A 56,119-nucleotide genomic window follows, 5' to 3' on the forward strand; every position below is an offset into this window, starting at 1 on the left:
CACGTTTCGCTCCGGGAGTTTCAGACGACGAAGACGGGGCCGCAGCCGCCGTTCTTGACGCGGCGGCTCGGACGCCCGAACGGCGGGCTCTTGCGGACGATGGCCGCGGGCACGGCGGCGCCGACCGCGAAGTAGCCGTAGTCCACATATGTCGGCTCGCTGACCAGCGAACCGTCCTTGATGATGGAGGCCATGGTCGGGTGTGACCTCGCGATCCGCTGCACCATCCACGCCTCGCCGGCGGCCACGGCCTCGTCCAGCGCCGCCAGCCAGCGTGCGGAATCGGTCTCGCAGCCGATCGTCACGCCGCGGCCTCCGTACCCGGCGCCGGGCTTGAGCACCAGGGACTCGCGGTGGTCCGCGCACCACTTCAGCAGGTCCACGCGACGGCCGTCGACGTCGGCCGGGACGTCCTCGATGACCCGCGTCCACGGCACGAACGTCGCGAGCACGTCCCGCAGCCGGGCCGGCAGCGTGCCCGCGTCCAGCTCCTCGGAGACGGTGGCGAGAATGGTCTTGTTGAGCGCGATGGCGTCGTCGAGATCGTCCACGATCACCACGCGTCCCGCGCGGCCCGCCTCCAGGATCGGCGCGAGCAAGGGGTAGTTGCCGATGGGGTCGGGCTCCTCACCGGCGACCCGGTAGAGCAGGGAGCACCGTTCGCCCTTGTACGCCACCCCGCCGTCGCCGACGTCGAGGTCCTCGACGGCGGCCGCTTCGGCGCGCAGCCCGTGCCGCCGCAGCTCCTGGGAGAGACCGTGGCAGTCGTCGCACGGGCCCCCGAGATCCGCCTTGAACTCGATGACCAGGATGCGCGCCGCGGCCGGCGACTCCCCCGCTTCCACCAGCCGTTCCCGCAGGTAGGCGGCGAGCGTGGCGACCACGTCCGTGCGGTACGCATCCCGCTTGCGCAGGAAGTCGCCGATGATCAGCGACTGCTCGAAGAGCCGGCCCAGGATGTCGGCATCGGGCATGTAGCCGCAGGAGGAGCCGGCGTTGGGCTCCACCATGGTGAGGTCGTCGTCGTGGATGACCACGTCGGGGCGGGCGATGGTCATCCAGCGCGGCCTGCGCGCCGGGTCGACGTAGCCGAACGTCGGCTCCTCCAGCCGCAGCGCCTGCGCCAGCCGGTGCCAGGATCCGCGCAGGCGGCCGTCGAAGATCAGGTCGAGCGCCTCCTGGAAGGCCCGATGGCAGCGCGCGAAGCGCTCGGCCACCTCTTTCGGCAGCAGCGCGGGGGGCACCGGCATGCGTTCGCCGACACAGCAGCTCAGGCGGCTGTCGCGGAGCCCGGACAACGCGTCGCCGGCGTCGTCGAAGTATTCCGCCAGCTCGGTGGCGTGCTCCCGCGCGTACGCCTGCATCTCGGAATTCAGCGCGTTGATTCGCTGCTCTAACGTCTGCACCGGCTCTCCTCGACGGATCTCGTGCTTTTTACGCCGTCCCCTGTCCGGCCGTGACACGCGCCCGGCGGACAGGGGGCGGCCGTTCATTTGTCAGGTCATTTTCCGGCGTGTCTCACTTCAGTGGCGGTAACGCATGGTCCACCTCCTTGACGGACAGCTAGCTGAGCGGGTGCGATTCCATTCCCAGGAAAAGCCGAACGGCAATCCGTATCGCTTTTCGGCTGTGCCGGGAAATGGCTCAGCAGCGGACGCAGCAACGGCCGGCGCCCGCCTCCACGGCCTGCTGGTGGCGTTCTGCCCACAGCTCGTCCACCGCCGGGTCAGGGTGGGTCCAGTCGTAATGGAAGCCACGGTCGATCAGCTCGACGCCGTCCAGCCAGCCCGATCCGAGGAGGGGCGACCCTTTGTAGAGCAGCAGCCTGGTCTGGCGTGCGGTGGGGTCCACCGAGGCGGCGATCCCGGTCTCTTCGAGGAAGCTCTCCAGCGCCCGGATCTCCTCCAGGCCGACCCAGGGGGTGAAGGTGATGAACGAGGGGCGCAGCTCGAAGCCGGTCGCCTGCGCCACCCGGATGGCCTGCTTGATGCCGGGCACGTCGATGCCCTTGTCGAAGATCCGCAGCAGCTTGTCCGACGGGAATTCCAGGGCGGAGGTCACCACCCGCAGGCCGAGCTCGGTCATCCGGCCGAGCTCGGCCTCGAACTCGAGGATGTGGTCGAAGCGGGTGGTGATCTCGAACGTCACCGGCCCCAGCCGCTCGGCCACCGCCTCCATGGCGGTCAGCGCGTGGCGGCGGGTGTTGAAGAACTCGGCGTCGACGAAGACGAAGTGCCCGGCGCCCTGCGCGGCGAGCTGCGTGGCGTCGGCGAGGATGACGTCCGGGTCGATCGGGATGGCCGTGACCCCGTAGGAGGCGTAGACGGCGCAGTAGCTGCAGCGGTGATGGCAGCCTCGGGTCGCCTCGATGTTGCCCATCAGCCCGAACTTCGTGGTGTGCGCCGGGTAGTCGGTGAGCGGCGGGAACAGGTCACGGGCGGGCACCTGCCACTGCCGTGCCGCATGCCGCTTGGGCCTGACCCGCGAGCCCCCGGTGATGACGCCGCCGAGCTCGCCGGGCGTGACCTCGCCACGAGCGCAGGCGACCAGGTCCGCGGCCATGCCCTCGGGCTCGTCCACGATCACGCCGTCGGTGACGGCCGACAGAGCGGCCGCGTTGAGCCAGGCGTACTGGCCGAAGGCGAGCACGCGCCGCGCTCCCGCGGCCTTGAACCGGGCGGCCAGGTGCGCGCCCGCTTCGATTCCCTCGAAGGAGGGGATCGAGATCAGCACCAGATCGAAGCCGCCGCCGGGAAAGTCGAGGGGAAAGCCGCCGGCGTCCCACCCGGTCACTTCGGCGCCGGCGCCCCGCAGGGAGCCGGCGGCACTCGCGGCCAGAACCGGCTGCAACTCGGCTTCGAAAGCCGAAACAACTGCGATGGACGGACCGCTCATCGAAAGCCTGCCTCCCTTGCACGGGCTCGCGCCTTTCGTGAACCGACGCGCCATTCTGACACGGCAGGCCCGGGCACCGGCGTGTTCGCGTTTACCGGAAATTGCCGCCGGGAAATTCTCAGGATTTGTTGGGCGCGGCCATACCGGCGGAAATGTCATCCGCAACCACGCCCGGCGTCGGCAGCAGCGCCCTCTTCGGCAGCAACGGACCCGCCATCGCCGTGGTGATCAGTGCCATCAACACCATGAGTGTGAACATGGCGCCGTCCAGGACACCGAGGCTGACCCCCACATTGAGAATGATCAGTTCGGTCAGGCCCCGCGTGTTCACGAGGATGGCCAAGGTCCCCGACTCGCGCCGGCTCATCCCGGAGATCAGGGCGGGCCCGGCCGCGCCCAGCATCTTCCCGGCGCAGGCCACCAGCACGATGGCCGCCAGCTGCAGGTATTCACCGCCGGTCAGGGCACTGATGTCGACGCTCAGCCCGGTGACGATGAAGAACACCGGCATGAGGATGAGGCTGACGTTGGCGAGCGGCACCCTCAGCCCTTGCCGCAGCACCTCGGCGGGCTCGCGCGGCATGGCGACCCCGAAGGCGAATGCCCCGAAGATGGGATGGATCCCGATCAGCGTGGTGGCGTACGACGAGATGAGCACGCCGGCGCACAGCACCACCACCAGGAACGGCGAGACGCGCTCCTGAGCCCACCGGCCGATCACCGCCTTCAGCAACGGACGTACCAGCAGGGCCATCACCAGGACGTACGCGGCGGCGAGGCCCGCCGTCCGCAGGAAGCCGGCGAGATCCCCCGACGTGGCGAGTGCCGCCACGAGTGCCAGCAGACACCAGGCCAGGACGTCGTCGATCGCGGCGCTCGCCAGCGCCAGGGCTCCGGCCCGGGTGAACATGAGCCAGTTGTCGGCCAGGATCCTGGCCAGCACGGGGAACGCCGTGATCGACATCGCGGTCCCGAGGAAGAGGGCGAACGCGGCCAGCGACACGCGTTCGCCGTTGACCACCGCGTGGTGCTCGTACAGCACGAGACCCAGGGCCACGCCCAGGCCGAAGGACAGGGCGATCGAGGACAGGGAGACCGCGGCGGCCGTCTTCTTCTGACTGCTGATCAGCTTGTGCTCGAACTCCCAGCCCACCCCGAACATGAAGAACAGCAGCCCTACCTGGGCGATCATCTTCAGGTGCGGGCGCGCCTCGTCCGGGAAGATCACCCGCGTGGGGTCGCCCGGCAGCAGGCCGAGCAGGCTCGGACCGAGCGCGATGCCCGCGAGGATCTCGCCGATGACGGTGGGCTGGCGGAACCTGGTGACCAGCCGTCCCAGGACGGCTCCGACGACGAGGATCAGCGCGACGTCGGCGATGACCACGGCGCCGACGAGTTCACTGCGGTCGTGCATGCGTGCCTACCCCTCAGCGGACGCCTGTTACCTGGTCTCCGTGGGACGAGGGGTACGTACGAGGCTCGGGTCGTCCGTCTCTGTCCGGACCCTCGTCGCGGGCCGCGCATTGCCGGTGCCCGAGCAGGAGCACGGGGCGCCGGCCACCTGCTTGAGCGGCACCGCCAGGGCCCGCCCGACGAGGACGACCCCGAGCACCGCGGCGACACCGCCGCTCAGTGCTATCACCGTGGCGACCGGTACGGCCAGTGCCACCGCCCCGGACACGGCCGGCCCGATCCCCTGCACGGTCATCAGCCCGGTGCTGCGCAGCCCGAAGGCGAGGCCGCGCTTGTCCTCCGGGACGGAGTCCACGAACCGCAGCTCAAGCCCGAGATCGTAGGCCAGGCCGATGCCGCTGAGCACGAGGAACGCGCCGATGACCGCCACCGGCAGGTCGAAGAGCAGCGCGACCAGCGGCAGCCCCGCGACGAGGGGCAACCACAAGGTGAGCCGATCGCGCAACGTGACGTCGGTGACCTTCCCGAACGCCAGGTTGCTCACCATCATGCCGACCGCCAGGCACGCGAGCAGCACGCCGGCGACGGAGGCCGGATGGCCGTTCTCGGCGGTGTACGGCACGATCAGCGCCTCCGCGCCCGTCACCAGCCCCGGCGGGATCCATTTGGCGAGCAGCAGCGTGAGCACGGACGAGGTCCCGAGCAGCTGGAAGTTCTGCCGCCAGCTGTCCGCGAACGTGGACAGCCTGCGGCCGGACGGCGGGGCGCCGGCCGGTGCGGGTGCGGCAGGCAGGTCGGGCAGCCCGATCCGGATCATCAGCACGCTGCTGAGGTGGAAGGCGGCGCTGAGCACGATGGTCGTCTCCGCGCCGAACGCGGCGACGCTGAAACCCGCCAGCGCGTTGCCGACGAGCTGGGCGGCCAGTGGCGCGCTGCACCACAACGCCCGTCCTTTGACGTAGTCGTCGCCGGCGAGCACCTCGGCCACCAAGCGGCTCGACGCGCCCTGGTAGAGCGGGGTCACCAGGGCGACCATCGCGACGAGGATCAGGCTCACGGCCACCGGTGGCCGCCCCAGCCCGATGACGAGCCCGACGCTCGCGTCGATGGCGAACAACGTCGTGAGCAGGGGCCTGGGACGCAGCCGGTCGGCGAGCGTGCCGAGCAGGCTGGAGCCGAGCATCTGCGGCACGAACGTGATGCTGTACGCGACGGCCGACCAGAGAGGCGATCCGGTGATGGCGAAGACCGAGACCGCCAGAGCGAGCGCCCGGACCGAGTCGCCGGTGACGGCGAGCGAACGGGTCAGGAAGAGCATGCGGAATGCGGGTTGCGCGAGCACGCGCCGATACGTCGAACGCTGCAGCCGATTACTGACCTCTGCCATGCCGTCAGTATCTGGCGGCCCACATGCATCGCAAGAGTTTCGCCCACCACCGTAAGTCCCCTGGCCGGCCGGCAGGACGCGGGGGGTTCACCGCCTCCTGCCAGGGCGTTTCACGGGCTCGGGCTCGGAAGGGCCTGGGCGGGGCTCGCGGCCACCGGCTGGGACCGGCAGCATGCGGAGTCCTGCGCGTGTTCGAGCTGGCAGGCGAAATCCTGCCACTTACTGGCCACCTGACGCGCGATCGTCGCAACGGAGTGACGGCAGTGCTCCGGCATGCTGTCGAGGAAGGTCTCCCAGTCCTTATTGTCAATGGCGTGCAGATGCAGCCAGCGCAGGAAGAGCCGGCCGGTGTCGGTGTACTTCAGCGACGGGTCCTTCGTCAGGCGCGCGAGCATCGCGTCCAGGCAGGCGGTCTCCTTCGACAGCGCGATCTGCGACGCCGACTTCGCCGGTAAGGCCAAGGGGAGCGTCCGCCCATTCGTCTCGCGCCTGCCCGGCACGGGATCGTCGCCGCGGAGCATCCGCTGCCGGACGTCGTGAGCCGTCGCCAGGGACACACCCGACGCCTCCGCGACCCTGCGCAGCGGCTTCGTCGGCTCGGCCGCGAGAATCTCCGCGGCCCGCCGACGCCCGTCGGCCGCGCTCATGGGCCGCGTCCGGCCGTCCAGCCCCAGCCGCTCGTTCGACTGCGGGATTTCCGAACTCGAACGGATCGCCCGGACGGTCTTGTCCGACAGACCCGTCCGCGTGGCGATGGCACGATCCGACCAGTGCGGATGAGACTTGATGATGCGGTCCGCAGCCGCCCGGCGATCGGCATGCGTCAGCGGCATGCCGTGAGTGACGTTGCGTTCGACGGAGACGACGAACGCGTCCTCCTCGGTGCCATCGTAGAAGTAGGCGGTGATGCTGCCCTTGCCGTTCAACTGCGCGGCGCGAACACGATGTGCGCCGTCGATCACGCGCATCGTGCCGCGTTGCACGAGAATGGGCGGCAGCGACAGGTCGATCTCCGCCAGTCGCTGCACATGCTCGCGATCCTGGCCGTTCAGCCGCGGAGAGGCGTCGAGCACGAGCTGATCAAGCGGCACCCGGATCGCCGGTTGCTGTTCCCACGGCGCATGTCCCATCGACGCGACTTCTGGCACCTGCTGCTGTGCAGTCCGACCGGACTGGTGGTTCGGGTCCTGCATGCATGCCCCCGCATGGACTCTCACACCGAACGATGACCCCCACCTAGGCCAGCTAGTTTGTCATCCGTGGAATCACTTGAGTAGCACGGGAAGACAGTGTTCGGGTCGCTGTTCGATAGTGCTTTGACACTGAAACGCCTCGTCATCGCGCCGCGCGAACCGCGGGTCGCACTGGATATCGAGTTCATAACGGCCGGCCGTCCCACGCGTGCCACCTGGGCCATCCCGCCTCGACCGAAGACTCCTTGACAGGTGCTCGGTGATGACTGATAATACGTCGGCCGCACGTTAATGATCTTGCTTGGGGATCGGGATCATCGCCGTCGGTGACATGAGCACGCCCGAAGCCCCGACCGCCGGACCTCGCAGACCAGCTCGGCCGCGGGAGCAGCCCGCGCACGGTTACGGTCATGGCATGAAGATCATCGCTGTGGAGGATTACTGGCCGGAGTACGGGACGATCGTCGTCCGGGACACCTGGGGCGAGGAGCCGGTGGTGGAAACGGACCTGCCCCTGCTCGGCGAGCACGACCTGGACGCGCAGCCCGGCGGCACGATCGCCAAGGCCGGCGCCGGATGGTTACAGGCGTCCTCCCGGGACGGGCGCCACCGCGTACACCTGGAAGCCCATCACACCGCCCCGCCCCTCGACGACGGGTGGGACGACGTGGTCGAGACGCCGTACCACTGCGGCACCGGCGCCGTCTACCTGACCAGCGTCATGAGCAGCGACCTGTACGCCGGCACCCCGCTGCGACTCGGCGCACCCGGCCTGTACCGGGTCTGCGTCTCCTGCCGCCGCACACCACCGGAGATCCCCGGCTTCCAGGCGTCCGAGGGCGACCTGTGGCGGCTGCGGTTCTGGCCGGCCGCCCTGGAGCCGCCCCGCTGGCTGGCCCGCAGCCGCCCCGCCGTGCGGCCGGCGAGCACCGGCTGGCGAACGTGCCTCGGGTTGCCGGGCCAGGAGGTGCTGTACGCCGTCCAGCTCGCCGCGGCCACCGGCCACGCCACCGAGGACCGGATCGCCGCCGCCTACCAACCGTGGTCCAGCAGCTCCGGCGACTGGAACTCCCCCATCGACGACGACCTGTCGGGCTTCGCCGCCCAGCTCGGCGTGCCCGCCCCGGCCACCCGCCCGCACCTGCTCCCCCTCCTGACGGCCGCCGGCCTGCTGACCACCGAGACGGTGAACGGCGCGACCCGCTACCACCTGGCCCCCGACCCGCCACGGGCCGAGCAGGTGCTGAGCCTGCCCGCCGACCAGGTCGCCATGATCCGGCGGCGGGACGACCGCGAGCGCCACACCTGCTTCGCCGCCGACCTCGCCGCCCTGGCGGTATGGAGCCCGGGCGGCACCGTCACCGCGACACCGGAACAGCTCACCGACCGGCTGCTGGCCACGGCGGAGGACATCCGCGACACCATCCGCTACGGCGTCGAACGCGGCCTGCTCAGCATCCCCGAGAACGCCACCTTCACCGCCGAGCCCCGCCCACTGCGGCAACCCGAGGCCGGCCGCCCAGGGCACACGGCCCAGTAGGGCTGTCGCGACCGCGCCCACCGCCATCTTCGGCGGCGAGCCGCGACCAGGGTGGCGATCATGCTCCACCTGCTCGGCCTGCCGCTGTCCACCGCGCTCGGCGGGGCGCACAACGCCTGCACCGGCGCCTTCACCGTCACGCCGGCCGGCGGCCTGGCCCTCGCCCTGGCGGCGATGGCGCTGCTGCCGCTGCTCGCCCGCAAGAAATGAACTCGCCGGGTACGTCGCCGCCGAGGCCTGCGACCTCACGCCGCAGGGACAGCGCCTCCAGGGCGGCGGGCAGGTTCGGCTCGACGACGACGTCCTTCATGGCCGCCGGGGACAGGAATCCGTCGGCTGCGATGCCGTCGAGCGCCTTGAGCAAGGGGGTCCAGAAGCCGCCGGCGTTCAGGAAGCCCACCGGTTTGCGGTGGAAGCCGAGCCGGCGCCACGTCCACACCTCGAAGATCTCTTCGAGGGTGCCGAGCCCTCCGGGCAGGGCCAGGAAGGCGTCGGACCTGGCTGCCATGATCGCCTTGCGCTCGTGCATCGTCTCGCAGACGTGCAGCTCGGTGATGCCGTCGTGGGCCCATTCGCGCTCGACCATGCTGCGGGGGATCACGCCGATCACCTCGCCGCCGGCCTTGAGCGCCCCGTCGGCGAGCGCGCCCATGAGGCCGGCGCGCCCGCCGCCGTACACCACGCCGATCCCCCTGGCGGCGAGCTCGCGACCGACGCCGGCGGCCAGGTCCGAGAAGGCGGGGTCGGCGCCGGGCGCCGAACCGGTGAAGATGGCGATGCGCTTCATGCGTCCCCCTTGCAGGTGCCGATCAACGGCGGGAATCGTAGCGTTCTCATATCAGGGATAGAATCCCAGATATGAGAACAGCGGCAGACTTGGAGAGCCGGCTCGCCGGGCGGCTCGCCGACCTGCGGGTCGAACGCGGCTGGTCGCTGGACGAGCTGGCGGCCCAGGCGGGCGTGAGCCGTTCGACACTGTCGCGGCTGGAACGCGCGGAGATCAGCCCGACGGCCGCGCAGCTGGGCAAGTTGTGCGCCGTCTACGGGCGGACGATGTCACAGCTTCTCGCCGAGGTGGAGTCGGAGCCGCCGCAACTGGTGCGCGCCGACCGGCAGCAGGTGTGGCGGGACGAGGAGTCGGGCTTCACCCGGCGCTCGGTGTCCCCGCCGCACCCCGGGCTGAAGGCCGAGATCGTGGAGGGCCTCCTGCGGGCGGGGGCCGACATCCCGTACGACAGGCCGCCCGTACCGGGCCAGGAGCAGCACATCTGGGTGCTGGACGGCACGCTCGAGCTCACCGTGGACGGGCAGCGGCACGACCTCCAGGAGGGGGACTGCCTACGATTTCGCCTGTGGGGGCCGACGCGCTTCCGCAACCCCGGCCCCAGGGCCGTCCGGTACGCCGTGCTGGTCGTCCTGCCGTGAAACACCGTCAAGGAGTGCGATGAACATCGTCGTGGACGACCTGTCCGGCCCCGAGATCGCGGCTTTCCTCAACGGGCACGTCGAGGAGATGAGGTCGATCACGCCGCCGGAGAGCGTGCACGCCCTCGACCTCGACGGGCTCCGCATCCCCGAGGTCACCTTCTGGTCGGCCATGGACGGCGGCTCGGTCGTGGCGTGCGGCGCGATCAAGAGGCTGGACGCGGCCCACGCCGAACTGAAGTCGATGCGCACCGCGTCCCACCGCAAACGCAGCGGGCTCGCGTCCCTGATGCTCAAGCACATTCTCACCGAGGCCAGGCGCATGGGCTTCACCCGGCTCAGCCTGGAGACCGGTTCGACCGACTTCTTCCTGCCGGCGAGAAGGCTCTACGAGAAATTCGGCTTCGACTACTGCGAACCCTTCGCCGACTACCGGCCCGACCCGCACAGCGTGTTCATGACCAGACTCCTCTGACCGAGCCGAACGTCATCCCCCTTGTCACCCCCGAAGGGGCGCCGGAGGTGTGAGTTCGCGACATCGAGATCTTCCTGACGCCGGCCGAGGCCGGGCACAACCCGCAAGACCTGCGCCCCTGCTCGACGCCTCCAAGGCCCGCCATCCCGCCTGCGACCTGCACCTCGCCACCTTCACGACGCCCCGCTCGCCCGCCGCGCACTCAGCTGGCGCACCGCAGACCGGCCGGCCCGCCACAGGCGCGGCCCAGGCCGGCGACTCACCGGGGGTGAGGTCCTCAGCGAGTGGTGTGGGTCGCGGTGAAGGTCAGGAGGGACGTGGCGGTCCGCTGCGGGTCCTCCAGCATCGGCGAGTGCCCGATGCCGGGCAGCACCTCGACGCGCGCGCCCGGTACGGCGCGGTAAGCGGCGGCCGAGGGGGCGGCCCGCCACCGCCGGTCCGCGGCGCCGAAGATGACCAGCAGCGGCTTGCCGAGTGCGGTGAGCCGGTCGGGCAGCGGGCGCCGCTCCAGGTAGTCGTCGGCGGCCTGTGAGGTCGCGGTGAGCGCGGAGTAGGTCATGCCGCGCACGTCGTCCACGAGCTGCGGCGGGATCTCGAAGCCGGGGCGGCTGAACGCGGTCTCCAGCCCCTGGAGAATGATCCCGTCGGTGCGCAGGCGCCACAGCGACTGCCCGACGACGGGGACGAACAGCAGGCGGCCGACGAACCCGTCCGAGATGAACGCGTCCAGGCTCAGTCCAGAGTCGATGAGCGCGAGCGCGCTCACCAGGTCGCGCCGCTGCTCGGCGAGAGCGGTGGCGACCGAGCCGCCGGTGGAGTGGCCGGCCACCACGGCGTGCCGCACGCCGAGCCGGTCCAGCGCCTGGCCGACCCGGCGCCCCTGCTCCTCGATGCCGTAGCCGCCGGCGGCCGGCTTGGCGGAGCGGCCGTGGCCGAGCAGGTCGATCCGGATGACGCGATGGTGTTCGGCCAGCGTCGGGACCAGCGGGTCCCACCAGCGGGCCGACCCGGCCAGCCCGTGGATCAGGACGAGGGCGGGAGCGTCGCGGGGGCCGTCCTGCCGCACGTGGACGCTTCCCCCGTCGAGGGGTAGCACCAGGTCCCCAGTGGCCCCGGCCTCCTGACGCGACACCAGCGCCGCGTTCGCCGGCAGCCCGGCGACGACGAGGAGCAGGGCCGACGCGGTCACGAGAACCTTCCACCCACGTTTCGGACGCCCGCCGTCAGGCGGTCGCGGGGAGACAGTCATGGGCGCAGTGTGGCCGCCCGCGCGTGCCGGAATCTTGAACGAATGTTCCCGGCGGCACGCTAGGTCGCGCGGCGTCAGACCTGGCCGATGCCGCCGTCGACGGGGAGGTCGATCCCGCTGACGAAGCTCGAGTCCGCGGAGGCGAGGAACAGGGCCGCCGAGGCGATCTCGTCCTCCGTGCCGAGGCGGCCGGCGGGTACCCGCGCGGCGATCCGCTCCTTGAAGCCCGGCGGCAGGTCCGCGAAGGCGGGGGTGTCGATCGCGGCGGGGCTGAGGACGTTGACCCGGATCCCGCGCTCCTTCAGATCGGTGGTCCAGGTCCGGGCGAACGAGCGCAGCGCCGCCTTGCTCGCGGCGTAGACCGTGGTGCCGGGATCACCCTTGTCCGCGGCACCCGAACCGATGAGCACGATCGAGGCGCCGTCGGACAACAGCGGCAGCAGTTTCTGCACGGTGAAGAACGTCCCGCGCACGTTCACCCCGAACACGGCGTCGAACGACTCCTCGGTCACGTCGCCGATGTGCTCGTTCCACGTCCAGACGCCGGCGCTGGCGACGAGAACGTCCACCCGGCCGAACTCGGAGGCCACGACGTCGGCCAGGCGGAGCACGTCGGCGATCTCGCCCACGTCGCCGGCGACACCGGTCACGTCGTGGCCGATGGCGGCCACCGCCGCGTCCAGGCGGTCCTGGCGGCGGCCGGTGATGACCACGTGCGCACCCTCCCGCACGAACGTCTTCGCCGTCGCCAGTGCCAGCCCGGAGGTCGCGCCGGTGATCACCGCGACCTTCCCGTCGAGCTTCGCCATGCCACTCCCCTGTCCCGAAGATGAGGCTGCTCTCATCTTTAGCGATCCCACCGTAGCTCAAGATGAGGGTGCCCTCAAAGTTGAGGCATGCCGCAGTATTCACGAGCTTGATCTACGAGGACAGCGTCGCGCCCCTCCACCAGGCCGGGCAGGTCGTGCTGTGGGACGGGCAGCATCGCATCGACGAGCACCTCACGCTGGAGTCCGCCCCGGGACACACTCCCGGCCCGTCCGTGCTGCGCCTCGCCTCGCGCGGTGAGCGGGCTCTCGGGCGGGCCGCCGACGAACGGGAGCTGCTCGTTCCCGCGCACTTCGGCGGTACGGGCGTGGTGGAAGTCCGGCGGGACGGCGACCGGTTCGCCCTCGCCCCGCCGACGTCGTTCGAGGCCGAGCGCGCTTGACGCGCCGCGCACCCCTCGATGACCGTCCGGAATAACTGGACAACACGTCCGGTTGCGGGGAGAGGTAAGTGGGCATTCCGTCCACTTATATGACCTGCCTGGGAAGGACGCGCGATGGACATGAGCAACGTCGGGATCGTGTTCGGCAGCTTGACGCCGCCGGAGGAGCTGACCGAGGGGGCGGCGCTGGCCGAACGCCTCGGCTTCGGCGAGCTGTGGTTCTCCGAGGACTGCTTCTTCACCGGCGGCCTGTCCGGGCTGACCCAGCTCCTGGCCGCCACCCGCGGGATCCCCGCCGGGCTGGGCCTGGCGAGCGTGATGACCCGGCACCCCGCGGTCCTGGCCATGGAGCTGGCCGGTCTGGCCCGGATGTACCCGGGGCGGACGCGGGCGGCCGTCGGGCTGGGCAACACGCACTGGCTCCGCCAGATGGGCCTCATGCCGGAACGCCCGCTGACCGCGGTCATCGAGACCGTCGAGGTTCTGCGCGAGCTGCTGAACGGCGCCACCGTCGACCGCCGGACGGCGACGCACCGGTTCGACGGGATCCGGCTGGAGTTCCCGCCCCGGCAGCCGCCGGAGCTGTGGGTCGGCGCGGTCAACCGGCGCGCGCTGCGGGCCGCGGCCACCGTCGCGGACGGGATCCTGCTGTCGGTCCTGGCCGGCCCCACGTACGTGAGCTGGGCCAGGGAACAGGTGACCGCCGCGGGCCGGCCGACCCCGCCGATCACGGCGTTCGTGCTGGCCGCGGTGGACGACGACGAGCGGGCGGCACGAGACGCGGTACGGGAGGCCGTCGGCTTCTTCCTCCGGGCCGAGGCGCACACCGCGCTGGTCGAGCACTCGCGGCACGGCGCCGAGATCCGCGACCGGCTCGCGAAGCTGGGTAAGGACGAGCCGTTCGTGGTCGAGGACGCCTGGATCGACGAGTTCGCCGTCGCCGGCCGCCCCGCCCACGTGCGCGAACGCCTCCAGGAGCTGCTGGCCGCCGGCGCACACAGCCTCGGCCTCTGGCTGTTCCCGCCCGATCGGCTGGCGGGGCAGCTCCAGCGGATCGCCAGGGACGTGCTTCCCGCGACGAGCTGACCCACGGGAAACCGCCCTGTCTGCGGGCCGGTCGCCCGTCAGGACCGCACGCCTCGGCCTGGCCCGAACGGCTTTCGCGGAACGGAACCGGCCCGGCCGAGCGTCACCACCCGTTCAGGGCCGCAGTGCCAGCTTGCCCACGGTGGCCCGCGCTTCCAGCTCCGCGAGTGCTTTCGGCCCCTCGGCCAGTTCGTACGTGGTGGGCCGGCCAGGGCCGAGCACCCCGGCCGCCAGAAGTTCGGACAGCTCGCCCATGACCTCGCCGAAGATCTGCGGTGCCGCCTGGATCAGGATGCCGATGTTCAGGCCGATGAGGTGGATCTGGTGCTTGTAGACCAGGTCCCCGTTGGTGATCGCGGCTTCGCCGCCGGCCAGGCCGTAGACGACGACCCGGCCGGTGACCCGCTTGGCCGCGGCCAGGCTGGCGTTCAGGGTGGCGCCGCCGGCCGACTCCAGGACCAGGTCGGCGCCCGTGCCGCCGGTCAGGCTCAGGACCTGGGCGGCGAGGTCGGCGGCGCGGGAGTCGACGACGTGGTCGGCCCCCAGCGCCCGTACCGCCTCGTGCTTGCCGGGCGAGGCGGCGGCGATCACCGTCGCGCCGTAGTGCTTGGCCATCTTCACCGCGGCCTGGCCGGTTCCGCCGGCCGCGGCGTGGATCAGCACGGTCTGCCCCGCGCTGAGTCCGCCCAGGTGCCTGAGGGCCGCCAGCGCGGTCGGCCAGTTCACGACCAGGCCCAGGGCCTGCTCGTCGGCCCAGCCCGCCGGCACCGGGACCGCGCCGGCCGCGGGCAGCACCATGTACTCGGCGAAGGCGCCGCCCGTGATGCCGACGCCGATGACGTGGGCGCCGGGTTCCAGCCCGGTCACCCCCTCGCCGACCGCTGCGACCTCACCGGCGCCCTCGATGCCCGCCAGGTACGGCGGCTGAGGGCCGCCCGCGAACGTGCCCCTGGCCTGCGAGATGTCGACGAAGTTCACACCGGCGGCGGTGACCCGGACCAGGATCTCCCCCGGGCCCGGCCTGGGGACCGGCGCGTCGTCGATCAGCCGCAGGTCCTGCGGGCCGTTGAGCGACGTCTGCTGTAAGGCGCGCATGGTGGACGGAAGGCTCATGGTGCTCCTTTGTTTGTCGAACGACAAACAAACCGTGGCATGCCCCATGATCCAGGTCAAGGTAAAGTTGGTCGAACGACAAACAAATCGGGAAGGACCTGGGATGGCCGCTCGCGGCAGGCCGCGCACCTTCGATCCCGACGCCGCCCTGCGCACGGCCCTGGACCTGTTCTGGGAACGCGGCTACGAGGGCACCTCGCTCAGCGACCTGGCCCAGGCCATGGGCATCGCCTCGGCCAGCATCTACGCCTGCTTCGGCACCAAGGAAGAGCTGTTCCGCAAGGTCATGGCGCTCTACGGCACGACTTCGGGCGAGCCGCCCAGGCGCGCGCTGCGCGAGCAGCCGACCGCGCGCGCCGCGATCCACGCGATGCTGCGCGCCACCGCCGACGAGATCACCCGTTCCGACGCCCCGCACTACTGCATGCTCATCCTGGCCGCGCCCACCGGCTCCGTGGAGAACCACGCGGTGCGCGAGTTCCTCGCCGACATCCGGCGCGACATGTACGCCACCGTCAGAGACCGGCTCGCCCGTGGCGTCGCCGACGGCGACCTCACCGTGTCCTCCGCCGAGCTCGACGCCATCGCCCGCTACTACACCACCGTCGTGCAGGGGCTCTCCGTCCAGGCCCGTGACGGCGCCACCCGCGAGGAGCTGGAAGCGGTCATCACCTGCGCGATGGCCGCCTGGGACGCCCTCACCTCCCCCGCCACCCGGTGAACGACGCCCCCTGCCCAGGCCGGCCGGCTCGAACCCGGCGCCGTCGCGGCGCGTCTATCAGTCATGCGGATCATTCCGGCGGCGCTGCTCGTGATCCTGATGGCGGCCTGTGGTTCCGTTCCTGGGCGGTCGGTGGCAGTGGGTGACGACTTCGACCAGCGTGCCCGGCAGCTCGCCGAGCGCTGGCAGGCGTCGCCCGAGCGCGGGCCGTGGACCGACGGGTTCGTGCCGTTACGGAACCTGACCCTGGAGATGGACTGGGCGCACGTCCCGAAGTGGGTGGGGCGGAGCCTGATCAACAGTGCCTGGAAGCTGGAGACGGACCTTCCCGTGCAGACGCCCGCGCCGGCCGAGCTGCGGTTCGCGGACGGCGGCAGCATGAGCGTGCCGGCCCTCACCGCTCGCGCCGCCTACGCCGGGCTCACCAAGCGGAAGTCGTTCGCCGACGAGCCGTGCCCGGCCCGGGGGTGCCGGCCGCTGCGGGTGGCCGGGGCGAGGCTCGGGCAGGCGGCCGTGCCCAGCAGCCGGGGCGAGGTGCGGGTGCCGGTCTGGGAGTTCACCGTCAAGGACGTGCCGCAGCCGTTGCGGCGGGTGGCCGTGGATCCGGCCGTCATGGGCGGGCCGCCCCGGCCGTTGCGCGACGACGTGCAGGAGGTGCGGACCTACGACACGCCGCGACCCACCGAGCTGCGGTTGAGCTATCTGCACGGCACCTGCGACACCACCTACGGCGCGCGGGTCCACGAGAGCGCGCAGGCGGTGGTCGTGGACGTCGATGTACGCGAGGACGACGTGGAGTTCTGCAACGCCATGGGCAAGACCGACCACATCGCCGTCACCCTGGAGCGGCCCCTGGGCCGCCGCGTGGTGCTGGACTACAGCAGCGGGCTCCCCCTTCTGCCGGACAGCGACATCCACCTGGCGGAGTTCAGGAACTACGATCCGCGCCGCTCCTGACCGGGCGCGGCCGGCGCCCGCCACCTGCGGGCGTGAGGTCGGAGCGAGATCGCGGCGGCCTACTTCGCGCCGGCGGTGACGAGCTTGTCGAACTCGCGGTCCGGCAGCGTCCTGTTGAGCTCCAGGAGCTTGTCGGCCATCCAGCCGACCGCGTAGCGCGTCTCGGGCTTGCCGGCCTCGACGGCCTGCCGGATGACGGCGGCGACGACAGCGGGGTCGCTGCCCGGGCTGTTCTCGCCGAGCTGCGCCTCCGCGCGCGCGGCCATGGCCTGCGCCATGTCCCGGTACGCGGTCGTGCCGGAGATCTCGCGCAGGTCCTGTGCGGTACGGTCCTCGAACCCGGTCTTGATGATGCCGGGCTGGATGACGACGACGTCGATGCCGAACGGCTCGACCTCCATGCGCAGGCTGTCGGAGTAGGCCTCCAGGGCGTGCTTGGTCGCGTAGTACCAGCAGCCGAGCGGCAGCGCGATCTCGCCGCCGATGGAGGAGACGTTGACGATCGTGCCGGACCCCTGCGCGCGCATGTGCGGCAGGGCGAGCTGGACCAGCCGGGCCGGCGCGAACACGTTGACCTCGAACTGGTCGCGCGCCAGGTCGAGGGGGACGTCCTCGGCGGCGCCGTGCAGGACGGTGCCGGCGTTGTTGACCAGGACGTCGATCCGGCCCTGCTCCTCGACGACGGTGGCGACGGCGCGCTCCAGGTCCTCCGGCCGGCGGGCGTCCAGCTCCAGGGCGTGCCCGCCGGCCTCACGCAGCTCGTCCATCAGCCGGACGCGCCGGGCGGCGCCGTAGACGGTGTGGCCGGCGCGGGCGAGCTCGAGTGCGGTGGCCTTGCCGATGCCGGCGGAGGCGCCGGTGATGAGAACGACCTTCTGCATGGTGAAACCAACCTCCTCTTCGGTCTGAGGGAACGCTAAGGTTGTGCCCAGAATCGAGGCAACTGGCGAAACTCATCTGCGCAGGTCAAAGCAACTATTCTGGTGCAATGAGCGTGTAGCTGAGTGCAACAGGGTAAGGAGGAGGCGCATGCCGGGAGGCCGGTTGACCGCCGAGGACCGCCGCCACATCGCCGAAGGGCTGGCGGCCGGGCTGACGTACGCGGAGATCGCCCGCCGGCTGGGGCGTTCCAGGTCCACCGTCACCCGCGAGATCGCCAGGAACGGCGGGCCGCACGGCTACCGGGCGGCCCGCGCGCAGCACGCGACGAGCTGGCGCGCCCGCCGCCGCAAGCGCGCCCCCGCGCCGGCGTCCCGCAGGCCGCCGGCAACCGTGACGCGGGCACGGTGCGGGAGTTCGAGGAGCGGTTCGTCGCCATGATGGTGGAGACGGGGCTGGCGCCCATGACGGCCCGGGTGTTCGCCGCGCTGTTCCTCAGCGAGAGCGGCAGCCTGACCGCCGCCGAGCTCGTCCGGCAGCTGCACGTCAGCCCGGCGACGATCTCCCACGCGACCACCTGGCTGGAGCAGCGCGGGATGGTCGCCAGGGAACGCGAGGCGCGCCGGATGCGCTACTCCGTGGACGTCGACGTCTGGTACCGCGCCTGGACGGCCAGCGCCCGGGCGATGGCGATCTGGGCCGACACCACCCGGCACGGCGCCGGCGTCTTCGGCACCGACACGCCGACCGGCGACCGGCTCCAGACCACCAGCCGGTTCCTGGAGCTCCTCGGCCACGACATGGCCCAGGCGGCCGAGCACTGGCGCCAGGCCCTCTTCCTGCGAAGCAAGCACTGAGCCAGACCCGTGCGAGGTTCCGTCCCGGAGATCAGCGGATCAGGGCGGACAGGAAGGTGCGGACGTCGGCGGGGGTCGCGCGGGTGAGCTCGCCGCCCATGCCGACCGCGACCGCCCCCGCCGCGATCCAGTCGGCCGCCGTACGCAGGGTGACGCCGCCCGTCGGGACGAGGGGCGCGTGCGGCAGCGCCCGCAACACGTCCCGCAGCGCCTGGGGCGAGCTGCCCGCGGCGGGGAAGAGTTTGACCAGGTCGGCGCCCTCCTCCAGGGCGGTCACGATCTCCGTGGGCGTGGACGCGCCGGCCACGACGGGCACGCCGTGGCGGTGCGCGGCCCTGATCACCTCGCGGCTGAGCGACGGGCACACGAGGAAGCGGGCTCCGGCCTGGATCGCGAGCACCGCCTGGGCGGCGTCGAGCACGGTGCCCGCCCCGACGAGCGTTCCCGGCGGTGCGGCGGCGCGCAGGGCGGTGACGGCGGGCAGCGCGTCCGGCGTGGTCAGCGAGATCTCGACGGCCGGCACGCCGGCCGCCGTGAGGCGGGTGCCCGCCTCGACGGCGGCATCCGGCGACGGCGCGCGCACGATGCCGATCACCCGCCGCTCCACGAGGCGGGCGGTCAGCGCCCAGCGGTGCTCAGCCACGCGCCACGACCTCGATCTCGTACACGCGGGCCACGTCGAGCGCGTTGCCGGACGGGTCGGAGATCGACAGGCGCACCTCGTCGGCCGTCACCGAGGCGGGGACGCGGACGGTGCCGGCGGTGTTCCCGGTGATCGCGGCGACCTGCTGCCACCCGGACGCGGTGTGCGCCTCGACGGTGAAGTCGCGCAGCACGTCCGTGCCGGGGACGGGCGCCTTGCCGTAGCCGGAGTGCACCCGGATCTCACCGATCGGGTACGCGCGGGCGAGCCGCACGGTGATCGACGGCGCGGTGTCGCCCTCGGCGGAGATCCACCGGCTGTCGTCCGAGCACAGCCCGTCCACGGCCTTGCCGCCCTCGGTCCCGGCGCGCAGCACCGACGACACGGTCACGGAGGCGTTCAGCGCGACGTTGAGACCGCCGGCGCCGGAGGCGAGCAGCCGGTCGGCGATCTCCGAGAACGGCCCGCCCGCTCCCGGCTCCCCGTCGCGCGGCACGGTGGCCCGCCACAGGCCGCCGGTGAAGGGCGCGGTGACGTACAGCAGGTCGGTGCCGTTGACGGAGCGCTGGGCGCGCAGCCGCTGGAGGCCCTGGCGGACGTCGCCGAGCGGGCTGAACGCCCACGGCCCCGCGCCGGACCGCTCGGCGCGCACGACCTGGCTGCGGACGCCGCCGCAGCCGCCCGCCTCGGCGACGAAGTAGATCCGGGTGACGGCACCGGCGCGGGTGACGCCGATCGTGGCCGAGTTGTCCACGGCCTGGTCGGCCCGCGCGAGGACGGTCTCCCGCTGCCAGGCGGCGCCGTCCCAGCTCGCGTAGCGCACGTCGAAGCCGGTGAACGTGCTGCCCGAACGCGCGGTCAGGTACCGGTAGGCGATGCCGGCCAGCCGGTCGCCGTACACGGCGAGCTTGGCCGTCTGGACGGCCCGGCTGGTCGAGGTGATCGTCTCGCCGTCCTCGTACGGCTGGTAGACGACGGTGTTCCCGGCGCCGGGGGCGAGCGGCACGGTCAGCGCGGCGCCGGTGACGTCGTGCCAGGAGCCGTCCGCGGGGTCGAAGACGGCGTACGAGCCGAGGTGCCGGTGCGTCGTCGCGGGCCACGGGCCCCACTCCCACAGCACGTGCACCCGCCCGGCGGCGTCCACTTGCAGGTCGTCGGGGTAGAAGGAGTAGTTGGTGCCGGAGGCGACGACGGCGACGCGGCTCCAGGTGTGGGTGGCGGTGTCGAAGCGGTACAGACGGCCGTCGCGGACGGCCGCCGCGTCCCGGTGCGCCCGGACCAGCACGTACGCGGAGCCGTCCTTGCCGCGCGCGGTGACCGGGTAGGTGAAGCCGAGCCCGGCGTCGGGCAGGGTGGCGGACGCCTCGGCCAGGGAGGTGACGTCGCCGGGCCGGGTGGCGCGGTAGTAGCGCCAGCCGTCGCCGTGCATGGAGACGAACGCGTGGATGACGCCCTCGCCGTCCAGGACGATCGACGGCTGGTTGTGGCCGACGTCGTCCACGTACGTGACGCAGGCGCCGGAGGCGTCGGGCAGGCAGCCGTCGCGCCAGGTGCCGTCGGCGGCGCGGGCGGCGATGTGCACCTCGTGGCGGCCGGCGGTGGCGGCGGGGGCGTTGTAGGCGAAGTAGTCGGTGCCGCCGAACGAGTCGAGCGGGCGCCACCAGCCGGACTGGTTGGAGGAGTCCACGGTGACGGGCACCTGCTCAAGGGAGGTCGAGCCGGCGGCGGGCACCTGCTCAAGGGAGGTCGAGCCGGCGGCGGGCAGGGGGGCGAGGCAGGCCGCGAGCAGCGCGGCGGCGGTGAGGATGACTGGGCGGAGCACCGTTCCTCGATTCATGGGAGGTGGGGGTGGAAGGTGATCCGCGTCGAGGACGGGGCGGATGAGGAGCGCCGGGCGCGCGTTCGTGCGAGCATGACGGGGACCACCTGTGTCGTGAAGGGCATGCGGTGTCGTCGGAGGCCGCCCGGTGGGCAGGGGCCGCCGGCCGGGAGTTGCCGCTCCCGGTGGCGCCGGCGTGCGGGGAGTTGCCGCTCCCGGCGGCGCCGGCGTGCGGGGAGTTGCCGCTCCCCGCCGTGCCGGGGCGGGGTCGTCGATCCCCGCCGTGCGCCCCCTGCCGGGCGGCCGTCCTACTTCTGCAGCGGTTTGGCCGTCTCGGCGGCCTTGGCCAGGGCGTCCTTGGCCGTCGACCGGCCGACGAGCACGGCCTGCACCTGCTCGGCGATGGCGGTCTCGATCTGGGCATAGCCGGCGTAACGCCAGAACGGGTTCGGGGTCGCGGTCTTGGTGATCTTCTCGGTCCATTCGGTGGTGAACGTGTCGCCGGCCACCTTCGGGTCGGCCAGGCCCGCCGTCGTGGTGGGCGGCAGCTTCACCTTCTCGAAGAACGCCGCCACCGTGGCCGTGTCGGAGGTCGCGTACGAGGCGAAGTCGGCGGCGGCGTCGGAGCCCTCGCCGTCGACGACCACGATGACGTGCCCCCACAGCAGCGCCTGCGGCGTGTCGCCGGCCTTGAGCACGGGCCTGGCGAGCGGCGCCATCTTCTCCGTCAGCGACTTGTCGGGCGACTGCGCGGCCACGACGCCCCGCGTGATGACGGCGTCGTCGTAGAAGGCGGCCTTGCCCTGGGCGAACAGCGCGCGGGCGTCGAAGCGGTCGACGTCGGGGGCGATGAGCTCGGCGTCGTACAGCTTCTTGTACCACTCGACGGCGGCCACGGACGCGTCGTCGCCGACCGTGATCGTGTCGCCCTCCATCAGCGGGCTGCCGAACGTGCGCATCCACGGCAGGATGTCCTTGAGCTGCGCCGCCTTGGTCGCCGCCGCGTACGGCGTGATGCCGCCGCCGAGCCCCGCCACCTTGCGCAGGGCGTCCTCGAACTCCTCGATCGTCGCGGGCATCCCTTCGACGCCCGCCTTCTTCAGGAGCTCGGTGTTGGCGACCAGGCCGATGGAGCCGGTCGTCCACGGCAGGCCGAGCTGCCTGCCCTGGAAGCGGCCGCTGGACAGCGCGACGTCGGTGTAACCGCCCTTGGCGGCCTGCGGGCCGAGGTCCTTCAGCCGGCCCATCGCGGCCAGGGCGGCCAGCCAGGAGATGTCGAGCTGGACGGCTCCGGACAGCTGGCCGCCGCGCAGCTTCAGCGTGACCTGGTTGAGGTACTCGTTGTACGGGAACGACGCCGTGTCGATCGTGACGCCGGTCCTGGCCGCGTACGCGTCCACGGTCGCCTGCACGGCGGCCTTCTGCGCCTCCTCGTTCAGCGACCACGACGTGAAGCCGAACGTCTTCGCCGCGGCGTCGCCCTTGGGCGCGCCTCCGCCGGCGGCGTCGGGTGCGCAGGCGGCCAGGGCGGCGCCGAGCGCGGACAGGCCGGCCAGGCGGAAGGCGGCGCGGCGGTCGAGCGTTTCCATGTTTCTCCTACGGGGTGGGGGTGGGGGTCAGCCCTTGACCGCGCCCGCCGTGAGCCCGCCGACCAGGTACCGCTGCAGGAACATGAACGCGGCGATGACCGGGAGCGAGACGACGAAGGACGCGGCCATGAGGTCCGGCCAGGCGGTTTGGAACTCCCCGAGATAGGTGTGCACCAGGCCAGGGGGCAGCGTCTGCCGGTCCGGGTCGGTGAGGGTGAGCGCGAAGATGAAGTCGTTCCAGGCGCGGACGAACGCGAACAGCCCCGCCGCGACCAGGCCGGGCGCGGCCAGCGGCAGCGCGATCCGGTGCAGCGTCCGCCAGCGGGAGGCGCCGTCGATCGCGGCCGCCTCCATCAGCGTGGACGGCACCGTGTCGAAGATGCCCTTCAGCATCCACACGCACAGCGGCAGCGTGAACGTGGTGAACGACAGGATGAGCGCGGCGTAGCTGCCGAGCAGGCCCGTCGCGCTGAAGACGGCGTACAGGGTGACGAGCAGCAGCGCCTGCGGGAACAGCTGGGAGGCGAGCACGAGGTGCATGAGCGACTTGCGCCCGCGGTAGCGGAACTTGGAGAACGCGTACGCCATGTACGCCGACACCACGACGCTGAGCAGGGCCGTCACGACGGACACGACGACGCTGTTGACGAGGTAGCCGAACAGCTGCTCGTTCTCGGCCAGTTTGGTGAAATGGTCGAAGGTGATCTCGGCCGGCACCAGCGAGGGCGGGAAGGTGAAGGCCCGCTCGTCCGGCGTGAACGCGGTGACGACCAGCCAGTAGATCGGGGCGAGCCCGAAGAACCCGATGACCGCGACGGCCGCCCAGACGGCGGCGCGCGAGCGCGGCCGCCTCCGCCTCGGGGCGCGGGCGAGCGGGACGGAACGTGACAGCGTGGCCGTCATGCGTTCTCCTTCCTCAGGTAGAAGGCCATGAGGACGAGCAGCAACAACATCCACAGGCCGCCGAGCGCGGTGGCGTGGCCCAGGTCGAAGCCCTTGAACGCGGTGTCGTAGACGGCCACGGCGAACGTCTTCGTCGCCCCGGCGGGGCCGCCACCGGTGAGCACGTAGATGGTGTCGAAGTGCTGGAAGTTCCAGATGAACTCCAGCAGGAACGCGATGCCGGCGATCGCGCGCATGTGCGGCACCGTCACCGACCGGAAGCGGCGGATCGCCCCCGCGCCGTCGACGGAGGCGGCCTCGTGCAGCTCCTTCGGCATCGTCTGCAGGCCCGCGAGCAGCATCACCATCATCCAGGGGAAGCTCGCCCACGTCTTCGTCACGATCACCGCGACCATGGCGGTGGCGGGCGTCCCGAGCCAGCTCACGTGCGTGCCGAGCAGGCCGTTCAGCACGCCGTAGTTGGCGTTGAAGATCCACAGCCACAGGAACGAGACGACCACGCCGGGGATCACCCACGGGAACAGGAACACGCCGCGCAGCCAGCCGGGCAGCCCCGTGTTGAGCGCCAGGGCGAGCGCGTACCCGATGACGAACGGCGCGATCGTCGCGCCCAGCGTGAACACCAGCGTGTTGCGCAGCACCGGCCAGAAGTCGCCGCCGAGCAGGTCGGCGAAGTTGGCCAGCCCGACGAACGCGCGTCCCGGACGGACCAGGCTCTGCTCGAAGAAGCCCGTGACCAGCGCCGACACCAGCGGGTAGGCGATGATCGCGCCGAACAGCGCCAGGCCCGGCACCATGAGCAGCCAGGCGAACTGGCCGTCGGTCAGCCGCCGGTTCACGCGGTACCCGCCCTGCCCGCCGCACTGCCCGCCGGTGGGGCGGCGTGGACCGGGCCGACGTAGCCGAGGCCGATGCTGATGGAGTCGGCGGTCTCGATGACCGTGCGGGCCAGCTCGGCCTCGCGCGCCTCCAGCGCGATCGCCGACAGCGGGCCCGAGATGGAGATCGCCGCCACCACCGCGCCCGACATGTCGCGGATGGGCGCCGCGACGCAGGCCCGGCCGAACGCCAGCTCCTCCACCTCGGTCGCGTACCCGCGCCCGGCCGCCGCGGCCAGCTCCTCGTCGAGCCGCTCGTGCGTGACGATCGTGCGCGAGGTGAACGCCTGCATCGACGCCTCCGGGACCAGCTCGCGCCGCTCCTGCGGGGTGAGCCCGAGCAGCAGGCACTTGCCGATGCCCGTCGCGTACAGCGGCTTGCGCTGGCCGGTCAGCACGAACGAGCGGGGCGCCAGCCTGCCCTCGAAGTTGAGCAGGTAGAACATCGACTCGCCGCGCCGCACCGCCACGTTGACGCCGAGGCCGAGCGCGGCGGCGAGATCCTGGGCGACCTGGCGGGCCTCGCGGTGCACCGGGTTCTGGTTGAGCGCGACGCCGCCCAGCGTGATCGGCGCCGTGCCCAGCCGGTAGAGGCCGCTGACCTCGTCCCGCTCGACGAACTCCAGCGTCTCCAGCGTGGCCAGCAGGCGCGACGCGGTCGAGACGCCGAGCCCGGTGGCCTTGGCGACGTCCGACACGCGCAGCTCCGGCCGGCCCGTCAGGAACGCCCGCAGGACCGAGATGGCCCGCTCGACGCTCTGGTTGTTGCTCTGATCGGAAGCCACCCTGTCTCCATTGCAATTGGCTTGCACTATGTGGGATGGTCACGCACATGGCGCAAATCCGTCAAGTGCGATGTTTCCCGGTGAAGCTCCGGCACCGCGACGCCTACCTCGGCGCACCCGCGCAGGAGGAGGGCTACTTCGTCCGCCCGCCGTGGCGCAGCCTCTACTCGGCCCGCTTCGAGACGCTGCTCGTCTCGATCACCGCCGACGACGGCACCACCGGGTGGGGCGAGGCGCTCGCGCCCGTCGCGCCCGAAGTGCCGGCCGCGATCGTCGAGAAGCTGCTCGCCCCCGTGCTCGTCGGCGAGGACCCCACCCGGATCCGTCCGCTGTGGGACAAGCTCACCGGCCTCATGCGCGAGCGCGGCCACCTCACCGGCCACCAGGCCGACGCGCTCGCCGCCGTCGACATCGCGCTGTGGGACCTCACCGGCCGCCTCACCGGCCGCTCCGTCGCCTCCCTGCTCGGCGGCGCCTTCCGCGCGAGCATCCCCGTGTACGTCAGCGGCCTGCCCCGCCCCACCGACGCCGAACGCGCCGAGCTGGCCCGCGAATGGGCACTCAAAGGTGCCACCATGGTCAAGCTGCACCTCGGGCACGGCGTCGAGGAGGACCTGGCCACGTACGACGCCGTCGCCGCCTCCGGGCTGCGCGTCGCCGTCGACGCGCACTGGGTCTACGACGTGCCGCAGGCCGTCCGCCTGGCCCGCGGGCTGGCCGAGCGCGGCGCGCTGTTCCTGGAGGCGCCGCTCGCCCCCGAGGACGTCGAAGGCCACCGCGAGCTCGTCCGCCGCGCCGACCTGCCCATCGCCGTCGGCGAGACCCTGCGCAACCGGTACGAGTTCGCCCACTGGCTCGGCCGCCGCGCCGTCGGCCTCGCCCAGCCCGACGTCGGGCGCACCGGCATCACCGAGCTGATGTCCATCGCCGAGCTGGCCGCCGCGCACCACGTCCGGGTCGCGCCCCACCACTCCACCGGGCTCGGGGTGGCGCTCGCCGCCGGCCTGCACGTCAGCGCCGCCCTCGGCAACCTCGCGTTCTTCGAGTACCAGCCCACCACCTGCGAGGCGGCCGGCGCCGTCCTCACCGCGCCGCTGCCCGGCGACGCCACCGGCTTCCCCGTGCCGTCCGGGCCCGGCCTCGGCGTGGACGTCGACCTCGGCGCCCTGTGACCCACCGATGCTGTTTGAGAGGGAGTAACCGTTGGTTCTGTCTGGACTGATCCCCATCCTCGCCACCCCCTTCACCGAAGACGGCGAGCTCGACCTGCCCGGCCTGCGCAGGCTCACCGAGTGGCAGCTCGACTCCGGAGCCGACGGAGTGGCCGTGTTCGGGATGGCCAGCGAAGGCTTCGCCCTGACCGCGGGCGACCGCGCGCGCGTGCTCGCCGAGGTACGCGCCGCCGCCGGCGCCGCACCCGTCGTCGCCGGCGTCGGCGCCACCAGCACCGCCACCGCGCTCGAACAGGCGCTCGCCGCCCGGGACGGCGGCGCCGACGCCCTCATGGTGCTGCCGCCGTACCTGGTCAAACCGTCCGGGGCGCAGCTCGTCGACTTCTACGGCGCCGTGGCCGAGCGTGCCGGGATCGACGTGATGGTGCAGGACGCGCCCGGCGCCACCGGCGTCAGCATGCCCGAATCGCTCATCGTCGAGCTGAGCAAGCTCGACGGCGTCACCTCCGTCAAGGTCGAGGCGCCGCCGACCGCGCCCAAGGTCGGCGCCGTCGCCGCCGGCGTCCCCGACGGCTTCGCCGTCTTCGGCGGGCAGAACGCGCTGTTCTGCCTGGAGGAGTACGCGCTGGGCGCCATCGGCACGATGCCCGCCTGCGAGTTCACCGACCTGCTCGCCCCGGTGCTCGCCGACTGGGCCGCCGGCCGCACCGCCCAGGCCCGCGCGGGCCACGCCCGGCTCCTCCCCCTGATCCGCTTCGGCATGCAGCCGGGGCTGGCCTGGGCGGTGCACAAGGAGGTGCTGGTCCGCCGCGGCCTCATCACCTCGGCCACGGTACGCTCCCCCGCCCGCCCCCTGGACCGCCACACCCGCATCCTCCTCGACGCGCTCATGGCGGAACTGTGGTGACGGCCCCCGACGACCCGCCACGCCCGACCGGCGGGGCGGCGGTCGGTGGCGCGACGCGTGGTGCCCCGACCGGCGGTGGCGCCACGCGTGGTGACACGACGACCAGCGGCGCGGCGGGCGGCGGCACGGCGACGGGCGGCGGCACGACGGGCCGGGCGCCGGAGCCCCGAGCGGAGCGCCGAAAGCGCCAAGGCCGGGGAGCGGAGCGCCGAAAGCGCCAAGGCCGGGGAGTGGAACGCCGAAAGCGCCAAGGCCGGGGAGTGGAACGTCGGAAGCGGTGGAGGTCGGGAGCGGGCCTACGGCGCGGGGCGTGCTGGTGGCGGGTGGCAACTCCGAGATCGGGCTGGCCATCGCCCGCGCGTTCGCCGGGCGGGGTGACCGGGTGGCCGGGATCGGGCTGCGGCCGTGCGCCGACCCCGTCTACGACACCTTCATCGTGCGTGACTGCGCCGTCCCCGACGAGGCCGGCGCTGCCGTCGCCGAGGCCGCGCACGTGCTCGGCCGGCTGGACGTCCTGGTGCTGGCGACGGCCGTGATGCCGGTCGCGCCGGTGGTGCGCACCACCGACGAGCAGTGGCGGGCCGCGATCGGGGCCACCCTGGACGCCGCCTTCCACCTGTGCAGGGCCGCGCTGCCCCGCCTGGCGCCGGGTTCCGCCGTCGTCGCGGTCAGCTCGGTCAACGCGTTCCTGGCCGCGCCGGGCGTGCCCGCGTACGCCGCCGCCAAGGGCGGGCTGGACGCGTTCGTCCGCCAGCTCGCCCTCGAGTACGGACCTGCCGGGATCCGCGTCAACTCGGTGGCTCCCGGCCTGATCGGCGGGGACGACCTGGAGAACGCCGCGGAAGGCTACCCGCTCGGCCGCACCGGGACGCCGCAGGACGTGGCCGAGGCGGTGGCCTTCCTCGCCTCGCCCGCTGCCGCGTTCATCACCGGCGTGGTCCTGCCGGTGGACGGCGGCCTCTCGATCACCTCCCCCGCCGCCTACCTGCGCCCGGACCTCCGGGCCCGCTTCCTCCCATGACCGGCCGCACACCCGGCCGGGAGCCCTGCGCCGCGCGGAAGGCCGATGCCGGGGCCGGGCGGGTCGATGTGGTGGGGGTCGGGGAGGCCATGGTGTTGCTGGAGGCGGATGACCTCGTGGGGGCGGAGCGGTTCGGCGTCTCCGTGGCGGGGGCCGAGCTGAACGTGTGCACGGCCGTCGCCCGGCTCGGGTTGCGGGCGGCGTTCGCCTCGCGGGTCGGGACGGACCCGTTCGGGATGCGGGTGCTGCGTGACGCGGCGGGAAGGGGCATGGACACCGGGCTGGTGATCACGGATCCCGGCCGGCCCACCGGCGTGTTCTTCAAGGAGATCAGGCCGGACGGCGGGCGGCGCGTCCACTACTACCGGACGGGTTCGGCCGCCTCCGCGATGGACGTCCCCGACGCGGCGCCGATCCTGGCCCGGCGTCCGCGCGCGATCGTCGTGTCCGGCCTGACCGCCGCGCTCGGGCCGGGGCCGGCCCGGCTGGTCGCCGCCCTGTGCGAGGGGGCGGGGACGCCCTGGTCGTTCTCGACCCGAACCTGCGGCCCGCCCTGCCGGTGGACGCGCTCGCGCCGCTCCTGCCCAGGGTCGGGCTGCTGGTGCTCGGGCAGGACGAGTCGCGGGTGCTGTTCGGCGAGAGCGACCCGGCGCGGGTGTTCGCCGCGGCCAGGGCCGCCGGGGTGGGCGAGGTGGTGCTCAAGGGCGGCCCCGAGGGTGCCTGGTACGCGGGGGACTCGGGGCCCGAGCACGTGCCGAGCGCCGCGCGCGAGGTGCGCGACCCCGTGGGGGCGGGCGACGCGTTCCTCGGCGGCTACCTGGCGGCCAGGCTGTCGGGAGCCGCACCGGGCGCGGCCACCCGCCTCGGCGCCGAGCTGGCCGGACGCGTGATCGCCACGCCCGGCGACACGTCCGGCCTCCCCGCCCCGGACGTCGCCCGCGCCCTGCTCCGCGACGCCCTGGCAGAGGAGGGCGCGGCTCGCCGATAGAAGAGAGAAGGCGTTACGTGACGGTGCCCGCCGCCTTTTTGCGGGTGCGGCGGTCGGGCACCGGGGAGCGGCCGGCGGCGTGGTCGGCGAAGGCGTCGGCGGCCGTGGCGGCGTCGCCGTCGCGCAGCAGCGTGACCAGGCGGCCGTGCTCGTCGGCCATCGCCCGCCAGTCGCCCTCGAACAGCGGGTCGGCGATGGCGCGCAGCGCGCGCAGGTTCGGTTCGAGCACCTCCCACATGCGGGTCAGGAACGGGTTGCCGGCGATCTGGACGACCCGGGTGTGGAAGGCGATGTCGACGTCGCGGAAGCGGCCGACGTCGTTGACCCGCACGGCCTCGTGCATCTCGGCGACCACCTCGTCGAGCTCGCCGAGCTGTTCGGCGGTGATGCGCTCGGCGGCCATGGTGGCGGCCAGGCGCTCGAGCGGCTCGCGGACCTGGCGGGCGTATTCGGCGTCCTGGGTGGAGATCTCGACGACGAAGTTGCCGCGCCGGGGCACGTGGACGAGCAGCCCCTCGCGGGCGAGCTGCTTGACGGCCTCGCGGACGGGCGCCTGGCTCACCCCGAGGCGGCGGGCGATCTCCGATTCCACCACGCGGTCGTTGGGGGCGAGGTCGCCTTCGACGATGGCCTGCCGGAGCAGCTCGTACACCCGATCGGAGATCAGGGTGGGGCGAACGGAGTCTTTGCTCGTGGCCAGCCGCGAGGCGAAGCCGCTCACTTGCGGTGTCGATGCCATGTGTTCCCCATCATGCGCTGTCGCGTCCCCCTGTTCATCATAAGAGTGATCATCGCTTGGCAGGTATCGATGGTGACAGCCGGTCGGCGAGCCAGGCGAGCTTGACCACCTCGTGGTCGGGGCCGCCGCCTTCGTGGTCGTTGAACGGGTAGACACTGATCCGCTTGTCGCCGGCCGGCAGCGCGGCGCGCGTCCCGTAGTGGTTGAAGGCGGCGTAGACGGTGGACGGCGGGCAGATGCGGTCCATGAGGCCGACGGAGAACAGCGCGGGAGCGGTGGCCCGGCGGGCGAGGACGGCGGCGTCGAAGTAGGACAGGGTGCGCAGCACGGTGTCGGCGTGCGCGCGGTGGAGTTTCACGTACCGGGTGATCTCCACATAAGGCGGCTGGTCGGTGAAGGTGGCGGCGCGCGGGAAGCAGCACAGGAACGGCACGTCGGGCAGGACCGCCTGGAGGCCGGGCGTGAGGCCGGCCGCGGCGAGGGCGATGCCGCCGCCCTGGCTGGTGCCGGTCACAGCGACCCTGGCGGGGTCCACCGCGGGGTGGGCGCGCACGGCCGCCACGGCGCGCACGGCGTCGGTGTAGAGGCGGCGGTAGTAGTAGCGCTCGGGGTGGAGCACGCCGCGGGTGAGGAAGCCGGGCGCGGCGACGTCGCCGGTGGCGACGTCGGGGTCGGGGGTGTCGGCTCCCTGGCCGCGGCTGTCCATGACGAGGTGCGCGTAGCCGGCGCACGCCCAGAGCCGTTTCTCGTGCGGTACGCCGCGCCCGCTGCCGTAGCCCAGGTACTCGACCACGGCGGGCAGCGGCCCGGTCCGGGTGACCGGCAGGTGCAGCCAGGCCCGGACGGGATGGCCGCCGTAGCCGGCGAAGGTGACGTCGAAGGTGTCGATCGTCGCCAGGCCGTTCGCCACCGGCTCGGCCGTCATCGCCAGGTCGTGAGCGTCGCTCTCGGCCAGGGTCTTCGCCCAGAACGCGTCGAGGTCGGGCGGCTCGGGCAGGGCCGGCCGGTACTGCTCAAGCTGGTCAAGCGGCAGATCGAACTGTGCCATCGCCCACCAATCATCGCTTATCGATCGTCAACCGGTGCATCGAAGCAGGGGCTCCGATCGTTGTCAACCTGAGGCATCAGGCCGTACGCGCGCCGCGCGGCGCCGCTCAGCACGAGGCGCCGGCCGCCGCTCAGCACGAGGCGGCGGCCGGCGTCGTCCAGCGCGGCCGGCCCGCGCCCGGCCAGCCGCAGCGAGGCGGCGCGGGAGCCACGGGCCAGGCAGATCGGCCCGTGGGAGCCGATCATGCACCGGGCGGGGCCGAACTCCGCGACCGCGTGCCCGACCAGGGCGGCCACCCGCTCCTCGGGCACGCCGTGCCGGGCCAGGAGGGGGACGAGCGCCCGCCCGCCCGCCCGGTGGCGTGGCCTCCCAGAGGCGCCGCCGAGCCGCATGCCGTTCGGCCGGGTGCGGTCCAGCAGGTCGGCGAAGCGCGCCGGGCCGAGGTCGTGGCAGGTGTTGAGGTTGCCGACGTGGCCGAGGATCAGGCCGGGGTGCCGCAGGCGCAGGTCGCGGAGCAGGACGTTCTCGGCGCGGTCCCCCTGCGACGCCTCGACCAGGATCGCGCCCGCCGGCCCCGGACCCGCGCCGGACGCGGCCAGTATCGCGCCGCTCAACTCCAGGCCCGCGCCGGAGGCGGCCAGGGCGTCGGCGGTGAGCGCGCGGTGGTGCGGCGAGCCCGGCCGGATCCAGGGATGGCCCTGGGCGGGGTCCCAGGGGTGGACATGGCAGTCGGTCACGTCGGCTCCGTGTTGACAGGCGGATTCGGGCTCAAGAAGATTCATATCATCGGCTATCGATGAACGATTGGTGTTCTCATGCGCATCTCACACCCGCCGGCGCTGCGGGCGAGCCGCACCGTGACCGACCCGCCCGCGTGGGCCGGGCTGCAGCGCGAGCTGTTCGCCGCCCAGGAGAAGGCGTGGCGGATCTTCTCCGGCCGCTACACCGAGGGCGACGGCCGGCTGGTCTTCCGCGACCGGCTCGGGCAGGGGCTCGACGGCCGCGACGGCGTGGACGACTTCTACGAGGCGTTCTTCAACTGGCCGACCCTCTATCTGCTCGGCGGCAGCGACGACGTGCTGGCCGCGGCCCGCCGGCACTGGCGGGGCGTCACCACGCAGCTCAGCGAGATGGGCATGCTGCTGGACGGTTTCGAGCGCGGCTACGACTGGTTCCACCAGGGCGAGGGCCTGCTGCTGTTCTACGGCCTGTGCCTGGCCGAGCCGGAGGACGGCGAGCTGCGGGAGCTGGCCGCCCGCTTCGGCGACCTCTACCTGCCCGGCGGCCCCAACTACGACCCGGAGCACCGGGTGATCCGCGCCCCGCACAACGGCGCCGCCGGACCGCGCTGGGGCTTCAGCGACGCTGACGTGTCCTTCCCGTGGAGCCTGGCGCTGCGCCCCTACGGCCTGCCGCTCGACTGGATCGACGAGGCCGCGCCGTTCGACGACCTGGCCGCCGACCCGGCGCGTGCCCGCGCGTACGGCAAGGTGATGTGGGAGCGTATGGGCCGCGGCGACACGATCGTCAACCTGGCCGCGACCAGCCTCGTCGCCAACGCCTACCTCCTCGGCGGCGAGCAGCGCCACGCCGCCTGGGTGCGCGAGTACGTGGACGCCTGGCGGGAGCGGCTGGACGGCCGCGAGATCGTCCCGGACAACGCCGGCACGCACGGCATCGTCGGCGAGCACCTCGACGGCCGCTGGTACGGCGGCCACTACGGCTGGTCGTGGCCGCACGGCCTGCCGCCGGTCGGCAGCGCCGCGATCATCGGCGCGGCCAACGCGGCGCTGCTGACGGGCGACCGTTCCTATCTGGAGCTGGCCCGCAACCCGCTGGACGCGGTGCTGCGCGAGGCGGCGCCCCGGCGGCCCGCCGAGGTGCGCACGATCACCAAGCGCTGGCGGCCCCACCTGCGCGGGCTGGCGGACGAGCCGACGCTGCTGGCCCCGATGCGCCGCGACGACTCCGGCTGGTTCGACCTCAACGTCATGCCGACCCAGCTCCCGGTGGCGCTGTGGCACTTCAGCAGGGACGCCGCCGACCGGGAGCGGATCGACCGGCTGCGGGAGGCGTCGAGCTGGGACTGGACGGCGGTGCACACCCAGCGCACCAAGGAGGAGTCGGGCCACGAGGAGCCCTGGTACGAGTATCTCGCGGGGCGCAACCCCGGCTACCCCGAGCGGATGCTGCGCAGTGCCGCCGACACCTGCGCCGAGCGGGTCGCCGCGATCGAGAACGACCCGGTGGATGCGGCCGTCGGGCCCGACGCGTCCGGCATCCACGACTGGCAGGACCGCAACCCGGTCGTCACCGAGGCGCTGCTGCAGCTCACCACCGGCTCGCCGCAGGTGCTCTACAACGGCGGCCTGGCCCAGATGCACGTGCGTTACTTCGACGCCGGGCGCCGCCGCCCCGGGCTGCCGCCGGACGTGGCGGCGCTGGTGTCGGCCATCGACCCGGACCGCACGGTGATCGAGCTGGTCAACCTGGGCGGCGCGGAGTGCTCGCTGGTGGTGCAGGGTGGCGCGTTCGCCGAGCACCGCATCGACACGGCCGGCGCAGACGACGAGCCGCCCCGGCCTGTCGGGGGCCCGCACGTCGGCGTCCGGCTGCCGGCCAGGACGCAGGTGCGGCTGACGCTGTCCATGACGCTGCACGCCGCCCGGCCCGTCATCGCGACGCCGCCGTGGGAGGTGGCGGGATGAGCGTCGCGCTGCCCCGGCTGGGGCTCGGCACTGCGCCCATCGGCAACCTGTTCGCGCAGGTGAGCGAGCGGGACGCGGCCGCCACGGTGGCCGCCGCCGTGGCCGAGGGCATGACGTACTTCGACACCGCGCCCCGCTACGGCCACGGGGTGGCCGAGGACCGCCTCGGCCGTGCCCTCGCCGAGGGCACGGCGGGCGGAGCGGCGGCGGCGCGGCGGGCGGCGCGGTGGGTGGCGCGGCAGGTGGCGCGGCTCCTCAAGCGGTGGTCTCGACGAAGGCCGGGTGGCTGTTGCGGCCCGGGGAGCGGGTGGTCACCGACTGGAGCGAGCGCGGCCTGCGCGAGTCGCTGGAGTCGAGCCTGCGCCGGCTGCGCCGTCCGGCGGTGGACGTGCTGTTCCTGCACGACCCGGACGACTTCCGCGAGGAGGTCCGGCGCACCGGCTATCCAGCGGCGCGCCGGATCCGCGAGGAGGGGCTGGCGGGGGCGATCGGCTTCGGGATGAACCACTGCGAGCCGCTGGCGGCGTACGTGGCCGAGTTCGAGCCGGACGTGGTGCTCATCGCCGGGCGGTTCTCGCTGCTCGACCACGACGCGCTGACGACCCTGCTGCCCCTGTGCGCGAAGACGGGGACCACGGTGGTGGTGGGCGGGGTGTTCAATACCGGGCTGCTGGCCGACCCGAAGCCGGGGCGATGTTCCACTACCGCGAGACGCCGCCGGACGTGCTGGCGCGGGCGCGGCGGTGCCGGGAGGTGTGCGCGGAGTTCGGGGTGCCGCTCGCCGCGGCGGCGCTGCGGTTCCCGTACCTGCATCCGGCCGTGGGGTCGGTGGTGGTGGGGTGCCGGTCGGCGGAGGAGGTACGCGCCAACGCGGCGGCGGCGCGGACCGAGATCCCGCCGGAGCTGTGGCACCGCCTCGCCGCGGAGGGCTTCGTCCCGCCCGAGCTGCTGGAGGCGTGACCGGCTCTGAGACCTGCCGGGCCCGCCATGACAGGGCCCGGCATAAAGCGGGCGCGGCATAAAGCGGGCGCGGCATAAAGCGGGCGCGGCATAAGGCAGGCCCGGCAGGTCCCGGAGGTCAGCCCGCGTCGCGGGCGGCCAGGTACTCCTCCAGCCCGGCCCCGGTCAGCGGGTAGTAGTCGGACAGCCGCCCGCCCTCGTCCAGCCGCCGCCGCGCGAACTCCTCGCGGTCCTGGTGCAGCAGCGAGTCCTCGGCCAGCGCGACGGCGCTGCGCTGCGGCACGACGACCGCGCCGTCCTCGTCGGCGACGATGAGGTCGCCGGGCGTCACGAGCGCGCCGCCCACGCCGACCGGCACGTTGAACGCCGACGGGAACAGCTCGGTCTGCGAGGCGTAGTGCGGCGTCACGCCGGTGCACCAGATGGGCACGCCGAGGGCGCGCACGCGGGCGGCGTCGCGTACCCGCCCGTCGACGACGATGCCGGCGCCGCCGCGCAGCTTGAAGTAGCGGACCAGCATGTCGCCGAGGCAGCCGGTGAAGTGGCTGGCCTGGGCGGACACGACGAGCACGTCGCCGGGCCTGATGGTCTCCAGCACCGCCCACAGCGCGGTCTTGCGCTCGGCGTCCTCCTGCTCGCCGCCGGAGAAGACGTCCTCACGCTGCGGCAGGAACTGCAGCGTGACCGCGCCCCCGGCGACGCGGACGTCCGGCTCGCGGTGCAGCGGCACGGGCCCGTCGATGAAGGTGCGGGTGATGCCCATCTGGTGCAGCTTGGCGCAGGCGGTGGCGGCGCTGACGCCGTCGAGCGCCGCCACCATCCGCGCGGTGGGCCGGACGAAGGGCGAGGACTGCGCCGGCCCCAGCATCGTCTCGTAGGTCTCCTGCATGTTCGTGTTCACGCGTTGCTCTCACCCAAACGTCGACAATTATCGCCTATCGATGGTAGATGTAACTGCCGATCGTCGAGGGCTGTCAACATTGGAAGGAGACGCCCATGTCAGACGGATCGGCGGAGCGGGCCGGGGCAGAGTGGTTCCGGGCGGCGCGCTTCGGATTGTTCGTTCACTTCGGCTTGTACAGCCTCGCCGCGCGGCACGAGTGGGTGCGCAGCCGCGAGGCCATGTCCGACGCCGACTACGACCGCTACCTGGAGCGGTTCGACCCCGACCTGTTCGACGCCGCCGCCCTGGCCAGGGCGGCTCGGGAGGCGGGCATGCGGTACGCGGTGCTGACCGCCAAGCACCACGACGGCTTCTGCCTGTTCGGCTCGGCGCTGACGGACTACACCTCGGTCCGGGCGGCCGGGCGCGACCTGGTCGCCGAGTTCGCCGAGGCGATGCGGGCGGAGGGGCTGCGGGTGGGGCTCTACTACTCGCTGCTGGACTGGCGCCATCCCGACTTCACCATCGACCGCTACCACCCGCTGCGCGACAGCGTGCCGCCCGAGGAGGCGAAGGGGCACGACATGGCGCGTTACCGGGCGTACCTGCACGGGCAGGTGCGGGAGCTGCTGACCGGCTACGGCCCCGTCGACCTGCTGTTCTTCGACTTCACCTATCCGGCGAAAGGGCCGGAGGAGTGGGGCGCGGCGGAGCTGATGGCGATGGTCCGCGAGCTGAGCCCGGGGATCGTGGTCAACGACCGGCTCGGCATCCCGGGCGACTACGTCACGCCGGAGCAGTACCAGCCGGACGCGCCGCTGACCCGCGACGGCGCGGAGGTGATGTGGGAGGCGTGCCACACGCTGAACGGCTCGTGGGGCTACGACCGCGACAACCACGACTACAAGAGCCCGGACCTGCTGGTGCGCATGCTGGTGCAGTCGGTCGCCTGCGGCGGCAACCTGCTGCTCAACGTCGGCCCCACGGGGCGGGGCGCGCTGGACCCGCGCGCCGCCGAGACGCTGCGCGCGATCGGGGCGTGGACGTCCCTGCACGCGCGGGCGGTGCACGGCGCCGGGCCCAGCGCGTACGAGCCGCCGCCGAACGCGCTCTACACCCAGCGCGGCGACCGCCTCTACCTGCACCTGCTCGCCTGGCCGCTCAAGCACGTCCACCTGCCGGGACTGGCCGGCCGCGTCCGGTACGCGCAGTTCCTGCACGACGGCTCGGAGGTACGCATGCGGGAGCTGGACGGCGGCGAGCACGAGCACAACAACCTCGCTCCCCCGGGCCGCGAGCCGGGCACGCTCACCCTCACCCTGCCGGTGGTCCGGCCGGACGTGCTGTTGCCGGTCGTCGAGCTGGTGCTGCACGGCGAGGAACCCTGAGGCCGCACGAACTGGCTCTTGAACAAGTGAGGCACGCGAAATAACATCACCTATCGATAGACGATTAATGATGGAAGTAGGAACATGAACAGGCGACTGCTGGCGGCCGCGGCGACGGCCCTCGCGTTAACGGCGACGTCGGCGTGCGGCGGCGGTGGCGGGGGCACGGACAGCGCGACGGGCAAGACCACGCTGCGGATGATCGTCAACATCACGCCCAACCTCACCGAGCAGTTCTGGAACGGGCTGTTCGACCGCTACGAGGCCAAGCACCCCGGCGTGAGCGTGCAACTGGAGCTCACCGGCACCATCGAGGCCGAGGCGAAGCTGCGCCAGGACCTCGCCGCGGGCGACCCGCCCGACATCGCGCAGCACGTGGTGCCCACCCCGGAGACCGCCGAGCTCTTCGTGGACCTGTCGGGCGAGCCGTGGGCGGCGAAGACGCCGCTGTTCGACGCGTACGCGATCGGCGGCAAGCACTACGTGGTCGGCGTCGGCGAGCAGATCCAGTCGCTGGTCTTCTACAACAAGAAGGCGTTCGCCGACGCGGGCCTCGACGCCGCCGAGATCCGCACGATCGCCCAGTTCGAGGCGGCGATGGGCAAGCTCAAGAAGGCCGGGCTGGTCCCGCTGCAGACCGCCGGCCAGTGGGTGACCGGCGCGCAGTTCAGCATGCTGGCCGACGCGGGCGTGCTCACGGCCGACCCCGACTGGACGGTCAAGCGCAAGAAGGGCCAGACGACGTTCGCGACCAGCGGCTACAAGCGTTACTACGAGCTCTACCGGTCATGGCTCGACCAGGGCTTCCTCGACAAGAGCGCGCTCGGCCTGCAGTACCCCGACGGCCAGGCCGCCTTCCTCAAGGGCGACTCGGCGATGTACATCATGGGCTCGTACTTCGTGCCCGCGGCCGACGAGGCCGGCAAGAGCGACGGCATCGGCGTCTTCCCCGTGCCGTCCGACGGGGCGTACCCGCCCGGCCAGTTCGGCAACATGGCGCAGCCGTACACGGTGGTCGCGCAGTCGAGGCACCGTGAGGCGGCGATCGACCTGGTCGAGTGGCTGGTGACGGACGAGGAGGCCATCAAGGTCCAGCTCGCCGCCGACGGCAACCTGCGCAAGGGGTTCTCCTACGACGTCTCCAGCCTCGGCGACGGCGTGCAGAAGGTCCTCGACGAGACGCCCGTCGTCCTGGTCAAGCAGGGCGACCGGCAGCCGGTGCAGGGCTACGCCGACGAGCTGAACAAGCAGATCCAGTCCCTGTTCACCGGCGCCTCGCCCGCCGACGTCGCCACGAAGCTGGACCAGTGGTGGGACTCGCAGGGCTGAGCGCGGGCTCCGTGCGGCCGGCCGCGCGGAGCCCCGAACCGGATCGCGGCACGCCGGGCGGCCCGTCATCGCGGCGCCGCCGCCTGCGCGAGGCGGCGCTGAGCGCGGGCATGCTCGCCCCCGCCGTCGTGGTCTACACGGTCATGACGATCGTCCCGGTCGTCGTGGCGCTGTACCTGAGCCTCACCGACTGGAACGGCTTCTCCGCGGCGGCCTTCGTCGGCCTGGACAACTACGCCCGCCTGTTCGACGACCCCGACACCACCAGGGCCGGGGTGGTCACCGTGATCGTGGCCTTCTTCGGGTCGGTGGGCATGCTCGGGCTGGGCCTGGTGTACGCGCTGCAGCTCAAGGAGCGGAACTGGGCCAACTCCTTCTTCCGCACCCTCGCCTATTACCCGCACGTGATCAGCTCGCTCATCCTGGGCTTCCTGTGGAGCGCCATCCTCGGCACCAACGGCGCGATCAACAACACCCTCGCCGACCTCGGCATCGGCCCCGTCGGCTTCCTGTTCGACGAGAACCTCGCGGTGATCACGCTGGTGGGCGTCATCGTGTGGGCGGGCTTCGGCTTCAACGTGGTGCTGTTCGTGGCCGGCCTGCAGACGGTGCCGCGCGAGCTCGTCGAGGCGGCGCAGATCGACGGCGCGTCCCGGCGGCAGATCAACCGCAGGATCGTCATCCCGATGATCGCGCCGGTCGTCACCGTCGCCATGGTGCTCAACCTCGTGGGGCTGATCAAGGTGTACGACATCGTCGTCAGCCTCACCGACGGCGGCCCGGCCGGCGCCACCGAGACCATCGCGTACGTCATCCTCACCAAGTCGTTCGCCGGCACGGACGTCGGCTTCGCCACCGCCCAGGCCGTGGCCCTCATGGTGGCCTCCGCCGCGCTGTCGGTCGTCGTCACCGCCCTGCGCAACCGGCAGGACCGGGCCGCGACCGGCTAGGTATCCCCAGGAGCCTCCATGACCCCCAACCCCCGCGCCGGCGCGCGGCGGCCGTCGCCGGTCCGCGTCGCGCTGCTGACCCTGCTGTTCGCCGTCATGACCGTGCCGGTCTACCTGCTGCTGGTCAACAGCTTCAAGTCGCAGCAGGACATCCAGAACAGCCCGTTCTCGCTGCCGTTCGGCAGGATCTCGCTGGACTACCTGGCGGCGGCGGTGCAGAGCCCCCAGTACAACGTGCTCAAGAGCTACGGCTTCACGCTCGTGCTGGTGGTGGCCGTCGACCTGCTGTGCATCCTGTTCGCCGGGCCGGCCGCGTACGTGATCGCGCGCAGCCTCAAGCGGCGCACCCAGTTCCTGCTGCTGTTCTTCCTGGCCGGCACGTTCATCCCCGCCTCGGCCCTCATCGTGCCGCTCATCTACGTGCTGCGCGCGATCGGGCTGGACAACACGGTGGCCGGGCTGATCCTGCACGACGTCGCCATGACGCTGCCGGTGAGCATCTTCCTGTTCGTCGGCTTCATCCGCACCGTCCCCCGGGACATCGACCACGCGGCCGCGATCGACGGGGCGGGGCGGCTGCGCACGTACTGGCAGGTCATCTTCCCGCTGACGCGACCGGCCGTGATCACGGTGCTGATCCTCAACTCGATCGGGATCTGGAACGACTTCATCAGCCCGCAGATCCTGCTGAGCCCCGGCTCCGGCACCTACACGGTCACCACCGCGATCTACGCGGGCATCAGCCAGTACTCGACCGACATGACCAAGGTCTTCCCCAACCTGCTCCTCGCCGTGGCCCCGGTGATCATCTTCTTCGTCTACATGCAGCGGCACATCATCAGCGGCCTGACGGTCGGCGCGCTCAAGGGCTGAGCGGGCCCCACCCCCCATCTCGGAAAGGCGGAACAGTGTCCATCAGACGACGGTTGTGCGCCACGTTGGCGGCTTGTCTCCTGTTACCCCTGGCGGCGGCACCTGCATCGGCGCACGCGGGGACCGCGCCAGGGAAGATCCTCTACGTCGCACCCGGCGGTGACGACGCCGGCAGCGGGACGAAAGGCCGCCCCTTCCGTACGCTCGAAGGGGCCAGGGACGCGATCAGGAGGCTCAAGGCCCGCCACGGCCTGCCCCGCGGCGGGGTGACCGTCTACCTGCGCGAAGGCACCTACCAGCGCACCGCGTCGTTCGCGCTCGACCAGCGCGACTCCGGCACGGCGAAGGCGCCAATCGTGTACCGCTCCTACCCTGGCGAGACGGCCCGGCTCACCGGCGGCCGGCAGCTCGCCCACGACAGCTTCACGCCGGTGACCGACGAGGCCGTGCTGCGGCGCATCGTGGACGAGCCGGCCCGCGGCAAGGTGCTGCAGGCCGACCTCAAGGCCCTCGGCATCACCGACTACGGGCAGCTCAGCCGGCACGGCTACTGGAAGGCCAACGACGTCAGCACCGTCCCGCCGATGGAGCTGTACGTGGCGGGCCAGGGCATGACGCTGGCCCGCTGGCCCAACGACGGCACCGTCCAGATGAACCAGATCATCGACGCCGGGCCCACCGTGAAGGACGCCGACCTGCAGAACCGGGGCGGCACGTTCAGCTACGGCTACGACCGGCCGCGCCACTGGACGCAGGCCGAGGACGTGTGGCTGGACGGCATCTTCGGCTACAGCTGGGAGTGGTCGTACAACAAGATCGCCAAGATCGACACCGAGGCGAAGACGATCACCCTGCGCTACGGCGAGATGTCCGGCCTGATGAAGTCGTGGTACCCGGACTTCCACTTCGCCCAGAACCTGCTGGAGGAGCTGGACGCCCCCGGCGAGTACTACATCGACCGGGCCAGGGGCGTGCTCTACCTGATGCCCAACGCGGCCTTCCGCACCAAGCAGGGCGACATCACCGTCACCATGCTCAAGGAGCCGATGATCAAGACCGCCGGCGCCTCCCACGTCTCCTTCCAGGAGCTGGCCCTGGAGTACGGGCGCAGCCTGCCCGCGGTGATCCTCGGCGGCAGCCACGTCACCATCGAGCGCAGCGACATCCAGAACTTCGCCGACGGCGGCGTCTACATCAACTCCGCCGGCCGCTACGTCTACGACGGCATCCCGGACAAGACCAAGGGCCGCGACCACGCCGTGGTGTCCTCCACGATCCGGCACGTCGGCGGCGTGGGCGTCGTGCTCAACGGCGGCGACGACAAGACCCTGGAGCCGGGCCGCAACCGGGTGGAGAACTCCCACATCCACGACTTCGCCTACTACCACAAGGCGTACAACCCGGGCGTGATGTTCGACGGTGTCGGGAACACCGCGCGCGGCAACGAGATCCACGACGCGCCGCACCCCGGCATCATCGTGCACGGCAACGACCACCTCATCGAGTACAACGACATCTACGACATCTGCCAGGACTTCCAGGACCTCGGCGCCATCTACATGAACGCCGGCATGACGCCGCACGAGCGCGGCACCGTGATCCGGCGCAACTACTTCCACCACATCGGCGAGGGGCGCGGCGGCGTCGAGGGCGTCTACCCCGACAACCTCACGATGGGCCTGACGATCGACGAGAACGTCTTCTACCGGATGGGCAACGACGCCATCAAGAGCGGCTCCGGCGACCACATCAAAGCCAGGAACAACATCTTCGTCGACACCCACGTCCCGTACGACAACTACGAGATGTGGATGGGCGACCAGCCGGGCAACACGGTGGACAAGAACTACCTGCCCGCCTGGCGCAAGCTGTTCGAGGAGAACGGCGGCTTCGCCGGCACCCCGTACGCCACCAAGTACCCCGAACTGCTCGCCTTCTTCGACGAGAACCACTACTTCCCCGCGAAGAACTTCTTCGAGAACAACCTCGTCTGGAACCCCGAGCTGGCCCGCGCCACCAGCGTCAACCAGCACGGCGCGCGGGACGTCAAGAACCTGCTCAACTACGCCGGCAACTGGGTGGCCGACCGCGACCCCGGCTTCACCGACTGGAAGGCCGGCGACTTCTCCCTGAAGGCGGACGCCGAGGTCTTCCAGCGCATCCCCGGGTTCAAGGCCGTCCCGTTCGCCGAGATCGGCCCCCAGGGCAAGGTCGGGCTGCCCGGCGGGCCCGACCGGATCGAGCTGACCGCCCTCCACCTGCCCGGCGACGAGCTGACCGTCCCGCTCGGCAAGACCGTGTCCGTCCGGGCGGAGCCGGTGCCGTGGAACGCCACCGACCAGGCGGTCACGTACGCCAGCGGCGACCCGGCCGTGGCCACCGTGAGCGCCGCCGGGGCGGTCACCGCGCTCATGCCGGGCACCACCACCGTCACCGTCGCCTCCAAGGCCCACCCGGAGATCACCGACACGGCCACCGTCACCGTCAGCGAGGGCGACGGCGTCATGCACGCCACCGACTTCGAGTCCGGCGGCAACGGCTGGCCCGTCGACCCCAACCGCGCCATCGTCGCCGACGCCGCCGGCAACCACTGGTACCGGATCGTCAAGGGCGCCAACGGGCTGCTCGACCGCGCCTTCACCGACTACGCGCTGGCGTACCGGCTGCGCACGCCCGCGCAGGTGCCCGAGGGGGCCGTCCTCATCATGTACGACCGCCAGGCGAACGGCGGCAGCGGCTACGTCCGCTACCGGCACGCGGCGGCCGGGCCGACCTGGACGCTCTACGACGCGCAGTGGCGGACGCTGGCCCAGACCGTCCTGCCGGCCGAGCGCGCCCTGCGCCCCGACACCGTCTACGACGTGCGGATGACGGTGCGGGGGGCGTCGGTGAGCGTCAGCGTCGGCGGCGAGACCGTGCTCGAAGGCGAGCACCCGGCGCACAACCCGTCGGGCAAGGTCGGCTTCTACGCCGAGGGCTTCACCCACCTCGACTTCGACGACGTCACGTTCTCGCTGCCACGGGCGTCCTGACCCCGCGTCCGGGGCGCCGCCGCCGGGTGGCGCCCCGGGCCGCGCCATCCGGCATGATCTGCGGTTGTGAGTGCATCCGAGCATGGTGACGAGAAGGACGGCGCGCGCCTCGCACCGGCGGGCCGCGCGCTGCTGAGCCGGCTGCTGCCGGACGCCGGGCCGGAGGATCTCACGGTCCGCCAGGGGCAGTTCCACCAGGTGGTGATCGCCCCGGACCGGGTGGTCTGCCTGCCCCGCACCGCCGCGGCCGCCGCCCGGCTGCCGCGGCGGGCCGCCGTCCTGCGCGTGCTGGCCGGGCTCGATCTGGGGTGCGGCACGCCTGAGCCGCTGCGCGAAGGGCCGGATTTCCTGGTGCTCAGCCGGATCCCGGGAGCGCCGCTGGAGGCGGCCGCGCTCGGCGATCCCGAGGTGGCCGCGGCCGTCGCGGCGCAGTACGTCACGTTGCTGTCCGGGCTGGCCAGGGCCGGCGCCGACGAGAAGGCGCGCGCGGCACTGCCGGCGCCACGGGGCCGGTGGCGGCGGTTCGCGGCGGACGTGCGCGCCGAGCTGTTCCCGCTCATGTCCGGCGGCGGGCGTCGCCGGGCCGGGCGGGAGCTTGCGGCGCTCGACGACCTTCCCGACCTCGCCGACGCGGTGGTGCACGGCGACCTCGGCGCCGAGAACGTCCTGTGGCTCTGGGACGGCGGCTTGCCGCGGCTCAGCGGGGTGATCGACTGGGACGAGGTCACGATCGGCGATCCGGCCGAGGACCTGGCGGCCATCGGCGCGAGCTACGGCCAGGGCTTCCTCGGCCGGGTGCTCGCGGGCCGGCCGGACCGGGACGTGGCCGCGCGCATCGCCGCCATCCGTGGCACCTTCGCCCTGCAACAGGCCCTGTCCGCGTACCGGGACGGCGACGACGAAGAGCTGGCGGACGGGCTGGTCGGCTACCGCTGAACGACCGGGACCGGCCCCGGCCCTGTTTCGGCCCTGCTCCGGCTCAGCCGGCGATGAGGGCGTTGGCCTCCGTGAGGAACTTCCTGGCCGCCTCGTCCGGGCTCATCCGGCCGAACAGGACGTCGTCGGTGTACCGCTTGAGCACCTCCTCCATCGCGCTGGCGCCCTTCGGCGGGGCGGCGGGCGGGTCGGTGAGCTCGTCCTTGATCTCGTCCAGGAACGCCAGCGTCTTCTTGTCGGCTTCGGGAAGGTGGTCGCGGACCGCCGCCAGCACCTTCGAGCTGGCGGGCAGGCCGCGGTCGCTGAGGATGATCGCGCCCGCCTCCGGGTCGTTGACCATGAAGTTGATGAACGCGTCGGCCTCGGCCTGGTGCCCGGTCTTGGCCGAGGCGGCGTAGAACATCGCGGGCTGCAGGAACATGCCGCCGGTGGCGGCCCCCCGCACGCGCGGCATGCGCAGCAGCTCCATGTCCTTGCCGCCCGCCGCCTTGCTGATCGCGCCGAGCTCGTTGCTCCACCACATGCCCATCGCGCCGTTGCCGGTGGCGAACAGCGAGCGGTCCACGTTCTGGGCGCTGAGCTCGATGCTCTTGGCGGCGTCGGGCGAGCCCTTGGTGTCGATCAGCTTCCGGTGGACGGCCCACCACGCCTTGATCGTCGCCGCCGAGACGCCGATCCTGCTGCCCTCGTAGAACGACTCGCCCCGCTGCGCGGCGAAGATCTGCAGGAAGGCCGGGTTGAACGCCTGCTGCGTCCCGTACACCTTGCCGCCGCTCCTGGCGGTGATCCTGGCCGCCAGGTCGATGTACTGCTCCCACGTCCACGTGGGACCGGGCGGCTTCTGCCCCGCGCTCGCGATCGCCTTCGGGTCCGCGATGAGGGACCACGTGTTGACCCCGGTGGGGATGCCGTACTGCTTGCCGCCGATGGCGCCGGTGGCCAGCACCTTGCCGTCGATGTCGCCGGTGTCGACCCGGCCGGACAGGTCGGCCAGGGTGCCGCGCTCGGCGTACTCCCGCAGGCCGCGGATCTCGATCGTGATGACGTCCGGCGCGGCGTCGCTCGCGACGGCCGTGGTCAGCTTCTCGTAGTAGTCGCCGAAGCCGGAGAACTCCCCCACCACGTCGATGTGCGGGTACTTGGCCTCGAACTTCCTGATCGCCGCTTCGGTGCGCTGCTGCCGCACGTCGCTGCCCCAGTAGGAGAAACGTAAGGTGACCCGGTCACCGGCGCTCCCGCCGCCGCAAGCCGATGTGGCGATCAGGACAGCGGTGGCCAGCGACGCCGCTGCCCACCTCGTCGTGCCGGAGCCCATGCTCTGCCTCCTGAACCGAAGAAGATCGCGCAAGGCTACCCTGACTCCCCGCGTCACGCACGCCGCCGGGAACCCGTGAAACGGCATCACAACCTGTGGCGGGTACGCAGGCTTCCACGTCAGGTCGAACTCTCCCCGATGATTCCGCGTATCTCGGGATGGCGACGGCCGCGCCCCTTCCACGGACACACCTCGTGGGCGGCGGGCCGGAGCCGCGATCACAGCTGGAGGGATTGTGATGAGACATCGACCTGGCTCGCGTGCCCGCCGAAGAACGGCGGGCGTGCTCACCGCTTTGATGGTCATGAGCAGTGGTTTCGTGACCAGTGCCACCGCTGCGTCGGCCACGGCCTTGGCGTCGGTCATCTCCTGCCCCGCCGTGGCGGACCGGCTGGGGCAGGTGCCCGCTCGCGCCGAGGCAGAGGTGCAGCGCAACCTTCAGCAGCTGGAGACCCAGCTCGCCGAGGCCAACCGGCGCCTGGCGAACTCGGCCGGCCAGGGCGGCCCCAACTTCGTCCAGAACGCCATCCTCGGCCCGCTGAAGGACAAACGGGCGGCCACCCTGCAACGCATCGCGATCGCCTTCCAGCGCGCCGGCGCCGAGGCTCCTTCCGGACTGCAGAACCTGGCCACCTGCGCGGTGGAGGACGACGGGAACGACGCGGGCGACGGCGATCAGGAGAACGGCGGGCAGGAGAACGGCGGGCAGGAGAACGGCGGGCAGGACACCGGCAACCAGGGCGATAACGGACAACAGACCGGCGACCAGGGCCAGAACAACGGCGACCAAGGCGACGGCGACCAGGGTGACCAAGGTCAGGGTGATGGGGGTCAGAACAACAACGGTGCCCCCGGCCAGATCAACTGCCCCGCCGTGGCGGACCGGCTCGGGCAGGTGCCCGCTCGCGCCCAGGCAGAGGTGCAACGCAACCTTCAGCAGCTGGAGACCCAGCTCGCCGAGGCCAACCGCCGCCTGGCGAACTCGGCCGGCCAAGGCGGCCCCAACTTCGTCCAGAACGCCATCCTCGGCCCGCTGAAGGACAAGCGCACCGCCACCCTGCAACGCATCGCGATCGCCTTCCAGCGCGCCGGCGCCCGGGCACCGGCCGGCCTGCAGACCCTGGCGACCTGCGAGCTGCGCAACCCGGGAGGCGGCGGCAACGGCGGCGGCAACAATGGCGGCAACAACGGCGGGAATGGCGACAACGGAGGCGATGGGGACGGCGGCGGGAATGGCGACCAGGGCGGCGACGGAGGGAATGGCGGGAACGGTGGCGGGCAGGCCAGAGGTCCCGTCCCTGAGGACTTCGTCGACATCCGTTCCGTACGACCGAACGTGAACACCCCCCGCACCCAGCGCAACGGCTCCCGAGGCACGTTCAGCGTCGACTGCGGCCGCAACGAGCGGCGGATCTTCAACTCCGACAACGTGATCGTGGCGCCCGGCGTGTCCAACGGCGCGCAGCACACGCACGACTACGTCGGCAACGTCTCCACCAACAACCAGTCCACGAACGAGAGCCTGCTCGCCGCCGGCACCACGTGCCGCAACGGCGACAAGTCCACGCACTACTGGCCGGTGGTGCGGGCGCTGGGCCAGGAGGAGTTCGACGCCGACCAGCGTGGCGGCGGTCTCGACCTGAACGTCGGCAAGATCCTCACCCCGGTTCAGGTGCAGATCACGTTCAGGGGCAACCCGACGGCCAAGGTGGTGCCCGCTCCGCAGTTCCTGCGCATCATCACCGGCAACGCCCGGGTCGGCGGCGCCGACCCGAACGCCGGGTGGACGTGCACCGGGTTCGAGAACCGCCAGCTGACGGACAAGTACCCGCTCTGCCCGCGCGGCAGCCGGCTCGTGCGGGTCTTCGACTTCCAGAGCTGCTGGGACGGCCAGAACATCGACAGCGCCAACCACCGTACCCACGTCACCTTCCCCCAGGCCGACGGGAGCTGCCCGCAGGGCTTCCAGCCGATCCCGGCGCTGGAGCACCGGCTCGTCTACAACGTGCCGCAGGGCCCCAACTTCGCCGTCGACGGCTTCCCCGAAGAGCTGCACAAACCGATCACCGACCACAGCGACTTCATCAACCTGATGAACGAGCAGCAGATGCGGCAGGTCGTCGACTGCATCAACGCGGGCAGACGCTGCCGCTGACCGCCTCACCCGCCGCTGCCCCCAGGACCCCGGGGGCAGCGGCGACGTCACGCGAAGAGGAAAGGCAAGATCATGGCCGGCTTCTCCCACCCGCGACCCGATCGAGGCGCCGCGCCGGCGGTCCTGACGCTGGCCCTCGCCTCGGTGCTCGCCCTCACCGGCTGCGGCGGCCAGGCGCACGCCGGGCACGAGTCGCGGCCGGCGGCGGGCATCGCCGCCGCCGGAGCCCAGCCCCAGCGCACGTACACCGTCGAACAGCTGGCGGCCACCATCGGCTGCACCGCCAGGATCACCCTCAAGGCCCTGGACTACCGCCAGGGAGAATGCGTCAGCGACGGCATCCCCTACGTGTTCCTCGACTTCGACACGGCCGCCGGCCAGCGCGAGTGGCTCGACTACGCCGAGATGTACGGCGGCCTCTACCTCGTCGGGGACCGGTGGGCCCTGTCGGCGAAGTCGAAGTCGTTCATGCAGGAGCTGAGCAAGCGGCTCGGCGGCACCGTCGAGGAGCACGGCGCCGCCCGCCCCGGCCCGTCCCACAGCCCGCACTGACGCCCGCGCGGCCTGGACCCCGCCTGTTCAGCCCGGCGGCAGGCTCACCGCGAGCAGCGTGGCGAGGGTCAGGCGGGTGACGTCGGCCAGGTAGCCGTAGTCGAGGGTGTCCACGTCGTCCGAGGTGTCGTGGTAGTGCGGGTTGCCCTCCCCTTCGTACGCGCCGATCGTGACGTGGCCGCGGGCCTCGAACGGCATGTAGTCGCTGGCGAAGATGGGGCCGAGCCGCACCGGCAGATCCGTGTAGTCGGCGGCGGCCTGCGCCATGACGTCGCCGAACTCGCGGGAGGGCCGGTCGTTGCCGGGCACCGCGTTGCCGAGGTCGCGTTCCACGGTGATGGAGCCGTCCGGGGGACGGAAGCCGATCATGTCGAGGTTGATCAGGCGGTGCACCGGGGTGCCCGCCGCGGCCAGGTCCTCCGCGTACGCCGAGGAGCCCCAGAGCCCCTGCTCCTCCCCCGAGAACAGGACGAACCGGATGGTGTCGCGCAGCGGCACGTCGCGCAGGACGCGGGCGATCTCCAGGACGGCGGCGACGCCGCTGGCGTTGTCGTCCGCGCCCGGCGCCCGCGACACGCTGTCGCCGGCCGTCGCCATGCGGCAGTCGTAGTGCGCGCACAGGATGAGCAGGCGGCCTGCCCCGTCCTCGGCGGGTTTGTCGCACACGACGTTGTCGGCGGTGTGGCCGGAGCGGGTCCACGGCACGCGGGCCGGTTCGTAGCCGGCGTCGGTGAGGCGGCCGGTCAGCCGGCGGGCGGCGGCGTCCAGGTGTGGGGAGAAGGTGTGGCGGGTGGGGAAGGCGGCCAGCTCCGCCACGTGCTCGCGCAGCGCGGCGGGGCCGATCCGGTCGACGAGGGCGGCCACGCGCGGGTCGCGGTCGGCGTCGGCCGACTTGGAGCGCGCGACCGGGACGCTGGCCGAGGGCGGGTAGCGCTTGTCCGGGACGGGGTATCCGGGCGACGGCGTGCTCATGACACCCTCCCGCCCGCCGAGCGTGGCCGGCTCATGACGGCTCCTCGTCCGCGAGGCCGGCTCATGACGTGCTCCCACCCGCGAGGCCGGCTCATGACGTGCTCCCACCCGCGAGGCCGGCTCATGACGTGCTCCCACCCGCGAGACCGGCTCATGACGTGCTCCCGCCCGCGAGGCCCGGCAGGCAGCGGGGGCAGCCGTGGTAGCCGCGGGCCAGCGCGCCGGTCTCGGTCTCGAACGGCTCCCTGCGCCCGGGCGGGAGGTCCTGCCAGGTGGGGCAGGTGGCGACGTGCAGCTCGCCGGTCTCCGGATCGCCGAAGAAGAAGCCCTCGGTCTCCTTGACCGCGACCGTCTCGATCGTCATCCGGCCGGCCGCCAGCCCGTCCCGGTACTGGGTCACGACCAGCGGGTAGGTCTGGAGGTGCTCGGCCTTGCCGGAGACGTCGATGACCACCTCGACGCCGACGCGGTCGTCGCGCAGCAGCGGGAAGCCGGTCAGCCGGCCCTCGCCGCCGCCGCGCAGCCGCAGCACGGCATCAGTGCCGCCCGCCGGGGAACCGGCGGTACCGGTGGCGCCGGTGGTGTCGGTGAAGCCGGTGGCGGCGGCGCCGGTGACGACGCGCGCGGCCGTCCTGATCTCGATCGTGCTGTCCGAGGGCAGCGCGCCGGCGTCGACGCTCAGCGTGCTCGTGCCGGCCCGCGTGCCGCCGCGCAGCCACAGCGACACCTTGGTCCGGCCGCCCGGCACCGACAGTTGCGGGACGACGTTGCGCTGCCCGACGTTGTTGTCGTAGCGGACGAGCCGGTCGTGCGGGACGGGCCCGGTGAGGGTCGCGGTGACGGCCGGGTCGGCGGCGCCGTGGGCGACGGCCAGCAGGCATTCGTGCCCGGCGAGCTCCGGCGTCCACGCGAACGGTCCGACGCGGACGGACCCGCCCGCCGGGATGGGGTCGGTGACGGGCAGCGTCCCGAGGGACTGGAAGTGGGCGGGCCAGATCATGCCGGTCCCGGGGTCGCAGCGGAACGCCTCGACGGTGAACGTCCCGGCCTCGGCCTGCTGGGTGCCGCGGTTGCGGACCCGGACGTACAGGAAGTTCGGGCGGCCCACGACGGGCGTCTGGTGGCCCTGGGCGGGGTCGTCGCCGTCGGCGGGCGAGACGTTGCGTACCCAGATGTCGGGTGAGGTCCAGTGCACCTCGGGGCTGGGGATCAGGCCGGTGTCGGCGTCGCTGTCGCCGATGTAGACGTCCACGGGGCGGGGCGGCCACAGGCCGCGCGCCACGAAGGCGGCGTCCATGACCTTGCCGTACAGGCCGCCGGTGATGCGCTGGTCGGCGCTGATCATGCCTTCGGCGAGCGAGCGGGCGTGCTCGGCGCCCTGCGAGGAGCTGTCCGGGACGATGGTCAGCATCTCCAGGAACGTTTTGATGACGGCGTCGGAGGCGTCCCGGCGGCGGCCCGCGTCGGCGGAGTCGCCGCCGAGCGCCAGGTAGGTCTGCCAGACGGCGGTGCCGAGCATCGAGTTGCGCAGGTTGTGCTCGAAGCCGTCGAAGCCGTCGTCGTCGAAGCGTTCGGTGCGGTCGAGCGTGCGGGTCTCGCTCCACCGGTCGGTGGCGTTGTTGTCGAACGGGAACGTCTCGGCGCGGCGGTGCCGGGTCAGCGCGGTGCGGTCGCGGAAGACGGCGGCGATGGCGTCGCAGAAGCTGTGCTCGTACGACAGCGAGCCGCCGTGGTCGCTGCCGAGGAACTCGAAGACGCCGTGCAGGTACTCGTGCAGGATGACCCCGGTGTCGGCCGCGTCGGGCACGCCGCCCTCGCCGAAGCGGATGCGCGGCGGCGTGCCGGGCACCCACTGGCTGTTGTCGGCGCCGTCGAACGCCTGCGGGTCGACGTCCACGCGGCGCATGTTCTGGTTGAGGGTGGGGTGGCCGAGCCCGCGCAGGTAGCGGGCGAACGTGTCGAGCCAGTAGTAGGCGTTGGCGCTGAGGAAGCGCCGGTCGGCGGGGTGGGTCCGGTAGTGGAAGGCGGCGGCCGGCTCGTCGGGCTGGGCGAAGGTGGGGGTGTCCCAGTCGACGCACCTGAACCAGTCGCCCTGGAGCGTGAACCGGCCGTTCACGGCGGCGTCGATCTCGGCCTGGACGACGTGCCGTAAGCCGTCGAGCGCGGCGGCGCCGGATGCGGAGCTGAGGGTGGCGTCGTCCGACTCGCTGACCGGGTCGGGCATGAAGACGCTCAGGTCGGCGGTGACGTACTTGCCGCGCAGCGCCACCCAGAGCACGTCGCCGGAGACGGCGTCGGCCACGACCTGGAACTGCTCGTACGGGTCGCCGGTCTCGACGCCGCAGTCGTAGACGAGGTGGATCGCCCCGTCGGGCGCGGCGCCCGTGGCCAGCAGCGCGGCCGGGGCCGTGGGGTAGTCCTCGGCGGGCACCGGCGGGCGGTGGTCGTCGCGGACGTACCCGAGGGTGTGCCGGTCGACCTGCGCCGTACCGGCGTATCCGGCGAACACGGCGGTCACCCGCTCGCGCACCTCCTCGAACGGGCGGGCCCGCGCGGGGTCGGGCGCGCCGGCGAGGTCGCCGTCGGTGGTGTTGTCGACGTTGGTGACGCCGGCCTGCTCGATGTCGGCGACCGCCTGGGCGCCGGACCCGAGGACGGGCAGGCCGTTGTGGTACTGCTGGTAGCGGATGCGCAGCGTGTTGATGCCCTCGGACGCGTCCACCTCGCGCAGGTCGAGCGGGCCGGTCTTCATGTCGCTCGCCCGGCCGGCCATGAACCGCTCGATCGCCTCGCGGGCGGAGGCGGCGCGCTCGCGCGTACCGGCGGGGTCGCTGAACGTGCGCAGGACGTCGTCGCGCACCTGCTCCCCGGCGCCGGGGGTCACGCGGAGGAAGTCCGGGTCGTGGTGGGGGGTGTCAGTCATGGCAGGTCCCGGTGAGTGAGTCGATGACGACTCTCACGGTAGGGAGCGGGACGGGCCGCCTGCCTCGGGGGACGGCCTAGGAGTTTCCCCAGCGTTGGGGTCGAGGTTGACCTTGGGTCAGGGCGGACGCTCGTCCCGACGCCGTTCCAGGCGCGACACCTTCCCATCACCCACAACGGCGGCACGGTCGGCTCCGCCGCGCTGATGTACGGCACGCCCGACGGCGCCAAGACCCTGACCGGCGTGCTGAACTGGGTGGACGACGCCGGCCTGGCCATCGGAGCGGCGTTCGGGAACGCCCGGCGCAGGCTCGTCAAAGAGGTGTTCTGCTGAGGATCCGCCCTTGGTCACGGCCCGGTCCCGGATGGGCCGTGACCAAGGGAAGCGCGTGGCCGCGGTCAGGCGCAGGTGTAGCCGGACGGCAGGGCGGTGTTGCCGCTGGGCCTGCTCGCCTGGAAGCCGACGCTGGTCGTGCTGGCTCCGGGGGCGAGCGTGCCGTTGTGGCCGACGCTCTTGAGCGTGACGGTCTGGCCGCTGGTGGTGACGGTGACGTTCCACGAGCCGGTCAGGGTGTGCCCGGCCGGCAGGGTGAAGGTGACGGTCCAGCCGTTGATCGTCGAGGTGCTGGTGTTGGTGACGGTCAGCGGCTGGATGACGTACCCGGTGGCCCACTGGGACTGCACGGTCGGGGTGGCCGAGCAGGTGCCGGTCGTGCCTGCCTGGGTGGTGACCTGGACGGTGCCGGAGACGGGCGAGACGTTGCCGGCGGCGTCGCGCGCCCGCACCTGGTAGCGGTAGGTGGTGCTCGCGGTCAGGCCCGTGTCCGTGAACGAGGTCGTGGCCGAGGTGCCGGCCTGCGTGAACGTGCCGCCCGTCGCGCCGGTGGCGCGCAGGATCTCGTACGCGGTCACGCCGGTGTCGTCGGTGGAGGCCGTCCAGGTCAGGGTGGTGCCGGTGGCGGTGGTGCCCGAGGCGGTGAGCCCGGCCGGGGCGGTCGGCGGCGTGGTGTCACCGCCGGTGGCGGTCGTGGTGAAGGTGACCGGCGCGGAGTTGCCCGACAGGTTGCCCGCGCCGTCGCGCGCCCGCACGTACACCTGGTACTGGGTGCCGGCGCTCAGCCCGGTCAGGGTGATCGAGGCGGTGGTGGACTGGCCGAGCTGCGGGTCGGTCGCGCCCTGCTCCCGGTAGACGTTGTAGCCGGCCAGGCCGGAGCCGCCCTGGTCGGTGGAGGCGGTCCAGGTCAGCGTGGCGCTGGTGGCGGTCACGTTGGACGCGACCGGGGTGCCCGGCGTGGTCGGCGGCGTGGTGTCGGTCTGGCTGGTGGTCAGGCCGAAGAACTGGACGGCGTACATGGCCATGCCGCTCTGCGGGAGGACGTGCCCGGCGCCCTGGATGCTGTACGCCTCCACCTGCACGGTGCCGGACGCGTCGGCGTACCGGCTGCGGCTCCAGCCCGACTGCGGGGTGTCCGTGCTGGTCGGGGTCTGGCTCAGCCCGAACACGTTGGTCCACTGCTCGATCGACTCCCGCAGCAGCGAGTAGGGCACGAGGGTGTCGGCGGTGCCGTGCCACAGCTGGATGCGCGGGCGCGGCCCGGAATAGCCGGGGTACGCCTGGCGGACCGCGTCGCCCCACTGCTGGGGCGTGCGGTCCATGCTGCCGCCGGTGCACTTGCTGCTTCCCGGCGGGTAGTCGGAGGCGCCGGCGAAGCAGTTGAACGGCACGCCCATGAAGGAGGCGCCCGCCTTGAACACGTCCGGGTAGAGGGCGAGCATGTGCTGGGTCATCATGCCGCCGGAGGAGCTTCCGGTGGCGTAGACGCGGTTCGGGTCTCCCTGGTAGGTCCGCTCGACGTACTCGATCATCGAGATGATCGAGACGGGATCGCTGCCGCCGCCGCGCCGCTTGGCCGCGTCCGACCAGGTGTCGAAGCAGTTGCCGAACCCGGCCGACTGGGTGGCGCTCGGGTAGATGACGACGAAGCCGTACCGGTCCGCCAGCGAGGCGAACTCGCTGCCCTGGTAGAAGCCGGGGCCGGAGCCGCCGCAGCCGTGCATGGCGACCACGATCGCCGGTGAGGCCGGGCGCGAGTCCGGCACGTAGACGTGCATCCGCATGTTGCCGGGGTTGTTGCCGAAGCTGGTCACCTCGACCAGGCTGGCAGCGGCGGCCGGCGATCCGAGTACCACGGTCATGACGGCAAAGAGCGCCGCGGCGCAGGCACCCGCCAGCGCCTTGGTCAGTCGTCTCATTCGCGCTCCTCCTCTCCCTGTCCGCGGCGCGCCGCGGATCGACCTCGGTCGCTGGAAAATAAAAGGGCTGCGATTCACCGTCAATGTCCGGCGGGTGCCCGCGCCCGCCGCCTCACCTGGCAGAAAGCCGTTTCCCCTGGTTATCAAGTAACTTGCTATCAAGGTCCTTGATACGCGGTTAGGAAACTTACATCGAGCCCGTTCCGACAAGGGCGCGATATCGTCTCCTGGTGACCGATCCGGGTGTCCCCGCGGCCGCTGCGCCGGACTCGCCTCCGCCTCGTGTGAGCTACCTCGTGTTCCGGCTCGAACGCCGCATCCGCGCCTGCCTGGACGAAGCACTCGCCCGGCACGGCCTGACGACCACCGAATACATGGCGCTCAGCGAGCTGCGCCTGCGCGACGCCCCGTCCTCGGCCGACCTGGCCCGCATCGCCTTCGTCACCCCGCAGGCGATGAACCTGGTCATCCGCGACCTCGAACAACGCGGCCTCATCCGCCGCGACCCCCACCCCCGCGGCGGCCGCGCGCTCCGGACCCGCCTCACCCCGAAGGGCCTGAACACCCTGCGGCGCTGCGACCGCTCCCTCGACAGCATCGAAGCCGTCATGCTCGCCGACATCGACGAAACGGACCGCACGACCCTCGCGGAAACGCTCACCCTGTGCGCCCGGGCCCTCCCCCACGACACCCGCACCCTGGCCTCGGTCCCCCGCTCCCAGAAACCACCACCCCCCGGCCCCTAGCCCACGCGCTACGCCGAACCTGGCGCAACCGGAGGCCTCGGGAGGCCAGCCGGAAGGCCGTCAGCCGTCGGCGTGTCCGTGGCCTCCAGGTCGCGCGGCACGGGAACCACCTCCAGAGCGAGGTCCATCCGTTCCAGCCACTCCAAGCGCACGCCGGCGGCCCGCGCCCGCTCTTCCAGCGTGAGCCGCACCTTGTACACGCCCAGGAGGAGCGCCTGCAGAGAGTCCACGCCGAACGCCACCGTGACGATGTCCTCGCCCAGACCCACGATCCGGCAGGGGCAGCACCAGTCGCCGTGGGCCGACGAGTCGTCAGGGCGTGGCCGGCCGAGCCGCACGGTGACCGGTGTGCGGGTGCCGTCCGGGGCGACCGCCTCCAGCAGCCGTTCCGCCACAGTCTCACCGAGTTCGTCGGTCGTCGCCATCAGCTTGCCGAACTTCCTTTCGCATAGCCTGTCTTCCAAATCCGCCCGCGGGTCCCGGCGCACGTCGCCGACGGCCCGGCCGGGGTTGTCAGCCGTCGATGCGCGCGGGAGAGAGCGCGTCGGCGAGGTCGCGCCAGTATGGCATCGCCGTCCGGCCCGGTTCGACCCCGATCACCTGTACGGCGACGTGGTCGGCGCCGGCCCTGACGTGGTCGTGGAGCCTGCCGACGATGGTGTCGAGGTCGCCCCAGAACACGACATCGTCGATGAGCCGGTCGCTGCCGCCGCCGTCGATCTCCTCCTGCGCGTAACCCAGGCGGCGGAACTTCGCCCTGTTGTACGGGCTGCTCAGGTAGGGGGCCAGGTGCTCGCGGGCCACGGCACGGGCCCTGGCCGGGTCGCTCTCGAACAGCACCGCCTGCTCGACGGCCAGGAACGCCTCCGGCCCGAGGATCTGCCGCGCGTGCGCGGTGTGCGCCACGGTGACGTGATAGGTGTGGGCGCTGCCGGTGCGGTCGCGGGCCAGTTCCAGCATCCTCGGCCCGTACGCGGCCAGGATGCGCCGCACCGGGCTCTTCGGCGCCGGGTTGAGCGTTTCGAGGGCGTCCATCTCATCCAGGTAGGCGCTCATGGCGGCCAGCGGCTTGACGCCCGGCCGGGGCACCCCGCCGAACCCCAGACCGAGCACGTGCCGGTCGGGGTAGGCGTCGGCAAGCAGGACGGCGGCGCCGTGCGTCCACCGCGCCTCGCGCGCCCAGATCTGCGCGATGGCGTTGACGACGTGCAGGCGCTCGGTGCAGGACAGCAGCAAGCCCGCGTGCGTGAAGG

Annotated in this window: 53 protein-coding genes and 3 pseudogenes (2 of these 56 only partly in view); 29 read left to right on the forward strand and 27 right to left on the reverse strand. The window is 72.2% G+C overall.

Annotated elements, in window-relative coordinates:
* The 6 genes from KIS93_RS59135 to KIS93_RS59160 all read right to left on the reverse strand — a co-directional run.
* A protein-coding gene (locus KIS93_RS59135; RefSeq protein WP_080039781.1) for a cytochrome P450 crosses the window boundary here: on the reverse strand, window positions 1-3 show its start. 1,140 nt of this gene lie to the left of the window's left edge; 3 of the gene's 1,143 nt are visible here — the first part of the coding sequence; it begins with the start codon at window positions 1-3; the stop codon falls past the left edge of the window.
* A 17-nt stretch (window positions 4-20) separates the two neighbouring features.
* Window positions 21-1,406: a hypothetical protein gene (locus tag KIS93_RS59140; protein ID WP_080039782.1), complete on the reverse strand. Its 1,386-nt coding sequence runs from the start codon at window positions 1,404-1,406 to the stop codon at window positions 21-23.
* A 238-nt stretch (window positions 1,407-1,644) separates the two neighbouring features.
* Complete coding sequence (locus KIS93_RS59145) at window positions 1,645-2,895, reverse strand: radical SAM protein (RefSeq protein WP_186405098.1); 1,251 nt, start codon at window positions 2,893-2,895, stop codon at window positions 1,645-1,647.
* A gap of 118 nt (window positions 2,896-3,013) precedes the next feature.
* The gene (locus KIS93_RS59150; RefSeq protein WP_080039784.1) at window positions 3,014-4,309 is read right to left on the reverse strand and encodes a cation:proton antiporter domain-containing protein; all 1,296 of its coding nucleotides are present in this window, start codon (window positions 4,307-4,309) and stop codon (window positions 3,014-3,016) included.
* Window positions 4,310-4,336: 27 nt separating this feature from the next.
* Window positions 4,337-5,695 (reverse strand): MFS transporter, encoded by a 1,359-nt coding sequence (locus KIS93_RS59155; RefSeq protein WP_080039785.1) that lies wholly within the window; start codon window positions 5,693-5,695, stop codon window positions 4,337-4,339.
* Window positions 5,696-5,805: 110 nt separating this feature from the next.
* Entirely contained in the window at window positions 5,806-6,888 is a 1,083-nt protein-coding gene (locus tag KIS93_RS59160) for a ParB/RepB/Spo0J family partition protein (protein WP_155127751.1), read from the reverse strand.
* Between the two features lie 415 nt (window positions 6,889-7,303).
* Here KIS93_RS59160 and KIS93_RS59165 point away from each other — a divergent pair, with 415 nt between their 5' ends.
* Window positions 7,304-8,428 (forward strand): DUF6042 family protein, encoded by a 1,125-nt coding sequence (locus tag KIS93_RS59165; RefSeq protein ID WP_080039786.1) that lies wholly within the window; start codon window positions 7,304-7,306, stop codon window positions 8,426-8,428.
* A gap of 60 nt (window positions 8,429-8,488) precedes the next feature.
* A complete protein-coding gene (locus KIS93_RS59170) occupies window positions 8,489-8,638 on the forward strand; it encodes a hypothetical protein (protein WP_155127754.1) in 150 nt (49 codons plus the stop codon).
* Here the strand turns inward: KIS93_RS59170 and KIS93_RS59175 are convergent.
* Window positions 8,565-9,215, reverse strand: coding sequence for an LOG family protein (locus KIS93_RS59175; RefSeq protein ID WP_080039787.1), 651 nt, complete (start codon window positions 9,213-9,215; stop codon window positions 8,565-8,567). The two genes, KIS93_RS59170 and KIS93_RS59175, sit on opposite strands and share 74 nt — an antisense overlap.
* A 71-nt stretch (window positions 9,216-9,286) precedes the next feature.
* Here KIS93_RS59175 and KIS93_RS59180 point away from each other — a divergent pair, with 71 nt between their 5' ends.
* Together KIS93_RS59180 and KIS93_RS59185 are read left to right on the forward strand one after the other, a co-directional pair.
* Window positions 9,287-9,853, forward strand: a complete 567-nt coding sequence (locus tag KIS93_RS59180; RefSeq protein WP_080039788.1) for a helix-turn-helix domain-containing protein — start codon at window positions 9,287-9,289, stop codon at window positions 9,851-9,853.
* A gap of 19 nt (window positions 9,854-9,872) precedes the next feature.
* Window positions 9,873-10,328: a GNAT family N-acetyltransferase gene (locus tag KIS93_RS59185; RefSeq protein WP_080039789.1), complete on the forward strand. Its 456-nt coding sequence runs from the start codon at window positions 9,873-9,875 to the stop codon at window positions 10,326-10,328.
* 277 nt (window positions 10,329-10,605) lie between these two features.
* Here KIS93_RS59185 and KIS93_RS59190 read toward each other — a convergent pair whose 3' ends face one another.
* The gene (locus tag KIS93_RS59190; protein ID WP_230466271.1) at window positions 10,606-11,517 is read right to left on the reverse strand and encodes an alpha/beta fold hydrolase; all 912 of its coding nucleotides are present in this window, start codon (window positions 11,515-11,517) and stop codon (window positions 10,606-10,608) included.
* A 134-nt stretch (window positions 11,518-11,651) separates the two neighbouring features.
* The gene (locus tag KIS93_RS59195; protein WP_080039791.1) at window positions 11,652-12,386 is read right to left on the reverse strand and encodes an SDR family oxidoreductase; all 735 of its coding nucleotides are present in this window, start codon (window positions 12,384-12,386) and stop codon (window positions 11,652-11,654) included.
* A 107-nt stretch (window positions 12,387-12,493) separates the two neighbouring features.
* Between KIS93_RS59195 and KIS93_RS59200 the strand changes: the two genes are divergently transcribed.
* Entirely contained in the window at window positions 12,494-12,787 is a 294-nt protein-coding gene (locus KIS93_RS59200) for an MBL fold metallo-hydrolase (protein ID WP_329607741.1), read from the forward strand.
* A gap of 114 nt (window positions 12,788-12,901) precedes the next feature.
* On the forward strand, window positions 12,902-13,873 hold the full coding sequence (locus KIS93_RS59205; protein WP_080039792.1) for an LLM class flavin-dependent oxidoreductase: 972 nt from the start codon (window positions 12,902-12,904) through the stop codon (window positions 13,871-13,873).
* Between the two features lie 114 nt (window positions 13,874-13,987).
* On the opposite strand, the gene KIS93_RS59210 is transcribed toward KIS93_RS59205, so the two are convergent.
* Window positions 13,988-14,986: an NADPH:quinone oxidoreductase family protein gene (locus KIS93_RS59210; RefSeq protein ID WP_080039793.1), complete on the reverse strand. Its 999-nt coding sequence runs from the start codon at window positions 14,984-14,986 to the stop codon at window positions 13,988-13,990.
* A 103-nt stretch (window positions 14,987-15,089) separates the two neighbouring features.
* Between KIS93_RS59210 and KIS93_RS59215 the strand changes: the two genes are divergently transcribed.
* Together KIS93_RS59215 and KIS93_RS59220 are read left to right on the forward strand one after the other, a co-directional pair.
* A complete protein-coding gene (locus KIS93_RS59215; protein ID WP_080039794.1) occupies window positions 15,090-15,707 on the forward strand; it encodes a TetR/AcrR family transcriptional regulator in 618 nt (205 codons plus the stop codon).
* Window positions 15,708-15,770: 63 nt separating this feature from the next.
* The gene (locus KIS93_RS59220) at window positions 15,771-16,664 is read left to right on the forward strand and encodes a hypothetical protein (RefSeq protein ID WP_080039795.1); all 894 of its coding nucleotides are present in this window, start codon (window positions 15,771-15,773) and stop codon (window positions 16,662-16,664) included.
* 59 nt (window positions 16,665-16,723) lie between these two features.
* On the opposite strand, the gene KIS93_RS59225 is transcribed toward KIS93_RS59220, so the two are convergent.
* Entirely contained in the window at window positions 16,724-17,545 is an 822-nt protein-coding gene (locus KIS93_RS59225) for an oxidoreductase (RefSeq protein ID WP_080039796.1), read from the reverse strand.
* Between the two features lie 148 nt (window positions 17,546-17,693).
* Here KIS93_RS59225 and KIS93_RS66950 point away from each other — a divergent pair, with 148 nt between their 5' ends.
* Window positions 17,694-17,984, forward strand: coding sequence for a helix-turn-helix domain-containing protein (locus tag KIS93_RS66950; RefSeq protein WP_246005542.1), 291 nt, complete (start codon window positions 17,694-17,696; stop codon window positions 17,982-17,984).
* A complete protein-coding gene (locus KIS93_RS66955) occupies window positions 17,951-18,400 on the forward strand; it encodes a GbsR/MarR family transcriptional regulator (RefSeq protein ID WP_246005543.1) in 450 nt (149 codons plus the stop codon). Before KIS93_RS66950 ends, KIS93_RS66955 begins: the two co-directional genes overlap by 34 nt.
* A 31-nt stretch (window positions 18,401-18,431) precedes the next feature.
* Here the strand turns inward: KIS93_RS66955 and KIS93_RS59235 are convergent, their stop codons facing one another.
* From KIS93_RS59235 to KIS93_RS59260, 6 genes are all read right to left on the reverse strand, one after another.
* Window positions 18,432-19,043 carry a bifunctional 4-hydroxy-2-oxoglutarate aldolase/2-dehydro-3-deoxy-phosphogluconate aldolase gene (locus KIS93_RS59235; RefSeq protein ID WP_080039798.1) on the reverse strand — a complete coding sequence of 204 codons (612 nt, stop codon included), beginning with the start codon at window positions 19,041-19,043 and terminating at the stop codon, window positions 18,432-18,434.
* Window positions 19,036-20,865 carry a BNR-4 repeat-containing protein gene (locus KIS93_RS59240; RefSeq protein ID WP_186405099.1) on the reverse strand — a complete coding sequence of 610 codons (1,830 nt, stop codon included), beginning with the start codon at window positions 20,863-20,865 and terminating at the stop codon, window positions 19,036-19,038. Before KIS93_RS59240 ends, KIS93_RS59235 begins: the two co-directional genes overlap by 8 nt.
* Window positions 20,866-21,170: 305 nt before the next feature.
* Window positions 21,171-22,451, reverse strand: coding sequence for a type 2 periplasmic-binding domain-containing protein (locus KIS93_RS59245; RefSeq protein WP_080039800.1), 1,281 nt, complete (start codon window positions 22,449-22,451; stop codon window positions 21,171-21,173).
* 27 nt (window positions 22,452-22,478) lie between these two features.
* Window positions 22,479-23,354, reverse strand: a complete 876-nt coding sequence (locus KIS93_RS59250) for a carbohydrate ABC transporter permease (protein WP_080039801.1) — start codon at window positions 23,352-23,354, stop codon at window positions 22,479-22,481.
* The gene (locus KIS93_RS59255; protein WP_222108115.1) at window positions 23,351-24,193 is read right to left on the reverse strand and encodes a carbohydrate ABC transporter permease; all 843 of its coding nucleotides are present in this window, start codon (window positions 24,191-24,193) and stop codon (window positions 23,351-23,353) included. Before KIS93_RS59255 ends, KIS93_RS59250 begins: the two co-directional genes overlap by 4 nt.
* Window positions 24,190-25,017, reverse strand: coding sequence for an IclR family transcriptional regulator (locus KIS93_RS59260; protein WP_080039802.1), 828 nt, complete (start codon window positions 25,015-25,017; stop codon window positions 24,190-24,192). The genes KIS93_RS59255 and KIS93_RS59260 overlap by 4 nt, the downstream gene beginning before the upstream one ends.
* Before the next feature lie 80 nt (window positions 25,018-25,097).
* Here KIS93_RS59260 and KIS93_RS59265 point away from each other — a divergent pair, with 80 nt between their 5' ends.
* From KIS93_RS59265 to KIS93_RS68140, 5 genes and pseudogenes are all read left to right on the forward strand, one after another.
* Window positions 25,098-26,189 carry a mandelate racemase/muconate lactonizing enzyme family protein gene (locus KIS93_RS59265; RefSeq protein ID WP_222108116.1) on the forward strand — a complete coding sequence of 364 codons (1,092 nt, stop codon included), beginning with the start codon at window positions 25,098-25,100 and terminating at the stop codon, window positions 26,187-26,189.
* A 31-nt stretch (window positions 26,190-26,220) separates the two neighbouring features.
* Window positions 26,221-27,096, forward strand: coding sequence for a dihydrodipicolinate synthase family protein (locus tag KIS93_RS59270; protein ID WP_080039804.1), 876 nt, complete (start codon window positions 26,221-26,223; stop codon window positions 27,094-27,096).
* Between the two features lie 310 nt (window positions 27,097-27,406).
* A complete protein-coding gene (locus KIS93_RS59275) occupies window positions 27,407-28,117 on the forward strand; it encodes an SDR family NAD(P)-dependent oxidoreductase (protein ID WP_222108117.1) in 711 nt (236 codons plus the stop codon).
* Window positions 28,118-28,206: 89 nt separating this feature from the next.
* Window positions 28,207-28,497, forward strand: a pseudogene (locus KIS93_RS69455) (PfkB family carbohydrate kinase); the annotation flags it as partial.
* A 119-nt stretch (window positions 28,498-28,616) separates the two neighbouring features.
* Window positions 28,617-29,105: a PfkB family carbohydrate kinase gene (locus KIS93_RS68140; protein ID WP_186405100.1), complete on the forward strand. Its 489-nt coding sequence runs from the start codon at window positions 28,617-28,619 to the stop codon at window positions 29,103-29,105.
* 13 nt (window positions 29,106-29,118) lie between these two features.
* Here the strand turns inward: KIS93_RS68140 and KIS93_RS59290 are convergent, their stop codons facing one another.
* Genes KIS93_RS59290 through KIS93_RS59300 form a run of 3 tightly spaced genes read right to left on the reverse strand, consistent with a single transcriptional unit; the run spans window position 29,119 to window position 31,629 of the window.
* On the reverse strand, window positions 29,119-29,844 hold the full coding sequence (locus KIS93_RS59290; protein ID WP_080039807.1) for a GntR family transcriptional regulator: 726 nt from the start codon (window positions 29,842-29,844) through the stop codon (window positions 29,119-29,121).
* 49 nt (window positions 29,845-29,893) lie between these two features.
* Window positions 29,894-30,892, reverse strand: a complete 999-nt coding sequence (locus KIS93_RS59295; protein WP_080039808.1) for an acetylxylan esterase — start codon at window positions 30,890-30,892, stop codon at window positions 29,894-29,896.
* Between the two features lie 17 nt (window positions 30,893-30,909).
* The gene (locus KIS93_RS59300) at window positions 30,910-31,629 is read right to left on the reverse strand and encodes a hypothetical protein (protein ID WP_080039809.1); all 720 of its coding nucleotides are present in this window, start codon (window positions 31,627-31,629) and stop codon (window positions 30,910-30,912) included.
* Between the two features lie 78 nt (window positions 31,630-31,707).
* On the opposite strand from KIS93_RS59300, the gene KIS93_RS59305 reads away from it, so the two are divergent.
* The 4 genes and pseudogenes from KIS93_RS59305 (at window position 31,708) to KIS93_RS68160 (ending at window position 34,560) form a co-directional block, all read left to right on the forward strand.
* Complete coding sequence (locus KIS93_RS59305) at window positions 31,708-33,600, forward strand: DUF8034 domain-containing protein (protein WP_080039810.1); 1,893 nt, start codon at window positions 31,708-31,710, stop codon at window positions 33,598-33,600.
* Window positions 33,597-33,773: pseudogene (locus KIS93_RS68145) on the forward strand (aldo/keto reductase); the annotation flags it as partial. The gene KIS93_RS59305 and the pseudogene KIS93_RS68145, both read left to right, overlap by 4 nt.
* A 134-nt stretch (window positions 33,774-33,907) precedes the next feature.
* Window positions 33,908-34,219, forward strand: a pseudogene (locus tag KIS93_RS69460) (aldo/keto reductase); the annotation flags it as partial.
* A 74-nt stretch (window positions 34,220-34,293) separates the two neighbouring features.
* Window positions 34,294-34,560 (forward strand): aldo/keto reductase, encoded by a 267-nt coding sequence (locus KIS93_RS68160; protein ID WP_186405102.1) that lies wholly within the window; start codon window positions 34,294-34,296, stop codon window positions 34,558-34,560.
* Window positions 34,561-34,678: 118 nt separating this feature from the next.
* Here the strand turns inward: KIS93_RS68160 and KIS93_RS59325 are convergent, their stop codons facing one another.
* Window positions 34,679-35,461: an RraA family protein gene (locus KIS93_RS59325; RefSeq protein WP_222108118.1), complete on the reverse strand. Its 783-nt coding sequence runs from the start codon at window positions 35,459-35,461 to the stop codon at window positions 34,679-34,681.
* 95 nt (window positions 35,462-35,556) lie between these two features.
* Here KIS93_RS59325 and KIS93_RS59330 point away from each other — a divergent pair, with 95 nt between their 5' ends.
* From KIS93_RS59330 to KIS93_RS59355, 6 genes are all read left to right on the forward strand, one after another.
* A complete protein-coding gene (locus tag KIS93_RS59330; protein ID WP_080039812.1) occupies window positions 35,557-36,831 on the forward strand; it encodes an alpha-L-fucosidase in 1,275 nt (424 codons plus the stop codon).
* An 84-nt stretch (window positions 36,832-36,915) separates the two neighbouring features.
* Window positions 36,916-38,160 (forward strand): ABC transporter substrate-binding protein, encoded by a 1,245-nt coding sequence (locus KIS93_RS59335; protein WP_080039813.1) that lies wholly within the window; start codon window positions 36,916-36,918, stop codon window positions 38,158-38,160.
* Window positions 38,139-39,110 carry a carbohydrate ABC transporter permease gene (locus tag KIS93_RS59340; RefSeq protein ID WP_222108119.1) on the forward strand — a complete coding sequence of 324 codons (972 nt, stop codon included), beginning with the start codon at window positions 38,139-38,141 and terminating at the stop codon, window positions 39,108-39,110. Before KIS93_RS59335 ends, KIS93_RS59340 begins: the two co-directional genes overlap by 22 nt.
* 18 nt (window positions 39,111-39,128) lie before the next feature.
* The gene (locus tag KIS93_RS59345; RefSeq protein WP_080039814.1) at window positions 39,129-39,983 is read left to right on the forward strand and encodes a carbohydrate ABC transporter permease; all 855 of its coding nucleotides are present in this window, start codon (window positions 39,129-39,131) and stop codon (window positions 39,981-39,983) included.
* 35 nt (window positions 39,984-40,018) lie between these two features.
* The gene (locus tag KIS93_RS59350) at window positions 40,019-43,015 is read left to right on the forward strand and encodes a right-handed parallel beta-helix repeat-containing protein (RefSeq protein WP_222108120.1); all 2,997 of its coding nucleotides are present in this window, start codon (window positions 40,019-40,021) and stop codon (window positions 43,013-43,015) included.
* Window positions 43,016-43,081: 66 nt separating this feature from the next.
* Window positions 43,082-43,951, forward strand: a complete 870-nt coding sequence (locus tag KIS93_RS59355) for a phosphotransferase family protein (RefSeq protein WP_080039815.1) — start codon at window positions 43,082-43,084, stop codon at window positions 43,949-43,951.
* Between the two features lie 43 nt (window positions 43,952-43,994).
* On the opposite strand, the gene KIS93_RS59360 is transcribed toward KIS93_RS59355, so the two are convergent.
* On the reverse strand, window positions 43,995-45,266 hold the full coding sequence (locus KIS93_RS59360) for an ABC transporter substrate-binding protein (RefSeq protein ID WP_186405103.1): 1,272 nt from the start codon (window positions 45,264-45,266) through the stop codon (window positions 43,995-43,997).
* A 283-nt stretch (window positions 45,267-45,549) separates the two neighbouring features.
* On the opposite strand from KIS93_RS59360, the gene KIS93_RS59365 reads away from it, so the two are divergent.
* Together KIS93_RS59365 and KIS93_RS59370 are read left to right on the forward strand one after the other, a co-directional pair.
* A complete protein-coding gene (locus tag KIS93_RS59365) occupies window positions 45,550-47,421 on the forward strand; it encodes a DUF1996 domain-containing protein (protein WP_222108121.1) in 1,872 nt (623 codons plus the stop codon).
* 72 nt (window positions 47,422-47,493) lie between these two features.
* Window positions 47,494-47,973 (forward strand): hypothetical protein, encoded by a 480-nt coding sequence (locus tag KIS93_RS59370; protein WP_155127763.1) that lies wholly within the window; start codon window positions 47,494-47,496, stop codon window positions 47,971-47,973.
* Between the two features lie 27 nt (window positions 47,974-48,000).
* Here KIS93_RS59370 and KIS93_RS59375 read toward each other — a convergent pair whose 3' ends face one another.
* Together KIS93_RS59375 and KIS93_RS59380 are read right to left on the reverse strand one after the other, a co-directional pair.
* Window positions 48,001-48,945: a M28 family metallopeptidase gene (locus KIS93_RS59375; RefSeq protein ID WP_080039817.1), complete on the reverse strand. Its 945-nt coding sequence runs from the start codon at window positions 48,943-48,945 to the stop codon at window positions 48,001-48,003.
* A gap of 151 nt (window positions 48,946-49,096) precedes the next feature.
* Window positions 49,097-51,868, reverse strand: coding sequence for a hypothetical protein (locus tag KIS93_RS59380; protein ID WP_080039818.1), 2,772 nt, complete (start codon window positions 51,866-51,868; stop codon window positions 49,097-49,099).
* A 204-nt stretch (window positions 51,869-52,072) separates the two neighbouring features.
* On the opposite strand from KIS93_RS59380, the gene KIS93_RS68165 reads away from it, so the two are divergent.
* Window positions 52,073-52,201 carry a hypothetical protein gene (locus tag KIS93_RS68165; protein WP_268966976.1) on the forward strand — a complete coding sequence of 43 codons (129 nt, stop codon included), beginning with the start codon at window positions 52,073-52,075 and terminating at the stop codon, window positions 52,199-52,201.
* 65 nt (window positions 52,202-52,266) lie between these two features.
* Here KIS93_RS68165 and KIS93_RS66970 read toward each other — a convergent pair whose 3' ends face one another.
* Window positions 52,267-54,120, reverse strand: a complete 1,854-nt coding sequence (locus KIS93_RS66970; protein ID WP_080039819.1) for an extracellular catalytic domain type 1 short-chain-length polyhydroxyalkanoate depolymerase — start codon at window positions 54,118-54,120, stop codon at window positions 52,267-52,269.
* Between the two features lie 284 nt (window positions 54,121-54,404).
* Here KIS93_RS66970 and KIS93_RS59390 point away from each other — a divergent pair, with 284 nt between their 5' ends.
* Window positions 54,405-54,866: a MarR family winged helix-turn-helix transcriptional regulator gene (locus KIS93_RS59390; RefSeq protein WP_080039820.1), complete on the forward strand. Its 462-nt coding sequence runs from the start codon at window positions 54,405-54,407 to the stop codon at window positions 54,864-54,866.
* Between the two features lie 8 nt (window positions 54,867-54,874).
* Here KIS93_RS59390 and KIS93_RS59395 read toward each other — a convergent pair whose 3' ends face one another.
* Window positions 54,875-55,291 (reverse strand): DUF6968 family protein, encoded by a 417-nt coding sequence (locus KIS93_RS59395; RefSeq protein WP_080039821.1) that lies wholly within the window; start codon window positions 55,289-55,291, stop codon window positions 54,875-54,877.
* Between the two features lie 88 nt (window positions 55,292-55,379).
* Window positions 55,380-56,119: the 3' portion of a TIGR03620 family F420-dependent LLM class oxidoreductase gene (locus tag KIS93_RS59400; protein ID WP_080039822.1), read on the reverse strand. 154 nt of this gene lie beyond the right edge of the window; 740 of the gene's 894 nt are visible here — the last part of the coding sequence; its start codon lies beyond the right edge, outside the window — the gene reads right to left on this strand; its stop codon occupies window positions 55,380-55,382.

Origin of the sequence: [Actinomadura] parvosata subsp. kistnae (assembly GCF_900323885.1) — a bacterium.
GTDB lineage: Bacteria > Actinomycetota > Actinomycetes > Streptosporangiales > Streptosporangiaceae > Nonomuraea > Nonomuraea composti.

Bases quoted from the DNA above. Each gene is read 5' to 3' on its own strand.
- KIS93_RS59245 (WP_080039800.1), bottom strand. From the start codon at position 22,451: ATGGAAACGCTCGACCGCCGCGCCGCCTTCCGCCTGGCCGGCCTGTCC.
- KIS93_RS59375 (WP_080039817.1), bottom strand. From the start codon at position 48,945: ATGAGCACGCCGTCGCCCGGATACCCCGTCCCGGACAAGCGCTACCCG.
- KIS93_RS59215 (WP_080039794.1), top strand. From the start codon at position 15,090: ATGGCCGCTCGCGGCAGGCCGCGCACCTTCGATCCCGACGCCGCCCTG.
- KIS93_RS59210 (WP_080039793.1), bottom strand. From the start codon at position 14,986: ATGAGCCTTCCGTCCACCATGCGCGCCTTACAGCAGACGTCGCTCAAC.
- KIS93_RS59175 (WP_080039787.1), bottom strand. From the start codon at position 9,215: ATGAAGCGCATCGCCATCTTCACCGGTTCGGCGCCCGGCGCCGACCCC.
- KIS93_RS59180 (WP_080039788.1), top strand. From the start codon at position 9,287: ATGAGAACAGCGGCAGACTTGGAGAGCCGGCTCGCCGGGCGGCTCGCC.
- KIS93_RS59155 (WP_080039785.1), bottom strand. From the start codon at position 5,695: ATGGCAGAGGTCAGTAATCGGCTGCAGCGTTCGACGTATCGGCGCGTG.
- KIS93_RS59160 (WP_155127751.1), bottom strand. From the start codon at position 6,888: ATGCAGGACCCGAACCACCAGTCCGGTCGGACTGCACAGCAGCAGGTG.
- KIS93_RS66970 (WP_080039819.1), bottom strand. From the start codon at position 54,120: ATGAGACGACTGACCAAGGCGCTGGCGGGTGCCTGCGCCGCGGCGCTC.
- KIS93_RS59295 (WP_080039808.1), bottom strand. From the start codon at position 30,892: ATGGCACAGTTCGATCTGCCGCTTGACCAGCTTGAGCAGTACCGGCCG.
- KIS93_RS59145 (WP_186405098.1), bottom strand. From the start codon at position 2,895: ATGAGCGGTCCGTCCATCGCAGTTGTTTCGGCTTTCGAAGCCGAGTTG.
- KIS93_RS59195 (WP_080039791.1), bottom strand. From the start codon at position 12,386: ATGGCGAAGCTCGACGGGAAGGTCGCGGTGATCACCGGCGCGACCTCC.
- KIS93_RS59165 (WP_080039786.1), top strand. From the start codon at position 7,304: ATGAAGATCATCGCTGTGGAGGATTACTGGCCGGAGTACGGGACGATC.
- KIS93_RS66950 (WP_246005542.1), top strand. From the start codon at position 17,694: ATGCCGGGAGGCCGGTTGACCGCCGAGGACCGCCGCCACATCGCCGAA.
- KIS93_RS59330 (WP_080039812.1), top strand. From the start codon at position 35,557: ATGTCAGACGGATCGGCGGAGCGGGCCGGGGCAGAGTGGTTCCGGGCG.
- KIS93_RS68160 (WP_186405102.1), top strand. From the start codon at position 34,294: ATGTTCCACTACCGCGAGACGCCGCCGGACGTGCTGGCGCGGGCGCGG.
- KIS93_RS59185 (WP_080039789.1), top strand. From the start codon at position 9,873: ATGAACATCGTCGTGGACGACCTGTCCGGCCCCGAGATCGCGGCTTTC.
- KIS93_RS59345 (WP_080039814.1), top strand. From the start codon at position 39,129: ATGACCCCCAACCCCCGCGCCGGCGCGCGGCGGCCGTCGCCGGTCCGC.
- KIS93_RS59250 (WP_080039801.1), bottom strand. From the start codon at position 23,354: ATGACGGCCACGCTGTCACGTTCCGTCCCGCTCGCCCGCGCCCCGAGG.
- KIS93_RS59220 (WP_080039795.1), top strand. From the start codon at position 15,771: ATGCGGATCATTCCGGCGGCGCTGCTCGTGATCCTGATGGCGGCCTGT.
- KIS93_RS68165 (WP_268966976.1), top strand. From the start codon at position 52,073: ATGTACGGCACGCCCGACGGCGCCAAGACCCTGACCGGCGTGCTGAAC.
- KIS93_RS59360 (WP_186405103.1), bottom strand. From the start codon at position 45,266: ATGGGCTCCGGCACGACGAGGTGGGCAGCGGCGTCGCTGGCCACCGCT.
- KIS93_RS59370 (WP_155127763.1), top strand. From the start codon at position 47,494: ATGGCCGGCTTCTCCCACCCGCGACCCGATCGAGGCGCCGCGCCGGCG.
- KIS93_RS59290 (WP_080039807.1), bottom strand. From the start codon at position 29,844: ATGGCATCGACACCGCAAGTGAGCGGCTTCGCCTCGCGGCTGGCCACG.
- KIS93_RS59170 (WP_155127754.1), top strand. From the start codon at position 8,489: ATGCTCCACCTGCTCGGCCTGCCGCTGTCCACCGCGCTCGGCGGGGCG.
- KIS93_RS59205 (WP_080039792.1), top strand. From the start codon at position 12,902: ATGGACATGAGCAACGTCGGGATCGTGTTCGGCAGCTTGACGCCGCCG.
- KIS93_RS59335 (WP_080039813.1), top strand. From the start codon at position 36,916: ATGAACAGGCGACTGCTGGCGGCCGCGGCGACGGCCCTCGCGTTAACG.
- KIS93_RS59380 (WP_080039818.1), bottom strand. From the start codon at position 51,868: ATGACTGACACCCCCCACCACGACCCGGACTTCCTCCGCGTGACCCCC.
- KIS93_RS59150 (WP_080039784.1), bottom strand. From the start codon at position 4,309: ATGCACGACCGCAGTGAACTCGTCGGCGCCGTGGTCATCGCCGACGTC.
- KIS93_RS59305 (WP_080039810.1), top strand. From the start codon at position 31,708: ATGCGCATCTCACACCCGCCGGCGCTGCGGGCGAGCCGCACCGTGACC.
- KIS93_RS59395 (WP_080039821.1), bottom strand. From the start codon at position 55,291: ATGGCGACGACCGACGAACTCGGTGAGACTGTGGCGGAACGGCTGCTG.
- KIS93_RS59225 (WP_080039796.1), bottom strand. From the start codon at position 17,545: ATGCAGAAGGTCGTTCTCATCACCGGCGCCTCCGCCGGCATCGGCAAG.